We start from the raw sequence: 48,986 nt of genomic DNA, 5'->3' as shown, positions 1-48,986 counted from the left end.
GCCATCCTCGCAACTACCTGGCCTTTCTCGGCCTCGCCGCAGCAATGTGCTGCTACAAACGGCTCCTTCGCCTCACCACATAGGACATCGTCTTAACCCGCCGCTCGCGACAAATGGAACACTCTTTCGCTTTCGGGTGAGGTGGGGTGGCAACCGGGGGTGTCCCGGCGGCCGTATCAAGACCTCGGGCGCTCCCACTCCAGCGGGGCGTCCGCTCCTCGAGGACCGAGCGTGGGCTCCCGCTCCTGGAACCTGGGGGCGTCTCTTCCCGGAGGCGCCGGATGGGCGGTCATGAGCCCTGCCGCGCAAGATGCTCACGCGTTTGATGACGTCACTCGCAGTTCGGCCCACACGCGTTTGGTCCGGCGTCGGACGGCGGCGGCATCCATGGTGTCGTATCCCCACCGGTCGGCTACTTCATCGAGTAGTTGCAGGCCTCGCCCTGACAGCACGTCCGGCCCTGGCGTACGTCGGCATGGAAGTAGCTCGGGGGCGCGGTCCACCACGGCGAAGTACAGCAGGGTGGTCGCCGGCCGTTCGACGTGTACCCAGATGAGCGGCCCGTGGGCGTGGCGGACCGCGTTCGCCACCAGCTCCGAGATGACCAGCGTCCCGTTGTCCGTGTGTTCTTCGAGGTTCCAGCAGGCCAGAGTTGTTCTGACCAGGGATCGGGATTGCACTGCTGCCTGTGGGGTGCGCTCCAGTTCGAGTTCGTAGCCGGGGTGTCCGGTCTGCCTGGGGCGGGCGGTGGTCGTGCTGGTCATGGACGGCCTTCGGTGATGCGGGGCATGAGGCAGGTGAGCGGGGCTGCACGCGTCCGAAGTAGGAGAAGGGCCCGGCACTGAGTCGCGAGCGCGTACAGGTCGTCCTGGGATGTGCCCACGACGCCGTCGAGCACCTCGCAGCTGGAGACCAGGACGTGGTCGGCGGTGTCCCGCCACGCCCCGCTCAGGCTGGGGGCGGCGTGGGTGAGTTCTGGGATGAGCAGCTGCACGTGCCCGCGCAGCAGGCCGCCGATCCGGGCACGGTCGCCTTCCGGTACGGGCCATGGGGCCCACAGCACCGCGTCGTACGTCTCGCGGATGACCTCGGCGTCTATCTCGTCGTCCCTGCCGGGTACACACGTCGGTGCCGGCTTGAGGGTCGTCGCCGCACCACTGCTCGCAGGCTCAGCCACGGGCACCTCCCGGATCTATGAGCGCTCGTCACATCACGCTCCACGCAAGCAGGTTGACGCCAGCAGATGCGACGCCGGAGCGATGCAAAAGCGATGAAAGTCGGTTCGGGAAGGTGAATGCTGCCCGGTCCCGGGGACAGGACCAGTAGGGAGCGATACGGTCGCCGCACCCCATTCCCGTCCCGCTGACTTCGGAGTCCGGCATGGCCGACCGCCGCAGCGCCGTCCCCAACCCTGTGCTGCGCCGGGTACGCGAGGACGAGTGGCAGATGAGCCGGATGGAGTTCGCCGCCGAGATCCGCAAGACCGGTGAGGCGATGGGCAACCCCGTCGGATGCCAGGCCCGGCTGGTGGCGGCCTGGGAGGACGGTGAGGTCGGTTGCCGCCGTGGTGTGTACCGGCGGATCCTGACCCGGATGACCGGGCGCAGCATGGCGGAACTCGGCTTCCGCACTGGCCAGGAGCCTGTGCCTCTGGCGGCCGCGGTTGTGAGAGAGCTGCGGGAGGAGGGTGATTCAGTGCAACGTCGCCACGTACTGCTCGACGGGGCTGGTGTCGTCCTGGGGATGCCGTTCGGAGCAGGCGGATCGGCTCCGGGACGGATCGGCGCGACCCACGTGCGGGCCGTCACCCGGGCTGTGGCCACGCTGTACGAGACGGACCACGAACACGGTTCGGCACGGGTGCGTCAGGATGCCTCCGAGGCCCTGCACACCGCCTACCAGTGGCTGCAGACCGGCACGTACAACGCGAAGACCGAGACGAGGCTGCGCTCGGCGGTGGGGGCACTGTCGATCGCGGCCGGATGGCTGTCGTACGACTCCGGCCGCCCGGGCGACGCGCACTCGCTGTACGGCGAAGCCCTCGCGGCCGCGCGGATGGCGGACGACGCCGAGCTGGAGGCGCACGCGTTCGGCTGCCTGAGCCTGCTGGCCAAAGCACAGGGGCGGCCGCGCGAGGCGGTCGCCGCCGCGCAGGGCGCCCAGGCCGTGGCCCGTAGCCTGGGCTCCCCCCGCCTGCTGAGCCTGTTCTTCATGAGGGAAGCCGGGGGTTGGGCACTGGCGGGTGACGCTGGGGCAACCGACCGGGCGATCATCCGCGCACACCACCTCTACGCCCAAGGACCTGCCGATGCCGACCCCGCGTGGCTCGGCTTCTACGCGCCCGGCGAGTTGGCGGGGCTCGAGTCGTTGGCCCGCGCCGACCTGGGACAGCACGAACGTGCCGCCGCCGGCGCCGAGCAGGCCGTCCTCCTGCACGGTGGCGCGTTCGCGCGGAATTCCGCCCTGTACACGGCGGACATCGCCATCCAACATGCGGTGAGGGACCGGCCTGAGGTCGAGGCAGCCGCCGAAGCCGCAGGGAAAGTCCTGGCGTACCTCCCCGAGGTGCGCTCCGACCGACTGCTGCAATCGCTGCACAACGTCGCGGGCGCGCTCCAGAGGCACAGCCGCGTACCCGCGGTCGCCGCCTGGATCGAGGAGTACCGCACCACCATCACCGCCATCGGAGGAGGACGGGCGTGACCACCCCCAGCACCCGCACAGACGTCGTGATCCGCACCTACGGCCCCGGCCAGGTCGCGCCGCTGGTCGACACGATCGCCGACATCTGGGCGGACGCGCACCCTGAGATCGTGGACACCCCCGGCGCCGCCACCGACGGCCTGTCCGTACCCGCACTGCGCCGCCAGGTACTCAGCCACCTGAAGAACCACCAGGAAGGCTTCACGCTGGTCGCGGCGTACGCGCACGCCTCGATGATCGGTTTCGGATACGCCTTCCCCTGCACCCCCGAATACTGGTTCGGTGCCGAGCTGTTGCCGCAGATCCCCGAACACGTCCGTTCCGGGCGCCTGATGGGGCTGTGCGAGCTCGCCGTCACCCCGGCCTGGCAGGGCCAGGGCATCGGCACCCGCCTCCACACCGCGCTCCTCACCGCGATCACCCCGGAGTGGGCCTCCCTGCTAGTCCGCCCCGACAACACCGCCGGGCGGACGCTGTACGACCGGCTCGGCTACCAGTACGCGGGCCCGTACCGCAACGAGCCCGGTGGGTTCGCCTACGACCTCCTTCTCCTGAAGGTGGAAGCATCCTGAGCAGCGGGTTTAGCCAGGAGGTGGTGCAGCGTCTTCGCGTTGTTCTAGGGCGAAGGCGGTACTCCCGCAAGGAAGTCACGCGCTCCGGTCCGGCGTCGTTCGCGCGGGGTTTCCGGTAGCGGGCGGGCGGTGACGGCGGTGCCAGAGGACGGCATACCACCGTTGCCAGGCCCCACATCTGCAGCCGACGCCTTGCGGTCTAAGGGCGATCGAGCCGTCCCAGGATCTGGCCGATACCGTCTTCATTCGCCGCAGTGGTCGGCCTTCTTCACTTGGGGTGCCTGGAGAGCACCGATAGTGCCGTCCGGTTCCGCCGTTGGGCGGCCGCCATGGTTGAGTCCAGGTTCGTCGAGTCGTGACCGATCCCAGCCGATGCCGTTGCGATCAACGAAGTACATGGTGTCGAGGTCCCAGCCCACTTCTGACAAGCGTTGCCCTTTCCCCTTGGAGCTGGCGCCTTCGTCCGTGTCCACTTCCAGTTGCGCCGCCGAATAGATCAGTTCAGTGCACGGGAGGAGATCGTTGAACGCCGGCAGGGGCAGCATCACGCGGCCATCGTCCCCGACCACGAAACCGATCAAGACGGACGAGACTGGATCGGGTGACCTGTTCACGATGTGAATGAAGGCAGGGGAGGGGACTTCGGCCGTCGTCGTTCCCTCAACCCAGAAGTTCACCTGGGAGGCTTGCGTCTCTTGTTCGCGTTCGCTGTCTTCTCGGGACTGCTGAAGCTGATCTCTTGAGACTTCGGCGTCGTAGTACGTGGCGATGGCCTGGGCGAAGAGACCGCCGATGGCTGCCAATGCGCCGAGCACCGTGCCAGCCAGAGTGATGTGATGTGCCCACCTTGTCCGACGTAAGCGCCGTACAAGGATGCGTATGCGCGACGTCTCGGGCTCGGACCGCGGTTCGGGCTCCGGCTCAGGACTCGGTTCAGGTTCCGGGCTTGGCGTGAGCGGCTGATCACGGACTCGTGCTCTGACTCGAGTCGGCGCCGTGCGCTGCCGTGCGAGACGTAGCCGGACCCGTTGCTGCCGTTCGTTGGTCACTTGTCCCCCTGCGTCGTCATCAACGCAGACGTTCGCACAGCCCACTTGGCTGCCGCAGCTCACTTCCCGATTGCCTGCCCGCAGGCGTACCAGGCCGTTATTCGGGCTTGGGTGACCGCTGCATCAGTTGGGCGGCGGCCTTGTTGAGGGTGACCTTGCCGTGCAGCACGGCGGAGTACGTGCCGGGCCAGGCCTGACCTCAGGAAGCGGCCAGGAGCGGCCTACGAGCCGCTCCCTCGATGCCCTCTTTGCTGAGCGCGGCGCCGGACCGGCGGTACGGGCGTCGGCCCCGCGGGCTAGGAGCTGCCCTTCATCCAGTCCAGCAGCCGGAATGCCCGTTCGCTGTTCTCGCGGGGCGCGTACACCGGGTGAAGAGCACTACTCCGACGACGACCAGTTGGACGGTGAGCACTGTCGCGTCTGTGTCGGTGCCTACCGCGTGTTGGTCTGCGGTCTTCATCAACGTCCTTCCTGTAGTTGAGTCCGCTCTCCCATGGCTATGTAGGTGAGTAGGGGTTCTGGTCCAACTTCTGTGGTGTGCCTACTCCCTGTGACCGTTGATCTTGCCTAGCCGTTTCGCGAGGTCGTCTGGAATCCGCCGGTATCGACCTCGTCCGGGCTGATGGTTCTGGACTGTGCTCGAGGTACTGCTCCGGCTGGAAGAGCTGCTCTTCCTGTCGGCTCCGGAGATCAGGGTGGTGTCGGTGCAGGACGACGGAGAGGCGGTCCGAGTCGGTGTCCGATGTCGGACGGCCAGGGCTCGGTGCCCGGGCTGCGCGAACTGGTCGGGACGGGTGCACGGATCCTACCTGCGGTTCCCCGCTGACCTCCCAGTGGTGGGACGGCGGGTGGTGCTGTGTCTTCGTGTCCGGCGCTTCATATGCGAAAACCTCTCCTGCGGGCGGCGGACGTTCGTCGAGCAGGTCGCGGGCCTGACCCGGCGGTACAGCCAGCGAACCGAACGAATGCGGTCAGTGCTGGCCAAGGTCGGCCTCGCGTTGGCCGGCCGGGCCGGCGCCCGACTGGCCGACGTCTTCGGGGCGAGGGTCAGCCGGAATACGGTCCTGCGGCTGGTCGACGCCCTCCCGGAGCCCCAGCCACAGGTCCCGCGCGTGGTCGGCGTCGACGAGTACGCGATGCGCAGAGGCCGTGTCTACGGGACCGTGCTGGTCGACGTCGAGACCCGCAGGCCGGTGGACCTGCTGCCGGATCGAGAGGCGGGCACTGTCGCGGCCTGGCTGGCCGAGCGCCCGGGGATCGAGGTCGTCTGCCGCGACCGCGCTCCATTCTTCGCCGAGGGCGCCAGCATCGGGGCGCCCACCGCGGTCCAGGTCGCCGACCGTTTCCACCTGTGGCGCAACCTCGGCGAAGCGGCCGAGCGGTGTGTCTCCCGCCACCGCTCGTGCCTCCGCGCGTCCTTCGCCGAGTCAGCGCCGGAGAAGGTTCCGGCTCCGGCACCGGCCGAGAACGGGTCGCCATGGCCCACCGGGCACCGGTTCGCCGACCGTACCCGCGCCAAGCACGCCGCCGTCCACGCGCTGCTGGCCGCCGGCCACAGCCGCCGCTCGGTCCAGCGCCAGCTCGGCATGACCTACCGCACCGTCCAACGGCTGGCCGACGCCGCGAGGCCGGAAGACCTCTTCCAGGGGCAGTGGCAGGACCGCCAGACCAAGCTCGACGACTTCAAGCCGTACCTGCACGAGCGATGGGCAGAGGGCTGCACGAACGCCTGGAACCTCTGGGAAGAAACGCACGGCTACACCGGCGGCTACGGAGCCGTCCGTGCCTACCTCCAGCCGTTTCGCACATCCCCGACCGCACCGGCAACACATCCTCCGTCCCCACGCACGGTCACCGGATGGATCCTGGCTCACCCCGACACCCTGCCGGAGAGCGAGTACCTGAAGCTCAAATCCGTCCTCGCCGACTGCCCCGAACTGGATGCCCTCACCGGGCACGTCCGCGCTTTCGGGAAGATGCTCACCCAGCTCCAGGGCGACCAACTTCCGCAATGGATCACGGCGGTTCGGGCCGACGACCTTCCCAGCCTCCACACCTTCGTCAACGGCCTCGAACGGGACCTCGCCGCCGTCACCGCCGGCCTCACGCTGCCCTGGAACTCCGGCATCGTCGAAGGCCACGTCAACCGGATCAAAATGATCAAGCGCCAGATGTACGGCCGGGCTGGCTTCGGCCTGCTGCGGAAGCGAGTCCTCCTTGCCTGACCGCTCTGTCGCTCGATGAGCGGGTCCGTTCAGCTGATCACAAACGGCACGGGATCCAAGCCCAGCTTGCTCCGGCAGGAGTCGACGGCCCGTGTGGCCCAGGCGGTCACGGCGTCGCGATCTGCCGCGATCGCGTGAAGATCACGCGCTTTCTCCTGGGCTTCGACCATCCACGGGGCCAGCGCGTCCTCTCGAAGGACTCGTTCGAAGTGACCGCGGGCCGTGTCCGGGTCCCCAACCAGAGCGGCTCCGATCCCAGAGTCGAAGCTCTCCCAGAGGAATCCCCGCCGCACCGGCCTGGACGTCAGATATCGGGCGACGTCTGGCAAAGCCGAGAACTTCTTCCTCAGCGCGGTCACGTTCTCGGCCGCCTGCCGACTGAGTTCGAGTGCCAGCCGCGTGAACTGGTCCTCGGTGCGAAACAGCTCGGAGCCGACTCGGACTGCGTCCACATGGAAGGCCAGGTGGTCTACGTCGTGCCACAGCCACATTGCACCGACGTACAGACCGCTGCCGGCAATCCGCGGCGGGGTGAACTCCACAACCCCGAGCCACCATCCGTGATCATCAATCCACAGCCGCGACCGTCCGCGCTGGGCCACGCCGAGCGGTTTCAGGGAGTCTCGCGCGGCTGAGGTGATGATCCGGAGCACCGGACTGCGATCTGCCATGACCGGCATTATCGGCTGTCCCACCGACACGCCGTCGGTCGTCGTGGCACATCACCATCGCAGAGCTGTTCACCAACACTGAACGTCACCGCTCCACAGAAGTTGGACCAGAACCTGAGTAGGGGAGGCGTTTGTCGTTCAGTGCGGAAGGCGGCTTCGTATCACGAAGGGTGATGTTGCCCAGTTTTGACGGCACTTGGAGCCTTGCAGTGGGACGATCGGTGTGCTTCTCCCGCTGGGGGCCCGAATGCACATACCGACGAGCAAGGTCGAGCTGTACGCGGCCATCCGCCGTGACCACCGTGCCGGCCTGTCGATGCGCGCTCTGGAAAGCAAGTACGGGGCGACCTGGCGGACGATCCGCAAGGCCTTGGACTCGAACTGGCCTGAGCCCCGGAAGAAACAGGCGCCGCGTCCGACACGGCTGGACCCGTATAAGCCGGTGATCGACGGGATGCTGGAGGCGGACCTCGACGCGCCTCCGAAGCAGAAGCACACCGTGAAGAGGATCTTCGACCGGCTGCTGGACGAGCACGCGGCGGCCGGAATCTCCTACCAGATGGACCGCGCTTACGTCGCGGTGCGGCGCAAGGAGATCCGGTGGGAGGCCGGCCGCGGGCCGGAGGAGATGTTCGTCCCGCAGTCCCACATGCCAGGGGACGAAGCGGAGGTCGACTTCGGCGATGTCCACATCGTGCTGGCGGGAGTCCCCACCCGCTGCTACCTGTTCTCGCTGCGGCTGTCGTACTCCGGCAAGGCGGTGCAGCGGGTGTTGGCTTCCTGCGGCCAGGAGGCGTTCTTCGAAGGGCACGTTCACGCGCTGTCCGTGCTGGGCGGGGTGCCGCGCGGCAAGGTTCGCTACGACAACTTGAAGGCGGCGGTCGCCCAGGTCCTGGGCTTCTCCCGGCAGCGCACGGAACCGGAGCGGTGGATTGCTTTCCGTTCGCACTGGGGGATCGAGAGTTTCTACTGCCGTCCGGGCATCGAGGGCGCCCACGAGAAGGGCGGGGTGGAGGGCCAGATCGGCTACTTCCGCCGCAACCACTTCGTGCCGGTCCCCGAGGTCGCGACCCTCGCCGAGCTGAACGAGATGGTCGACCGGTGGGACCTCGAGGACGAGGGCCGGCGCATCCGCTCCCGTCCCCGAACGATCGGCGAGTACTTCGCGATCGAACAGCCGCAGCTCAAGCCGCTGCCCGTCGAGCCGTTCGAGACGGGCCGCTGGTTCACCCCACGGGTCGACCGCTACGGACAGATCACGGTCCGCACCAACCGGTACTCGGTGCCGGTCCGGCTGATCGGCAAGACTCTCCGAGTGCTGCTGGACGCCTCCGAGTTGGTGGCTCTCGACGACGGCCGGGAAGTGGCCCGGCACGAGAGGCTGAGCACGCAGGGCGGCTCGCGCCTGGTCCTCGATCACTACCTGGAGGCCCTGGTCCGCAAGCCGGGCGCCTTCCCTGGGTCAACAGCTCTGGAACAGGCCCGTTCGGCCGGCCAGTTCACGCCGGTCCACGACGACTGGTGGGATGCGGCCCGCGCGGCCCACGGCGACAAGGAAGGCACCAAGGCCCTGATCCAGGTGCTGCTGCTGGCCCGGCATATGAGTCACGAGCATGTGGTCGCCGGGCTCGCGGTCGCGCTGCGGGCCGGTGCGCTGACAGCGGACGCGGTCGCGCTGGAGGCCCGCAAGGTCGCCGACGGCGACGTGCCGGACCAGCCCATGCCCTCACCATCCCCAGAGCCCGGAGCGGTTGGGCCGGCACGGGCCACTGTCACCTTTCTCGCCGACTGGCGGCTGCCCCACCTGCCGCCCGACACCCGGCCGCTGCCATCGGTTGCCGCCTATGACCAGCTGCTGCGACGGCGCGGCGGGAGTGCTCCGAGCAAGGGAGAAGCGACATGAACGCCAAACGCAACCGCGGGCTGACCGAGGAGGCCGCGACCACCGCCATCGACCAGGCATGCCGGATGCTCCGGCTGCCCACCATCCGCGGCCAGTTCCCCGATCTCGCCGAGGCGGCGTCCCACGAGCAGATGTCCTACCGGGGCTTCCTGGCCGAACTGCTGCTGGCCGAGTGCGACGACCGGGCTCGCCGACGGTCGGAGCGGCGCATCAAGGCCGCAGGGTTCCCGCGCGAGAAGTCACTGCGAGCCTTCGACTACGACGCGAATCCCAACATCGACGCCGCGACCACCAACACCCTCGCCACCTGCGAATGGGTCCGCAAGGGCCACCCTCTCTGCCTGATCGGAGACTCGGGCACAGGCAAGTCTCATCTGCTCATTGCGCTGGGGACCGAGGCCGCGATGAAGGGATACCGGGTCAAGTACGTCCTGGCGACCAAGCTGGTCAACGAGCTGGTCGAGGCCGCCGACGAGAAGCAGCTGGCGAAGACCATCGCCCGCTACGGGCGCGTCGATCTTTTATGCATCGACGAACTCGGCTACATGGAACTCGGCCGACGGGGCGCCGAACTCCTCTTCCAGGTTCTGACGGAGCGTGAGGAAAAGAATTCTGTGGCGATCGCTTCGAACGAGTCGTTCGGCGGGTGGACGAAGACGTTCACCGATCCCAGGCTCCGCGCGGCCATCGTCGACCGCATCACCTTCGGCGGCAACATCATCGAGACCGGCACCGACTCCTACCGCCTCGCCCAAACCAAAGCCCAGGCCGAACGATCCATCGGATGACCACGTCCACTGGAACTACCGGAGTGGTCCGCGCTCATCGATGAACACGGTGGGTGCGGACAAGAACACATCGGCATTCACTGGCCCGTATGCGATGTTGAACGTGTCCAGCCAGTACGTCCAGCCCCGAATACCCAGTGCACTGCTGAAACGGTAGTTGAGCTGCCAGCGGACCCATTGACCAGGGACGAGCCGGACAGCCGGTGGCCGCCGCTTCCGAGGCGGCAGAGCAAACAGCGGCTGCACTCGCGGAAATACCCGCAGTCGATCATCTGCTTCACGGAGCTGGACATCGACCTTGCTCAGGACTTCCCGGCTGTCATACGGCTCGAAGCCGTCGCGCTCATGCATCCGGACCACATGCGCGAGGGGAGCCGCCTCGTGCGGGAGAGCGAAGCCGACCGGGGCTGCGTTCCTTCGAGCCGCAGCATCCCCGCCCCGCGATTCCTTCGTCCAGGTCGTCCGGATCCACTGGACGGTGATCTCCACAGCCGTTGCCCCTACCGCCTTGTCGAGGAGTCCATTCTACGGCTCAGTTCCCACGCCAGTACGAGCACCCGCACGCATGAGCGACTTCAGTTCTCACCGATATTGATCTTCTCCAACAGCGATGCGTGACTCCCGAAGACGGCGATAAACGCCTCCCGGAGAAGGTGACACAGCCACTCCCACGACGTGCGGCTACAGGAGTATCCGTGCGTACCGGTCGACGAGGGGTTCGAGGTAGTCGGCGTGCGGGCCGTCGAGTCCCTTGAGGTCGGCGGAGCTGTGGACGAACGTGATCTGTTCGAGTTCGGGGGCCTGGCCGACGGCGGTGGTGGCGGAGACGACTGCGGCGAACCGGTTGTGGAGGACGGTCGCGGGCTGGGGCGGGGCGGCGAAGTGGATGCCGATGTTGCCGTGGTGGCCGCGGGTGACGGCCCACAGCGACAGGTCGTCGGGGGCGGTGTCGACGCCGAGTTCTTCGAGGAGTTCGCGTGCTGCGTTGTGGCGCAATGCCGCGGTGTCCAGGGGCTGGCCGGCGTCGGGGTGCTCCACCGATCCGCCGGGCAGGTGCCACCTGCCGGGGTGGGCGGTGGCAGTCGACATCTGGGCGACCAGCAGGGCGCCGTCGTCGGTGGGCTGGAGGACGTCGACGAACAGGGACGGCAGGGCGGTAGCTCCGGGCACCCGGCGCAGGGCGAAGTTGCGGTACGACGCCCGGCACCAGCCGAGGACGAGTTCGTGCGGGTGCGGCTGAGTGAGGCTGGTGCAGGCGACCACGGGGCCGTCGAATAGGGCCGAGTTGGTGCTGGCCAGTTCGTCCCAGGCGCGGTCGCGTGCCGCTCGGTGTTCGGCGGACAGCTGCGGCGGTGGCTCTTCGACGAGGCGGAGCTCGGTGGCCTCGATGACGTCAACGGGTGGGTGCGTTGAGTGTTGGGTCACCGCCGCAGGCTGTCACACAGGACACCCTGTTCACACGGGGTTGTCAGTTTCGTTAGAGAAGTCGAACTCTGCGTGGTACTTGCTGACCGGGTGGTGGTTCAGAAGTGCTCGGCGCACCAGAGTTCGTGTTCCGTGGTGCTGCGGATGAGGGTGGCCAGGCTCTGTTCGTCGGTGGCGTGGACTCCCGCCATGCGGGCGGCGACAGTGCCGCGGTAGCCGCCGGCATACCAGTGGGTGGCCTGGCGACGGTTGACCGTCACCCGGGGTTCGGTGCGGGTGGGCTGGAGTTCGGCTGTGCCGTGCGCGATCCGACGTCAGGAACACAATGTGTACGGTGCGGCCCATCGCGGTGTGATGGGCGATGCTTCCCCCGCACCCGAGTGTTTCGTCATCGGGGTGGGGTGCGAAGACCAGGGCATCTGTCACTTATGACCTCGCCGAAGAAGGAGTTGTGACGGCTGGCTCCTGCCTGGCGCTCGTGGGCCGGGCGGACCGGGCGCCGCCGGCCCGTGTCGTCCGGCGGCGGTGCGTTGCACACCCAAGGTTGGGCTCAACTGTTCGATGCAGTCGACAGGTTGAGGGGGGTCCCGGAGGGGGTCCCCTTACATCAAGCAGTAACCGTTCATGAACGCTGAGTGCTTGACTGGCGGTGTGGCAGCATCCACCCCGCACCCGCTCGTACTTGCTCGCCAAGCGGCCGGCAAGACGATGGACGAATTCGTGGCCGGCATCCATGCCGCCGCTGGTCGGCGTGGCCTGCACTCCGGTACAGACGAGGCGCGGGTGCGCAAATGGCAGCGCGGCGTCAAACCGAACGAAGAGTCCCAGATCTACATCGCCGAGGCCCTGGACTGGCCGGCAAGCATCGTCCGGGCCGACGACTGGCCGAACTGGCTGCCGCTCACCGCCAACGGGGTCATTCCCTTCGGCCCCCACAGTTCCGTGCCCGCTCTGAGAGAGGCCCTGCTGACCGCAATGGAACGCCGAAATTTCCTGACGATCTCCGGTACCGCGCTGTCCGCCCTGGCCGCGGACTGGGCCAGCGGCTCCCACGACACGCTCGCTCAGGCACGGGACGGCAAACAGCAGGTCAGCGACGATCTCGTCGCCTTCCTGGAGGCCTCCACCCGGCACCTGGCCGCTCTCCCCACCGAGCAGCGGCAGCACACCCCAGCCCTGCTGGACGCGCACCTGGCCACCGTGACCGAACTCCTCGAACACGGCCGCTGCACGGCCGGGCTCAGGCTGCGCCTGCACACCCTCGCAGCCTCCCTGGCCCAGACCACCGGCTGGCACCGCTTCGACCTGGGGCATCACACCCACGCCAGCCAGCACTGGATCGCCGGCCTGCACAACGCCCACGCGGTCGGCGACCGCGACATGGGCGCCGGCCTCCTGGGCGACCTCGCCTACCAGGCCGCCTGGCGCGGCCAGCACACGACGGCAGCCGACATCCTCGAACACGCTCTGACCCGCGCCGAGAACCCCGCCGCCCGCTGCCTCCTCCAGCTCCGTCTCGCCCGCACCCTCGCCGCGCGCCACGACCCCAGCGACCGTCGGTCCGTGCTGCGCGCCCTCGCTGCGGCCGAACAGCACCTCAACGACGCGGGCACCGACCGCCCCGGCTGGTGCGCCTGGGTATCCGAAGCCGACCTCGCAGTTGACTCCGGCCAGACGCTCCTCGACCTCGGCGACACCCGCCGCGCCCACCAGCTCATCACCGAGGGCGAACGCCTCCTGCCCGCCTCGCGGGACAAGACGAAGGGCGTGTTCCTCACCTACCAGGCCACGAGTTTTCTCGACCAGGAAGAACCCGTGCCTGCCGCAGCAGCCGCCACGGAGGCGCTGCTCCTGGCTCGCCGTATCGGCGCACCCCGCTGCATCAAGCTCGTCGAAAACCTCCTCCCCCGCTTCCAGCCCTACACCCGGACCCAGGGCGTTGCCGAACTCCTTGCCGCCGCCGCGTAACACCGCACACCAGGCACGCCACATCCTGATGCAGGCGGCGGCCGCTGCCCGGGTCATCTGAAGGCCGACCTCTACACCGAAGGGCCCGCTGGCAACCTTCACGAGGTCCAGGTCCGGCAGCTGCCCAGAGGACGCCAGGAGGCACTCACGGCGGGTCACAGGCTGGTGCACGAGATACCCCCCTTTCGAACGGGATTGCGATACCGAAATACAAGACCGGGACTCCGGCCTGCACAGGCTCACAAAGGGGCTCACAACGGAGAACGGCCCCTACATGACCGCGCTCGCCACTACGCTCAGTCGCCCTGGCTCGTTCTGAAGGGTGGAACATCCAGCTGAATCCGGCCCCTGAGGAGGCATCCGGCATGACGCTCGGTGAGGTCTCGGCTGAGACGGGGAACACGGCCCTGGCTGAGCTGATCGAGACTGCCAAGATCAGCAAGCATGCGCTGGCCCGCCGCGTGAACGCCCTGGCCGAGGAAGCCGGGGAGCCCCGCTCGTACACCCAAACCAGCGTGAAGAACTGGACGCGGGGCATGGTCCCCCGCGAGCCCGTGCCCCGGTTCATAGCCCAGGCGCTGGCCGACCGATTAGGCCGGCCCGTCGACCCGGCCGAGATCGGCATGCCCGCTTCCCGCAAGGCCGTCGACGTCGGCCTGGACTTCCACCGGGACACCCACACCGCCGTCCACAACGCCGCCCAGTTCTGGAGCACCGTGCACCGCCGTAATCTCCTCACCGGCGCTTTCGCTCTCGGCGCCTACACCACGCCGCTCAGCCGGTGGCTCGCCGTCCCCGCGGACCCGGACGCCTCCCATCCCGGGAGCCGCCGCGTCGGCCGCCAGGACCTGGACGCGCTGTGGGAGGCCGCCGCCCACGCGCAGCGCCAGGACTCCCGGTACGGCGGAGGCACCCGCGAGGCCTCCCAGGTCGACCGCATCCTGCGCGAACGCGCCATCCCGCTCCTGCACGGCGGCTACACCGACGCTGTGGGCCGGGAACTGTACGCCGGCACCGCCGAGTTGGCCCGTGTCGCAGGCTGGAGCGCGCTCGACATGTGGTGCCATGCCCTCGCGCAACGGCACTTCATCCAGGCCCTGCGGATGGCGAAGGCCGCAGGCAGCATGAATGTGGGCTGCCACGTCCTGACCAACCTGGCCCTCCAGACGACCCTGCGCGGCTACCCCGACGCGGCCGTGGACATGGCGCAGGACGCCTACGACCGCGCCCGCCACAAGGCGGCCCCCCGAGTTCTCGCGCTCGCCCGGCTCATCGAGGCCCGCGCGCACGCCCGCCTCGGTGACCGTCGCGCCGCCGCGGCCGCGCTCGCCGACTCCGAACGGCTCCTTGAACGCGCGGACACCGCCCCCGGGCCCGAGCCCTCGTGGATCCGCTACTACACGCCTGCCCGGATGAGTGCCGACGCCGTCGAGATCCACCGCGACCTGAACTTGCCCGCTGCCGCGTTGCGGTGGAACGAGCGGGCCACGCCCATGTCCGCGCGCGACTTCACCCGGTCCGTCGGCCTGCGCATGACCCTCGTAGCCACTGCCCACCTCCAGCGCGGCGAACTCGACCGAGCCCTCGTCGACGGACAACGAGCGATCGTCATCCTCAGCAGCGTGCGCTCCGCCCGCGCCGCCGACTATCTCACCGACGTCGTACGCGCCATGGCGCCATGGCGTCGTGACCCCCGAGTCGTCGGTTTCTCCCAGCGCGCCCATCAGGCCATCGTCCTCAGCACAACCAGGACCGCCTGACCAAGCAGCACGGACCGTGAGAAACGGGCCGAGCAGGATCGTGGTCTGGCGGTGGCGTGGCGTGAGAGGACGGCGCGCGGTGTAGGCAGGTCGTCCTGGCGCCCCACAGGCTGGCTGCCGTGATGACTCAGAGCGTCTCCGAACGGAGCCTAAGCTCAGCTCCGTTCGGTTGCGGACGGCACACCGTGAGGAGCACTGCATGCTGTTGAGACCCGGCGCCACCTGCGATCAGGCGGTCGACCTGCTGGAGCGCCTGACGTGGCAAGGGCTCAACGACGTGCAGAACGCCGTCCCCCACCTCCCCAGGCCCGGGCCCGTTCTGGTGAGCTTGGCGAGTGATGACGTGAAGGACTGGGAGAAGGCCGTCATTCCGGTGGTACGCCAGTACGACCAACGGACCGATCAGGCCGCGGCCGAACTCCTGGAGACGTTCGCCGACCAGGCCATAGCGGCGCGGCTGCGCGGGGAACGCTACAACGCCATCGTGCACGGCCAGTACACTCCCGACCGGTGGACTTTCCTGATCAACACCGAACTGAGCGACCTGCGTTCCTACTTCATGGAACTGGCCAATGAACTGCGTCGTGTGAAAGACCGGTTCACGAGTCACTGGGTACGAACGGTGGTCCTGGACACCAACGACCTGCTGCACTACATGCGTTTCGACAAGATTCCCTGGCACCGGCTCTTCGGTCCGGGTACGTCCGTGATGATCCCGCACGTCGTGATCGACGAGATCGACAAGAAGTCGTACGACGCCCACGACACCGGCGTCCGGAAGCGGGCCCGTGCAGTCTTCGCGCTCCTGGAACAGACGCTCGGCCAGATCGAGACCGCCGGCCGTGCCGTCGTCAATAACGGGGAGACCGTCGTCGATCTCCTGCTAGACGAGCCCGGGCATGTGCGGCTGCCGAACAACGACGATGAGATCGTCGCCCGCGCCTGCCATCTGCAGCAGGCCATCGCCCCGGCCCCGGTCACCGTGGTCACCGGGGACAACGGAATGCGGGCACGTGCGCTGTCCTGGGGGCTGAAGGCGAAAGTCCTGAACGAGAAGTACAAGATCGAACGACTGAGCGCTGCAGATAAGGCGGACAACGAGCAGGCCATCACCTTCGAGGTACCGGCCGAAGACGCATAGTGGTAGGCCCCCCGCGGGCGAGGTCCTCAGCTTGTCGACCAGCTGCGCAGCTGCGCGGCGATCTCCTGTACCCGGGCGCCCTTGTGCTTGGCCCGCATGACGAGCGCGAGGGCTTCTTCCGGCTCATAGTGCAGGACGATGCCGTTGGTGTTGAGGAACGTCTCGGCGACCAGCCAGGCGAAGAACTCGTTCTTCGCCTCGAGCGGTTCGTGGAGCGCGATGGTCTCCAGCATGGCCGCGGCCTTGAGCCAGTCGCTGGCGTACACGTCGCGGCCCATGTAGTGGGCCTGGACCCGGGCGCACGCGGCGTCCAGCACGCCCAGGTCGAGACAGGCCGGGTCGCCTGGGAGGGTCTGTGCGATCTGCAGAAGCTCTTGCGGGGTGAGGAAGCGGGTCACGCAGCGTGACCGTGCTGTGGGAACTCGTGCAGGTCGCGGCTGCCCATGGGTGCGGGGTCGGGCCAGGCGGCCGTGCCGGTGTCGGCTACGCCGGTGTCCTGGGTGGCGAAGACCTCGGCGAGCTGTGGGACGCGGTCGCGGGCATGGCCGAGGGCCTTGAGGAACGGGTCATCGGCAGCCTTGAGTGCGGCTTCGCGGACGAAGTCCGCGGGCGACTTGCCGGCGATGTGGGCGGCTGCCTCGACGCGCGCGTACTCCTCCGGCTCGAAGGGCGGCACCTGGGATCCGTTCTGGTCCATATGAGGGACGATACCAGCGGATCCGGCTCCCGACGAAGGCGTTCGGGCGAGAAGAGAGGGGCAGCGGCCGACAGACGGCGGGTGCCCCTTCAAGTCTCCAGCGAACGTACCAGGTGATCATCGGCTCGCGCGGGCTAGGAGCGTGTCTCAGTAACCGGCGACCCGCGCAACGTTTCCGGTGCGTTGTCACACGTCATTCCCGGTGAGAGCGAGAAGGACGCCGAGGCCGACCATCACCGCCCCGGACGCTGTGCCAATCGCGGACAGGCGGCGGGGCGACCCGCGGAACCAGCCACGCTCCAGCATTCCCAGCACCGAGGGCACAGCCACCTCCACGGACGAGACGAGCACACGAACCGCCCCATCTCTCCCGCCTACAGCACGAATTCATGCCCACCAACCTCGAACCACACGATCACGTTCGGAATGCGGAAGCCTTCTCAAGTCCAAAGCCAGATGATCAAGGCAACGGCGCTAACGGTGCTCAGGAACGCCGCGGGGTGGCGGCCCAGGTCCGAAGGCGCCCCGGCCCGCGCCACACCATGCTTGGCGGAGCGAAGGGCGCCTTCCCGTACGACCCTTGGGAGCTCTACCTCAGCCCACCTGCCCCGTCGGCCGCACCGTGATGTGGTTGATGTCCACGCCCGCGGGCTGGTTGATGACGAACACAATGGTGTCCGCGATCTGCTCGGCGGTCATCGTGGCGGCTGCCTCGGGGGTACCGCCGCGGGCGTGCCAGAAGGGGGTGTCCACGATGCCGGGGGCGACAACGGTGACGCCGACTCCGTCCTGGCCGACCAGGAGGCGGGTGTTCTCGGCGAGGGCGTGGGCGGCCCACTTGGTGACGGAGTAGAGGTTGCCGGGGGTGTGGCGGACGCCGGCGACCGACCCGATGATCACGATTCGGCCCTTGGAGGTCCTCAGGTGGGGCAGGGTCTCCTGGATCAGCAGGGCGGGGCCCAGGACGTTGGTGAGAATCATGGCGCGCATGTCCTCAGGGGCGTGGGTCTCCAGGTTGCCGGGCAGGGAGAAACCAGCGTTAGCTATGACGTTGTCCAGCTGGCCCCAGGTGTCCAGCACGTGGCGGACGGCGGCGGCGACGTCATCCGCTTCGCTGGCGTCGCCGGTGATCATCAGCAGCCGCTCGCCCGCCCCCGCGGTGGTGGCGAAGGCGGCCAGCTTGCCCGCGTCGCGTCCGGTGACGGCCACGCGGTGGCCCTGTTTGAGCAGGGCGCGGGCGGTGGCGGCGCCGATACCGGTCGAGCCACCGGTGATCAGCGTGACGGGTTCCATGGGACGGCCTCCTCGGCGACGGGGTCATCGGGGCAATGCGCCTGCACTGTACCCAGCGATCTTCGACGCTGGCTCCCGGCATTCTCCGACGGCTCCGCTCCTGACTGTGGCTCAGGAGTTAGGCAGTGTCATGCCGATCAGTTGAGTCGTTGATGGGACTGAGCCTCCGCCAACTTGAAGCCGCAGGTCAAAGGGCTGGTGTGACCGGTCCTCGGGGTGCTCACGCTGGTCGCGGGCGGTAGTCTGCGGGGTAGATCGTCTGTCAGCGGTTGACTTCGAGGCTCGTCAGGACGAGCAGGGCGCGCAGGAGACGCGTTGCGCGAGCGGGATCGGTCCGGAGCTTGGTGAGGATCCGCCAGTTCTTGAGGTGGGCAAAGCCGTGCTCGACCGGCGCGCGCCCGACGGCAGGGACCCGGTGGGCGGTCTTCTGGACGGGGGTGAGCTTGTGGGTGCGGCTGGCGTGGAAGCCGGTGACGATCACGGGGTCGCGCACGTCGTTGTCCAGGCCGCGGAAGCCGAGGTCCGCGAGGGCTCCGAGGCCGGCGGCCCGCAGGTGGGCCAGGATGTGGTCGTGGCGGGCGGCGGTGTTGTCGTGGGTGCGGCCGGGCCGGGCGGCGGATATCCAGATCAGGCGGCCGCGTTCGTCGGTCAGGGCGAGGAAGTGCAGGCCGTGATGGTGGTGTTTGCCGGAGTAGTTGCGCCGGTCGGCCTTTCCGGTGCGGCGCTGGGTGGGGATGAGGGTGCCGTCGATCAGGACGACCTCCCCGCCCTGCTCGGTGATCTTCTTCAGGGCGCGGTCCAGGCGCGGGGCCTGGGCGGCGAGCAGGGTGATCAGTTCGTCGCGCCAGCGGCGGACGGTGGACTCGGAGACGTCGTTGCCGCCGGCCATGTCGGCCAGGCGCTGGTCGTGACGCAGTACGGCCAGGACGATCACCGCGATCTTCCCGGGCGACAGGATCCGCCACCTGGACCGTATCGCCTTCAGGTGGCGTCGTAGCAGATCGGCGAGGTGGTTGGCGGTGCGCGTGGACAGCGGCAGACGGCACTGGTAGACAAGCTGGCAGGTGTCCTCGACGTGTTCCTTGGTTTTCGTCACACAATTCCAACGGCCGTCGGGGGCACCGGGGTTACGCTTGCGCCGCATCACTCCGGGCGGCAGCGTCCCTGGTCACAGGCGGGTGGTGAACCGGCCGCCGGGCAGTTTCCGCAGCCAGCCGCGATCGACGAGCCTGACGAGCTTCCCGCGCAGCGGCTCCAGCTTGGCCCGCACGCTGACGTCTACCCCCAGCACTTCGCCAACCTGCCGAGCCATGACCGGTCCGGCGCCCTGCCGCACGGCGGCGAGGATGCGCTGGTAGTCCGACGGGAGAGCGGCCTCTTCCACGCCTGACGTGCGGTGCGGGATCAGCATCACCGCCCGTCCACCCACCTGCCCTGGCGTCGGCGCGGCCGAGACGCGTTCGTCGGCGAACTGCTCGCTCACCCGTTCAAGGACCCGTTCGGCGACGGCGAGTTCGTCACGCTCAGCTCGTACCTCCGCCAGCTGCTTAACCAGCTGTTCTTCGAGTTCGTCCAGTTCCGCGCGCCGCGCGGTGATCCGTTCCAACACCTCGGGATCCAGCATGCACCGGATCGTAGAGGGCCACGGCTGAAGTCGTGACGGATCTGCCGCAAAGCCCAATGCTGCCCAAATATCGCTAATCTCCTCAGCCGTCCTGACCTCGGATGGGCAACGCTGAAGAGAGCTCGGTGTCCGCCCAGCTCTGGAAGGCAGGTGCCATCGGTGGGGCGGTCGACGATCTCCGCATCAACCTGGCCAGTGCTATCGAGCGCCCGTGCGAGCCCATGCGAGGACCGTGACGTGAACGATCTGCACTTCCGCCTCGCTGAGAAGACCGACCTTGCCACTCTCGTCCGTATGCGTGACGACGCTGCCCACTGGATGCTCGCCCAAGGCATCACCGGCCAGTGGCAGCCCGGTCAGCTCGACGAGGACCACTTCCGCAGGGCCATGGCGAGTGGTGCAGTCTGGCTCGCCGAGGCTGATGGCCGCGTGGCCGGGGCATGGGAGCTGTGGTGGGAGGACGAGGACGCCTGGGGACCACAGCCGCCGGTGGCTGGCTACGTACATCGGCTGATGGTGGACCGCAGCAACGCCAGCCGGGGACGGGACGGTTCCTGCTGAGTGCCGCAGAGCGCCGCATAGCCGCGACGGGGCGGGCGTTCGTGCGTCTGGACTGCCTGGCTGGCAACGCGCGCCTGAACGCCTACTACCTGGACGCCGGTTACCGGGCCGTCGGCCACAAGGCAGGAAAACCGCAGCCGGGCGGTGCACCCAAGTCGTTCACCCTCTTGGAGAAGACCTGTGGGCCAGCCACGGGGGCCGAGCGACTGTAGCCCCAGGGACACCCCGCTGAGGACAACGATGGCGGCAGGGCCGCTGACGGACGATCTACCCCGCAGACTGCCGCCCACGACCAGCGCGAGCACCCCGGAAGGCCAGCACGCCAGCCCTTTGAGCTGCGGGTTCAAGTTGGCAGAGGCTCAGTGGGGTACAGCCGTGCGTCACATCAGCACGCGCCTCTGAGCACCGCCCGCTAGGCGCTGCGGCGGGGCTTGCGGGCGGCCGGCTTCTTCGCAGCCGACTTCTTCGCCGTCGTGCCCTTCTTCGCGGCCGGCTTCTTCGCGGGTGTCTTGGCCGTGGTCTTCTTCGCGGGCATCTCGTGGACCTGCGCGTCGGTGCCGGTGTCCTCGCCGCGTGAGGACTTCGCCTTGTCCACGGACTCCTGCAAGGCGGCCATCAAGTCGAGCACCTTGCCCGCCGGCTTCTCCGGCTCCGGCACCTGGGGCAGCTCTCGGTCCTCCCGCTTCGCCTCGATCACCTTCTCCAGCGCCTCCGTGTAGTGGTCCACGAAGTCGGGGCCCTCCAGGTGGTCGGTGGTCATCCGCTCGATCAGCTCCACCGCCTCGTCGACCTCCGCGTCCGACACGTCCGCCGCCGGCGGGTACAGCTCGGAGGGGTCACGGACCTCGTCGGGCCAGCGCATCGCGTGCAGCACGATCACGTCATCCCGCACGCGCAGCAGCCCCAGCCGCTCGCGGCCGCTCCACGCGAACTTCGTCACCGCGACCCGCGCGGACCGCTGCAACGCCTGGCGCAGCAGCTCGTACGGCTTCGCGGCCACCGGGCCGTCGGGCTGGAGGTAGTAGCCCTCGCCGATCCGGAGGGCGTCGATGGACTCCCACGGCACGAACCCGTGGATCTCCAGAGCCTTCGCCGTCGGCAGCGGCAAGTTGCGCAGATCCTCATCGGTGATCGGGACGACCTGGGACTTGGTCAGCTCGTAGCCCTTGCCGATCTCATCCTGGACGGACCTCGCGGTCCTCGACCTCGCAGAACTTCCGCACCCGCACCCGGGCCATGTCCTCCAGGTGGTACTGGTGAAAGCGCACCGAGTGGTCCTCGGTCGCGCTGCTACGATCACCACCGCCCCGCAGCGCGCTGCCGGTACGCCACGACGATTCGCACCGGCCGATGCGGGCGGTCCCCTCGTGCGCCTGCGCGACTGCTACGCGCACTCACGGGCTCCCGCCTCCCGGCGGCGGGCGACGTCCCGGACGGCACAACCGCGGTGGTCGTCAGGCTTGCCGACCGGTCAGACTGGCACGGCTTCCCGCAGCACCTGCGCAGTCCGGTCGCAGATCTTCGCCAGCTGCTCGCGGAACGGGTAGATCTGCCGGCCCCCGCTACATCCCGCAGGGCCTTGAGGGCCTCCACCCACTCCACCGCGTCCCCGGGGAGTGTGTAGGGCTGGCCGGTCACCCTGACCGCCAGACGAGGCGGCGCGGGAATCGTGACAGTCAGGGTGCGGGTCATCGTCCGCTCCACCACCTCACGGACCGGACCATGTGTGCGGCCTCCGGCCGTGACGGGCCGCTGCGCACGGGCCTGCGCGGTGCGCACCTCCCACGCCCGGGTGCGGTGCGCAGGTGTGCAGTACTTGGGGGGCCGGCCCCGGCCGCTGTACGTCATCGCCGCGCCGCACCAGGCACACGTCCGCTCCACCAACCGCGTACGGACCGCCGTCGTTTCGTCCCGGGATCCGTCCCGGACGGAAGCCATTTTCGTCACGGACGTAAACCTACTACCAGGGGAAACGATGAGTGCCTGTTCCTGAGGCCGACATGACATGACGCTTGAACGCACGGCTCGTTGGATCTTCAAGGATGTGAGGGCGATCGGGAGCGGCCCGGAACCGAACTGCTGCAGCGCACGTCTCCCGCACCATGATCTCAAGCGAGCGCCAAGAGCACGCGATTTCCACCAAGCTGGTCTCGCCGTCCGCAGTGAGTGTGGATCCGTCGAAGACCAACGACTACGACAGCTTCGCCGAGGCGTACACGGCCGCAAACGAAACCAACCTGGTCAATGCCTACTACGAGCGGCCCGCGATGCTGGCCCTCGCTGGAGACGTGGCCGGCCGGCGGATCCTCGACGCGGGCTGCGGCTCGGGGGCCCTGTTTGCCGCGCTGCGCGACCGTGGCGCCATTGTGAGTGGCTTCGACACGAGTGCCGGGATGCTGGAGCTGGCTCGGCAGCGGCTCGGCGACGGTGCGGACCTGCGGGTGGCGGACCTGGGCAGCCCGCTTCCTTACGCTGATGACACGTTCGACGATGTAGCGGCGTCCCTGGTGCTGCACTACCTGGAGGACTGGGGGCCGGCGCTGGCCGAGCTGCGACGCGTACTCAGGCCCGGCGGTCGGCTGATCGCGTCTGTCGACCATCCCTTTGCCATCAACCTCATACACCGCGAGGCCGGTCGCGAGGCCGAGTACAACTACTTCGACACCACCAACTGGACCGTAGAGTGGACCATGGGCGGCCAGACCGCCCTGGTGAGCAGATGGCACAGGCCGCTGCACGCGATGATCGAGGCCTTCATCGGGGCCGGTTTCCGGATAACGGTCATCAGCGAGCCGGATCCTGATCCAGCCGCCCGCGAGCTGTTTCCCGAAGTCATTGAGACCATGCCGCGCTTCCTGTGCTTCCTGTTCTTCGTCTTGCAGGCGGGCTAGGTGTACTGACCCGGGAGGTTGTGGACGGGTGAGCCAGGTCTCGGCTGAGGGATCTTGAACAGGTGAGAGCCTTCCGGTTCGGTGTGGATTGCGACGTCTACACCAAGCGAAAGGCCCTCGTGCCACACCGTAACGCACCCCTGACCGAGACCGGCCGTCTGCGCCTGGCCCGCTGCGTAGTCGAGGACGGCTGGCCGCTCAGACGTGCGGCAGAGCGTTTCCAGGTCTCGCCGACGACAGCCCAGCGGTGGGCCGATCGCTACCGCGCCCTCGGCGAGGCGGGCATGACCGACCGTTCCAGCCGCCCGCACCGCAGCCCCCGCCGGATACCGGCCCGCACCGAGCGCCGGATCATCAAGGTCCGCGTCCTGCGCCGCTGGGGACCGGCCCGTATCGCCCACCTGCTGCGCCTGAACCCGGCCACCGTGCACCGGGTGCTGACCCGCTACGGCCTGGCCCGCCTCACGCACCTGGACCGGGCCACCAGCCGCGTCATACGCCGCTACGAACGCGACAGGCCCGGCGAACTCGTGCACATGGACATCAAGAAGCTCGGCAACATCCCCGACGGCGGCGGACACAAGGTCCTCGGCCGGCAGGCGGGCCGCAAAACCCGCTCCGGCACCGGCTACAGCTACACCCACACCGCCGTCGACGACCACTCCCGCCTCGCCTACAGCGAGATCCTCACCGACGAGCGCAAGGAGACCGCCACCGCCTTCTGCACCCGGGCACACGCGTTCTTCACCACCCCGATGGGGAGCCGTGACCACGGGGGTGGGGAATCACCTGAGGCTGATCATGCGGATCGTGGGGAATGACGTGACCGCTGACACCTCGTGATGGTGGCCGCGCCAGCAGCTCGGCGGGCTTCGTCCCGTGTCGTACGAGGGTCTCCTGCAGCCGCACTTCGAGGTAGCAACAGCGCGTGGTGCCCGATGGTCGCGGACGTGGCCCTCGATCATCGCGCCACACCGGTCGGCGTACGGAGTCCCCTCGACGACCGTGTGGAACCCAGCGCACAACGCGTAGCGGGCAGTCATGTCGATCAGGCCGATGTCGGCCGCCCCAGGCCGGTCCAGCCTCCCCTCCTCCCGTGAACAGTCGCCGGGCGTCGAGGGCTGGCTGTGACACGATTGTCGAGCAGTGGAAGAAGTATCAGTACTCCACCGCCCATCACGTGGTCACAGTCGGACGTTCCACCGGCGCGAGCAGACCACAACCGACGCCGGCACTCATCCGGCGATCTTCCCGAGATCCCCGGCGGCCCCTCGGTAGATGTACCGGTCGACCGTGATCAACCTCAGCTGCCCTTTCTGTACGGCGAAAAGCCCAGCCTCTATGGCCTTCGGGCCGAACTCTTCCTCGCTCGCATTCACCAACGGCACCCCTGCCGTAAGCGTGCGGGAGCACGGTCGTCGGCCGTCGTTCACCGTCCGAGTAGCCGCCGGATCACGTGGTCCAGTTCGCGTCCGTCGGCTGCCGGTCCATCGTCGGTCTTCCAGGCCACGAAGCCGTCCGGGCGCACGAGGACCGCGCCGTCGGGTGTCGTCCCATGAACGGCCGACCAGTCAGGACCCTCTCCGGTGTCGAGGTCGTATTCGGCTCCCCTGCCGATGAGGTGGGCCTCGAGCGGCACACCCAGCCGTTCGGCCGCCCTGCGCGCCGCTTCAGACCAGTCCGGGCGCCCACAGAGCAGGACGAAGGAGCGCTCGTACAGGTCGATGGTGGAGAGGACCTCACCGTCGCGTACGACCTGCATGTGGGGGGCGCGGGTACCCGGGTCAGCACACAGGCGCAACAGGTCGGGGACAACGGGTCCGCCGGCGCCGGCCACCGCCGGGGACGTGTAGCGGTATCCCAGCGCCACCGTGATCGGTACCTCGGAGTAGCCCGCCGATTTCCTCGCGGTATAGCCGGAGCTCTGGTCGCTGCGTGCCTGAGAGGTCGACCGTGCGCTGATGGCCTGGGCCAGGGGGCGGCGCTCGGCCTCGTAGGTGTCGAGCAGACGGGGGTCCGCCCAGCCACGGAGGACGGCGGCGACCTTCCACGCGAGGTTGTGTGCGTCCTGAATGCCGACGTTGGCGCCGAAGGCTCCGGTCGGCGGCATTTCGTGCGCCGAGTCACCGACGAGGAACACCCTGCCGTCCCGGTAGACGTCCGCCAGCCGCTCCGCGGCGCACCAGGGCGCCTTGCTGGTGATCTCGATATCCAGGTCGCGCATCCCGGCCGCCGCGCGGATGTGCTCGGTGCACAGTTCGTCGGTGAACTGCTCGGCCGTCTGTCCCCTCTCGGGGAACCAGGGCAGTTGGAAGACCCAGCGCTCCTTGTCGTCCACGGGCTGCAGCACGCCCTGGCCCGCAGGATCGGTGACGTAGCACAGGACGAAATGGTCCTCCCCCACCATCTCGCGCAACATCCTGCTGCGGAAGACAATACTGAGGCGGTGGAACAGAACTCCCGGTCCCGTCTGCCCGATGCCGAGCCGCTCACGCACGGTGCTGCGTGACCCATCGGCGGCGAGCAGGTAGTCCGAGCGCAGCGTACGGGACTCGCCGGACTCCGTGTCGCGCACGACAGCCGCTACCCCACGACCGTCCTGCGTGAACGACATCAGCTCCGTCGCGAACCCTACGTCCCCACCGAGTTCCCTGATGCCCCGCAGCAGCACCGGTTCGAGATCGCTCTGGGGGCAATCGCAGCGAACTGCCGAACAAAGACCGTGCTCGGGCGGTCTGCCGGTGACCGGCGCCTGCAGCCACTCTCGGTTTTCGCCGTGCAGGGTGTCCACCCGGAGGATGCCCCGGTTGTGAGACAGGGTTCCCGCCGCCCGGCGGATCGCCGGCTCCAGGCCTGCGGTCCGGAAGAGTTCCATCGTCCGCATGTTGGTGCGCCGGCCGCGCGGGTGCCCCGACAGCGTCGTGCGGCGTTCGACAACCTGGTGACGGACACCCAGGCGCCCGAGGAACAACGATGCAGACAGTCCTACGAGCGATCCCCCGGCAATCAGCACGGGTACATGTTCGTCACCGTCACCGCTATCGATCATACGATCGTCTCCTCCAGCGTCCGGAGCGCCGTGCTGTACCTGCGCCTCCCTGTAGGACTCTCCCCCACCTCTGGCGACTTCCGGCCGATCACGCCCGAGTGATCGCCCGGATGCCGTATCGAGTCCGCCATGAACCGCCGCTGCACAGGCTGTAGGGCCGCAGGCAAGGGCGAGCCCTCGGATCGGCCGCTGCGATCGAATTCGCTACAAGACCAAGGCTGCGTAGACAGCAGCCATGGAAGCGTTACCTGGCCGGCCGATCATCCTCCCCGCCTGGACGCGCTGCCGGCCCGCTGATACCCGCCGGGTGCGCGCCTGCGCACGCTGCGCGGCGAGTTCCCCGGCTCGGACGGAGTGATGGTGCAACGCGAGCACACATCGCCCGGAAGCCAACCCCGCCAGGACGCGGGCCGCCGAGGGTGCCTCGGGCGGAGCCGCCGCTGGCACAGCGGGGTCATGTGCGGCTGCTACGTCTCCACCCGGAAGTCCCGAGGACCTGGTCCCTCTCTTCCGGATCACCGGCTGGCGTCCGCGGGAGGCGCTGGACCCGAACTGGAACGTCTCCCCGACCAACGAGGTTTGAGTGGTCCTCGAACGCACCCGCGCGAGTCGGACAGGTCCGCAGCGGCGGCGCGAGAGCTGCGGGCGCTGCGCTGGGGCCTGGTGCTGTCGTGGGCGAAGGACGTGAACATCGGCACGCGGATGATCAAGGCGCGGGAGGAGACGGTGCACGAGAAGCCTGCCTTCGGGTGGGCGTTCACCCGACGCAGTTGCCTGCTCCCGTGCTGTTCGGGCTGAACCCGTCGACGGTCGTACGCCGGGTGTGCGTCTGCGCGCCGTACCCCGCGCGGCCCACCGGATAGACGCCTCACGGACCTGCATGGATACGCAGCTCTTCGGGCACGCGAGAAACGCCACCTCGGCGGTTCGTACGGTCACCTCGCCAGGAACACGAGGATGCGGCGACAACTTCCTCACGTCACGGTCGCGGCCCCGCGCCAGACGAGCCCGTCATCCCGCGATCAGGAGATCACCTGGGCCGGACCAGAATCCGCCAACGGTGTCCTTGGTGCGACTCCATCCCGGGAACTCGGCGGCTCCAGTTCCTGGCCCGCAGACTGCTGAACCCGGTCGGCCTGACTTCTCACGTAAGGCTGTTCGTCAATTGCCGTTAAAAAAGTGAGATACGTCCCAGGGTGAAGGCACCGCACACCCGCCTCGGGCCTACGCTGTGGCGGTGACCAGTGTTGATGTCGCCGTCGGATCCGCCGCCGAGAGCGGCCCCGAGCCGCGCACCCAGTCCCTGATGCTGACCTTCTTGGGCGTGCATGTACTGGGGCGGCCCATCGCCGTGTCGTCGGGCAGTGTGATCGCCGCCCTCGGGCGGTCGGGTAGCACCGAGGAGGCGGTGCGGACCACCCTGAACCGGATGGTCAAACGCGATCTGCTGGAGCGTCGTCGGCAGGGGCGGAAGACGTACTTCGCGCTGACGCCGCACGCCGTCCAGGTGCTGACGGACGGCAAGGACCGGATCTGGCGCACGGGCGCGGTGAACCGGGACTGGGACGGCCGGTGGACGATGGTGGGGTTCTCTTTGCCCGAGGCGTGGAGCCGCGAACGGCACGATCTGCGTTCCCGCCTGATGTGGGCGGGCTTCGGCCCGTTGCAGAACGGCCTGTGGGTGGCCCCTGCGCGTGTCGACGTCCGCGAGATGGTGGCGGACCTCGGCCTGGAACCGTATCTGCGGGTGTTCCGGGCGGAGGTGGAGTCGCCAACCGACGTCCGTGAGGTGCTGGAGCAGGCCTTCGACGTGCCGACCATCGGCGCCCGGTACCGGGCGTTCCTGGAACGCTGGGACCGCACCGACCCACTGCCCGCAGCCGCCTCCGGGGACGAACTCGCGGGTCAACTCCTGCTGCACACCGACTGGTTGGACCTGGTGCGGCGGGACCCGCATCTGCCCGCCGAACACCTTCCGAGCGACTGGCCGGCCGCGCAGGCGGAGACCGTCTTCCGCGGCCTGGCCAGCCGCTGGGAGCGCCCGGCGGCCCGGGCGGCCGCACGACTGCTGGACACTCTGACGCTGGACTGATCCTCACCCGAACTCCACGCGTCCGCACCCGAACCCGTTCGCCTCATTATTGGTCAGTCTATTGACGGCCGTGAAAAACGAGCCCTACATTCGCAGCGCTCTCCAAGTTCGCCGCCACTCCGTCCTCACACGCTTCGCGGAGCCGCCGCCATGCCCCGACCCCGTTTCTCCACCCTCTCCGCCGCCTGCGCAACTGCCCTCGCGACCGCCCTGCTCGGGCCCGCGACCGGCGCCCACGCCACCGCCGCCACCCACTACTCCGGGACCCTGACCGACGGTGCCACCTGGGTCGCGGACAAACCCGAGGAGTGGAACGGCACCCTCCTGCTGTTCAGCCACGGCTTCGGTCCGACGACGGCTGCCGACGCCCCGTCGACTGCGGCGCGCCAGGCCCTGTTGGACGCCGGCTATGCCCTCGTCGGCTCCTCCTACGACCCGAACGGTTCGATGTGGGCGCTCGAATCGGCCGAGCGGGACCAGTTCGCCGCACTCACCGCGTTCCGCCGACGGGTCGGCACGCCGAGTCGGGTCATCTCGGTGGGCCAGTCCATGGGCGGCCTCGTCAACGCTCAGATCGCCCGCGACGGCGCAGGGCGCGTCGACGGTGCGCTCGGCCTGTGTGGGCTGGTCGCGGGCGGTGTCGACCTGGACAACTACCAGCTGGACGCCGAGTACACCCTGGCCACGTTCTTCGACCCCACCGACGCCGACGCCCTGGTGAACCTGGACAACCAGACCGACGCGGCCGCCCTCGCCGACCGGCTGACGAAGGCCGTGGAAGCCGCGCAGCAGACTCCGCCGGGACGCGCCCGGATCGCCCTGGCCGCCGCCTACCTCAACCTGTCCGACTGGGCGCCCGGCCAACAGCCGCCCGCACACGGTGACTTCGCGGGCCAGGAGCAACAGCAGTACGCATGGCTGGCTCAGGGCCTGCTCGGGTTCATCGTCCCGGCGCGCTGGTCGGTGGAACAGTCCGCAGGCGGCAACACGTCCTGGAACAAGGGCGTCGACTACGCCGGGCTGCTGCGCAAGTCCGCCCACGCCAAGCAGGTCGCGGCCCTGTACCGCGACGCCGGACTCGACCTGCGGAACGACCTGAACCGGCTCACCCGCGGCGCGCACATCACCGCCAACCCGGCCGCAGTAGCTCATCTGAAGAGGACCTCAACTGCCGGACAGAGCTTGGCAGTTCCGCTACTGGACATCCACACCACGGCCGACCAATTGGTGCCCGTGGAGCAGGAATCGGCCTTCGCCGGGCGGTTGCGCGTGGCCGGTGACTCCGCACTGCTGCGACAGGCGTATGTGGCCCGCCAGAACCACTGCAACTTCACCACCGCCGAAGTCGTCGCCGGTCTGCACGCCGTGGAACACCGGCTGGAGACCCGGCACTGGGACGACGCCGCCACCGCCACCGAACTCCAGTACAGCGCAGAGGAGTTGGGCCTCGACGGCGCCGCCTTCGCCGACTACCGGCCGAGCCGGCTGACCGGTCCCCGCTGATCGCGAATCGCCCCCTCCCGTACCCCGAGCTTCCCGCCTCTCAGGAGTCCCCGTGTCGATGACGACCGAACCCTCCGCCAAAACTGCCACCGGTCCCGGCCTGACCACCGGCACCCTGGTCGCCGGTCTCCTCGCCGTCTGTCTGGCCCAGATCGGCCTGGCGATACCGGCCACCCTCAACGGGCTATTCCAGTCCGACCTGCACCCGGTCGGCTCCCAACTCACCTGGATCTCCGACGCTTTCCTGCTCCCGGTCGCCGTACTCGAGCTGACCTTCGGCCTGCTCGGGGACCTCTTCGGCCGCAAACGGCTGCTGGTCGGCGGCGCTTCACTGCTGGCCGTCGGCGAGTTCGTCAGCGCCACCGCCTCCGGCGTCCACCAACTCTGGACCGGGCAGGCCCTGGCGGGCCTCGGCGCCGCCGCCCTCTTCCCGACCTCGCTGGCCATCCTGGCGGCCAGCGCCACCTCACCCGCACAACGGGCCCGCGTCATCGCACTGTGGGCGGCCCTGCTCTCCACCGGCGGGTTCATCGCTCCGCTCCTCGGTGGCGTCACCGCCACCTACGGCTCATGGCGATGGTCCTTCGTCGTGGTCACCGCCGCCGCCGTGGCGAGCGCCGCAGTCAGCGCCCTCTTCGCCGTCAACTCCAGTGCCCCCGAGGGCCGTTCGCTGGACATCGCGGGCCAAGTCACCATCGGCCTAGGCCTGTTCGCCCTCCTCTACGCCATCATCCAGGGCCCCACGGACGGCTGGGCCTCGCCCCCGATCGTCATCGCCTTCGTCCTGGCAGCCGTGTTCCTCGCCGCCTTCGTCCTGGCCGAGAAGCACGCCACGTCCCCGCTCCTGCGCCTGGACCTATTCCGCAACCGCGCCTTCGCCATCGCCTCGATCGTGGCCGTGGTCGGGATGTTCGCCTTCCTCGGCACCGCCTACTCCGTCAGCATCCGGCTGGGCCCGGTCCAAGACCAGGCCCCGATGCGGACAGGCCTCGCCTTCGTCCTGCTCAACGGCATCACCCTGGTGATGCTGCCGCTCACGGAACGCTTGCTGAGAACGGTCGCACCCGGACTACTCCTTGGCGCCGGGCTGCTGTTGATCGCGGCGGGCGACTACTGGGCGGCCACGCTGCCGATCATCGACACCGCCTTCACCTCGCTGATCCTGCCGCTCGGTCTGGTCGGCCTGGGCTTCGCGATCACCGTCTCGTCGATCACCGCGACAGCCGTCAACACCGTGCCGACGCACCTGGCCGGCATGGCCAGCGCCACCACCAACCTGCTGCGGGACTTCGGCTTCACCCTCGGCCCGGCCGTCATCGGCGCCGTCGCCCTGAGCCGCGCGGCGAGCAGCTTCTCCGACTTCCTGCACGACTCTGCCCTGCCCCCGGCGCTGAAGGGCGCGGGCACGGCTGTACTGGAGGAGGGTGGCCCACTCGCGGTCAACGGCGCCTCGGCGGCCTCCCCGAAACTGGCCGACCTGCACCCACTCGCCCTGGACGCCCTCGGCCACGGTTACTCGATCGGCTTCGTCGTCTGTGGCAGTGCCGCCCTGTTCTCCGCGCTGCTCGTCCTGGTCACACTCCGCGGCCGCAGCACTTCACATGACGCACCCTCCGAGCTCTAGCACGGAGGAGCCGGACAGGGGACAGCGCTGACGACTCATGCACGGTTTGCCGTCGCTCGATCCAGGTAGCTCGTTGATCTGTGAATGATGGGGGCACGGGGCCGGGTGAAGCTTCCCCTTGATCGTGGACACCAGGAAACTGGGACATGAGATTCCAGAAGAAGTAGCACCAGGTGGGAAACAAGTACACGAAGCGGTACACCGAGGAGTTCAAGCGGGACGCCATCGCGCTCGTCGACTCCACGGGGAAGACGGTCACTGCGGTCGCCAGGGAACTCGGCATCAGAGGGCGAGATGTGAGCCTTTACCCGGTTCGCCGTTGAGTTTGGATGAGGCGCAGTGATCAGTGGTTCGGGGTGTGGTCGATACCAGGTGCCGGGCGATGGGACTCACCGGGCGGGAGCCGGCTCGGACGACGGCCGCCACTCCCGCCTGATCAGCCCGTAGACCCATGAGTCAGAGACCTCGCCGTTGACAACGCAGTCTTCCCGCAACGTCCCCTCACGCACGAAGCCGAGCTTCTCCAGCACGCGGGCAGAAGCCACGTTGCGCGTATCGACCTCAGCCTGGACGCGATTCAGGTCCAGCGTGTCGAATGCCCACCGCAGCAAAGCGCGCGCGGCCTCGGTCGCATAACCGTGGCCCCACGCTGCATCGTCGAAGCAGTAGCCCAGCGACGCGCTGCGGAAGTCCGGATTCCACCTGTTCAGGGTGCACCAGCCGATGAACGCCCCGTCGGAGACACGATCCACGGCCAGCCGCGCCCCGGTGCCTTCCTTTTCCATCTCTCGGCAACGGGTGATGAACGTCTCGGCGCGCGCGCGTTCGGTCCACGGTGGATCATCCCAGTAGCGCAACACGTAGGCGTTGCTCTGCAGCGCGAACAGGTCGTTGGCGTCCGCGTCTTCGAAGGCACGCAGTCGAAGGCGAGCAGTGTGCAACGAGGGGGTGGCCAGCGACATACTCATGTTCCATCCCGTGATCGGTGGCCGATCAATCAGACATCCGATGCGGCTCACTCGCAACGGGTTTCCTCGGCGGGCTGGCAGAACGACGTGAGGGGGCCGGCGGTGGGTCTGCCGGGCGGTTACGGTCGCGGCCTGGTGAACAGTCCCGGCTCGGTCTCATCGAGGATTCCGCGCCCGGTCAGGCGCTTCAGTTTGATGCGGACGTTGTTGATGTTGTTCGGCACGAGGTCCAGGTCCATCGCCTCGCACACGCTCCTCGCCCGTAGCGGAGCGTCGGCTTCGGCGAACACGGCCATGATCTGCTGGTAGGCGGGGCCGCCCGGCAGGGCCGGAGTCGGTGCGGCCGGTGCCGAGGGCGTTTCGTCGGGCAGTTCCAGGAGCGTCTTGCGGGTGATCGTGATGTGCTCGGCGGCCTGGGCGAGTCCGTCCAGCAGCGCGGTCAGCTGCGCGATCTGCTCGTGAGCGGCCTCTGCTTCCACAGCGATCTGCCGCTCGCGGACCTCCAGACGTGCCAGCAGGGCACCGAGGGTCTGCTGTGGGTCGCCGCTCATGCGCCGCGCCAGGACGGGGTGGAGGTGCCGGTCAGTCGACGGGTCATCACATCGGTCATCGCCCAGTACATCCGGGACTCGGAGCCGGCCGGGCGGTGTTCGTAGTCGCGGACCAGCCTGCGGTGCAGCATCAAGATCCCGTTGGTCTGCTCGACCCTCCAGCGGATCGGCTGCGGGATGAAGCCGTGGTCGGCCGGGTTGCGTTCGACGACCTCCACCGCGATGCCCAGGCCGGCGCCGTGGTCGACCACGGTCTTCTTGAACCCCTGGTCCACCAGCGCCTTCGTCACCGTGGAGGTCCCCGCGGCGACCTTGTCCAGCAACGCGGTACCGAAGGCGTTGTCGTGCACGGAAGCGGCCGGCACCACCACGGCGATCACCAGGCCCAGCACGTCAACGGCCAGCCCCCGCTTGCGACCCGCCACCTTCTTGGCCGCCTCCCGCCCGGTCGTGGCCGCGGGTACGCACGCGGCGGCATGCAGACTCTGGGTGTCGAGAACCACCAGGCTCGGGTCGGCTAATCGTCCCCGGCTCTCACGCACCTGCCAGCGCAGCAGGTCATGGATGACCTCGTCGGTGCCGTCGTCGCGCCATTTGCAGAAGTAGTACTTCACCGCGCCGGGCGGTGGCAGGTCGTGGGGCAGGTAGTCCCATTGGCAGCCGGGCCGGGACTGGTACAGGAGCGCGTTGACGATCTCTCGCATCTCCTAGTTGCCCTGGTGGCCGCTGACGGACGGGTGCTTCGCCTTCCATGCAGTGGTCACCGGCTCGATCAGCGCACAGCGTTCGTCGGATAAATCGCTCTTGTAGGGCTTGCGGTCGCTCACCCCGTCACTCCAGCACGGCCAAGCCCATCGACCGGCTGGGTGTTCCCACAGTCACACGATCAGGCGATACTGAACCGGACATCAGGTCACGTACCGCCCTCTGGCAACTGGGAACGCCGCGTGGGCGGGGCCGCAGGCTGCGGTCCCGCCCACGCGGTGCCGTCCCAGGTGACCTCCCGGGTTGTGACGTCAGCGCAGGCCGAAGGCCCGGGTGATCGTCTGCGAGACGGTGTTGCCCGAGCTGTCCCGGGCGCCGACCCGGAGGGTGACGAAGTCGGCGGACCGCGGCGCGCGCAGGTTCGTCCGCCATCCGTCGTCGCACCGGCTCAGGTCGGTCCTCTGCCAGGTCGCACCATCGTCGTACGACACCTCGGCGGTCGGCTTCCCGATGGTGGCGGTGGTGCCCGGCAGGTGCGAGGCGGTCACCGTCAGGCCGGCGTGCCGGTCGGCACGGCCGGACTTGTCGGTGTCCACGCCGTAGTCGAGCTGGATGAGCGGCAGGGACACCGCCGCATCGCTGCCGGTGACCGCGGAGGTGAAGTCCCACTCGGTCAGCGTGTGCGTCGAGTACGGGTTGGCCCAGGTGCCGCGGTCGTTGTCGAGAACCAGCCGGTAGGGTAGGCGCTCGGCGCCGAGGCCGGGGACCTGCAGGTACTCGGCGTTGCCCCAATCGAGTTGCTGGTCGCCCTGGTAGAGCGACATCCAGTCCTTGACGTCGAAGTTCGCGCCGGCCTCGCCTACGTGGCCGGACCCCGAGTCACCCCAGCCGGGCGCGGTGATGTACATCGTGTCGAGGTAGCGCGCCGGCTGATAGTTGATCGGGCCCATGCGGGGACGCTGGATCGGGCCGAACCAGCTGACCTTGCCGGTCTTGCGCGCCGGGTACTTCAGCGGGTCGATCGAGTGCTGCCCGGTCTCGCCCTGGATGAAGGCGTCGTCCAGCCACGTGGTGCCGGCGGTGACCCAGTCGGTGCGCTCACCCTGGGCGGGCGCGGTGAGCTGGTTGCCGACGGCCCAGCCGCGCCAGACGTCCGGACGGAACTCCATCGCCTTGCCCTGCCGGTAGTTCCGGAAGGAGACGTTCACCCGGCCGAGGTCCTTGGACTCCTCACGCCAGGTCGGGTCCGCCGGAACGGCGCCCGTCCAGTGGTGCACGACGTCGTAGACGTAGTCGGTCGTGGGGTGCGAGGTGACCTTCAACGGGACCGCGCCGTGCCGGAGTTGCCCGAGCAGGTCGGCGCCCTGGTCGGCGTTGAGCGTCGCCACTGTCACCGGGGCCGGGCTCTGCGGGCTCCAGGGGTTCTCGTCCCAGGGCTGCAGGCGGCCGACGCCGTCGTTGACGACAAGCAGCAGCCGGGCGCCGGCGGCCGCGGCGGCCTCCGCCTGGGCCTTGATCCCTTCCGTGCCGGTGCCGCGCACCACGACGGCCTTGCCGCCTACGTTCTGCCGCGCGAGCTCCTCGGCCGTGCCGTCACCGGCGAAGACCGCCGTCAGGTTCCGGGTACCGGCGGGCAGTGGCGTGGCCGCGCGCTTGACCAGCGGGTCGTTGAAGGTCGTCGACTTCGTGCTCACGGTCAGCGCCGGCTGCTCGAGGCGGAAGCGGGCGCCGGCCTCGAACTCGCCGTCGGTGACCTTCTTGCCGGTCGGGAGCGCCCAGATGCTGTCGTACGACGGGTCCGGCAGCATCGACGTCTCCACCAGGCTGTCGGTGAAGGACCGGTGGGCGTCCAGGCGCGGCGCGACGGCGGTGGTCTGCTGCGGCACGCGCGCCAGGATCCGGCGTGCCTTGCGGCCATCCAGGGTGACGGTGCGGTCCTGGTCCAGCTTCACGTCGTTGAAGGCGAGCAGCACCATGCCGCGCGAGTGCGGGCCTTCGGCGCCCTGCACGTCACCGGTGAGCCAGCCGCTGTAGCTGCCGACGGGCAGCCGCGTCGTGCCGGTGCCGGACGCGTCGAGGTCCATCACCGTGAAGAGGTGTTCGGCGCTGAGGACGACCCGGCCCGCCAGCGGCTTGCCCGCGCGGTCCTTCGCGACGACGGTCAGATTCTGCCGCTGGCCCTCTCGGGCCGCGCCGATCAGGGTCCGGGCGCGGACCGCTCCGCTGCCGTCCGTACCGGTGATCACGGCGCTGACCGACTGGTCGCCGCCCAGCTTGTCCAGATCCGCCGTCAGGGTGGCCGTGGCGGTGCCGTGGGCGGGCACGGTGACGTGGTCGGCGGAGAGGCTGAACAACTCTGCCGGGACGGTGCCGTTGACCGCCAGGTTGAGGTTGGCCGGTGCGTCGCCGACGTTGGTGTACGTCACCATCTGGACGTCGGTCTGCCCCGGCTTCGGGGGCCACGTGTGGAAGCCGGAGTAGGCGGTCGTGGTGGCGAAGACCGTGGTGTGCACGGCCGCCAGCGCGTCGAGCCGGCCGACGCCCGCCTGGTACGGGGTGTACGCCGGGGTTGCCTTGGCGCTGCTGACCAGCGCCTCCTTGAGCTGGGTGCCCGTCCAGTCGGGGTGCTCCGAGGCGAGGAGCGCGGCGGCACCGGCGACGTGCGGCGTCGCCATCGACGTGCCGCTCATCGTGGTGTAGTAGCCGGAGCCGCGCTTGTAGTGCGAGCGCGCCGCGACGATGTCGACGCCGGGCGCGGTGATCTCCGGCTTCAGCCCGCCGTCGCCGTCACGCGGGCCCTGGCTGGAGAAGTCGGCGAGCGTGTCGGTGGCGTCGACGGCGCCGACGGTCAGCGCGGAGTCCGCGGCACCGGGGCTGCTGATGGAGTGCGGGCCGCCGTTGCCCGCCGCGATCACGAACAACGCGCCCGTTTCGTGGCTGAGTTCGTCGACGGCCTGGCTCATCGGGTCGGTCTTGTCACCGCCGCCGCCCAGGCTCATGCTGATGATCCTGGCCTTCTGGTCGCGGGCGGCCCACTCCATGCCCGCGATGATCCAGGATTCCTGGCCACTGCCCTCGGAGTTGAGCACCTTGCCCACGGCCAGCCGGGCGCCGGAGGCGACACCCCGCTCCTTGCCGTCGGAGGCACTGCCCGTGCCGCCGATGGTCGAAGCGACGTGCGTGCCGTGGCCGTTGTAGTCGGCTATGTCGTCCTCGCCGGGGACGAAGCTGGCACTGTCGGACACCTGCCCGACCAGGTCCGGGTGTTCGGTGTCCGCGCCGGTGTCGAGCATCGCGACCTTCACGCCCTGGCCGGTGTCGCCCTCCGCCCATACCTTCTGCGCGCCGATCTGGGCGGTGGAGTCGGCCAGGTCGGCCTTCACCTTGCCGTCGAGCCACACGTTGGCGACGCCGCCCGCGAAGGAGGGCTTCGCGGACCGGGCCGCCGCGCCGGAACCCCCGGTGAGCGAGGACCAGAACTCCGGTGCCTGCTTGTGGTTCTGCGCGAGGGCCGCGCCCTGGATGCTGTCCAGGCGGCGGACGTCGGTCGAGCCGGCCATCTTCGCCCGGGTGCGGGCCTTGGCGGCGGCTGCGGTGTAGCGCACGATCAGCGGCAGCCGGGAGCTGTGCGCGTCGTCGTAGCCGTCGGCGATCAGCCGCGTCACGTTGAAGAGCTGCTTGTCGAGTTTGCCGGCGCTCACGTACGGCAGGGCGGCGTCGGGGTAGACGTAGGTGGCGCCGTCCAGGACAGCGCGGTGGAAGCCGGTGGTGGCTCCGCTCGCGGCCTGGAAGGAGCGCACGACGGTGCCGTCGGCGGCGGTCCCGATGGTGACCTTGTCACCCGTGATCAGGGTGACGGTGTGCGTGCCGGCATCGCCGGGGATTTGGTGTCCGGCGTCGTCGTGCAACACCTCACCGGCGGAGTACGCGGACACAACGGCAGTCGCCGGTACGACGCCGAATGCCAGCGCGGCCGCCACGGCGAGGGCGATCGGCCCGGGCCGGGGGATGGGAACTTTGGGCAAGGAAGACTCCTGAGACGCGGCGAAGAGCAAAAGATCACTGGATGCTCCGGCCTCCCCCGCCGTCGTTCAAGGGGTCGCACATGGCGCTCTTGTGCCATGGCACAGTTACGCCGCGAGCAGACGGGGTGGCCGGCCACCGCGCGTCCGGTGGGACGGCGGCGGACCGCCCCAGAATTCGGCGTATCGAGCGACGGAGCAACGGGCCTGTGGGGCATCCCGGTCGACGGCGTGGCGCACGCCCTCCGCCGGGGCGGATGCCAGGTGCGGCGGGCCCGCGCTCTCACGTCATCGATGGGTGATATGCCTTCCCGCTGGCGGGCCGACAGCCCCACGGCCGGTACCCACTCGCCGTCACTCAGCGCATGCCCTCGCCCACCCGCCCTGGTGCCGTCGGCGGACCACCGGGACGCCGAGGCCGCCTATCTCACCCTCGACCGCCACCCGGTGCTGGTCCCACCGGCGCTGGCCGCCCTGCTCGAAGAGCAGATCGGTCAGCTCCCCGCCCCACAGCCCCCGCAGGGCAGCCGGCATCTCCTCCTGCCGGACTCCGTACCCGGTCGACCCCGCAACCCCGTCGGTCTGGCAGACCAGATGAAGCAACACGGCCTTCCCGTACGCGCCGCACGCGACACCGCGCTGATGGAGGCCATCACAGACCTGCCGCCCATCGTCGTCACCGATCTCTTCGGGATCAGCCCCGCGACGGCCCACCGCTGGTCCCAGCCCGCCGGAAACAGCTGGGCGCCTTACCTCGCCGCCCGACACCGATAGCGTCGCAACGGCGGAGGACAGGATCGGCAGCCTCAGCGCGAACCGCTATGCGCAGATCGCAGATGTACTGCGAAAACTGCCCGCGATCAGCTCATTGCGTCGAGGGCGGCGATGATGTCGGTCGGTTCGGCGCGGGTGGTGTAGTCGGTGTTGACGAAGGCCCAGCGGATCACGCCGTCGCGGTCGATGACGTAGGTGGCGGGCAGCGGGAGGGTGCGCGGGTGGCCGTCGTTGACGCGCTGGAGGTCGAAGCCGAGTTTGTCGTAGACGGCGGCGAGGTCGTCGGGAAGGTCGAAGGCGAGGCCGTACTGCTTGGCGGTGTCGGAGCCGATGTCGCTGAGGACGTCGAAACCTGGCCACCACCGTGCGTGCGACGAACGGCCAGTTCCTCACCACGATCGCGAGCGTCCGCACCACCACGAGGAACTCGCTGGTCCGCGCTCTGGCCGACCAGGCCAACGACACCGTCCTGGATCACATCACGGTCGTGGAGAAGACCGGCCTGGTCGACTTCGGTCAGGTCCTCTCCCGGGAGACCACCTCGCCCAAGCTTCCGGCCCAGGACCTGACCCCGCCGCCCGCGGTCGCGGGCCAGCCGCAGGCCGTCCTCACTCCGCCGGCGAACAGCACGGCCTCGCCGAGTCCGACGGTGGGGTGAGGACCTGGGCCGAGCCGGCCATACCGGCCAGGCGGCTGTCGAACTCTGCCCCACCGCGTTCGGCGGCCGGGTTCAGGGAGTTAGTTCCAGGCCCGCGGTCAGGCGGGCGGAGACGAGGTCCAGCACCGCGGCCTGCTCCGGCAGCAGGAAGAAGTGCCCGCCGGGGAACACCTCCAGGGCGAAGTGCGAGGACGTCAGGTCCCGCCACCGGGCGGCCAGGGCGGGGGTGACGACCGGGTCGTCCGCACCGGTGAGCGCCGTGATCGGAGTGGTCAACGGCGGACCGGCTGTCGGACGGTAGGACTGGAGCATCCGGAAGTCGCTGCGGATGTAGGGCAGGAAGATCTCGCGCATCGCGGGGTCGGCCAGGAGTTCGGCCTCGGTGCCGCCAAGGCGCTGCAGATGGCGGACCAGCTTCTCGTCGTCGGCGTCCGCGATGCCGGCGCCGGGCCGGGCCGTGCCGCTCCCCGCATCGTCCGGAGTCCACGGCGCGGTCTGCCCCGAGACGAACAGGTGCACCGGCGGCGCGCCGCGCCGGTCCAGGAGCCGCGCCGCCTCGTACGCGACGAAGGCGCCCATGCTGTGGCCGAACAGGGCCAGCGGCCGGTCGAGCAGCGGGGCCAGGTCGTCCACGACGTGTCCGGCCACGGCCTGGACATCGTCGACCAGCGGGGCCGTTCGACGCTCGCCCCGTCCCGGGTACTGCACCGCGTGCAGTTCGACCAGGGGCGGCAGTCCCCGATGCCACGACCGGTAGAAGGCCGCCGATCCACCGGCGTGCGGAAAGCAGACCATGCGGACCCGGGCGGTGAGCCGCTCGTCGTAGCCGCGAAGCCATTCGGACGAGGTGTTGATCAGTGCGCTCATCGGATCACCCGGCCTGTGCGTAGGCGTGGTTCAGGGCGGTTGTGGTGTGGTGCAGGTCCTCGGGCTCCACGACCTCGTCCAGGATCAGGGTGCTCACCCCGAGCGCGATGTACCGCTGGAGCATCGCACCGACGTCGGCGTAGGTCCCTACCAGGTACGGGCAGAACGTCTGGTAGGCCCGGAACGGATAGAGCCAGTAGACCCCCTTCGGGGCGTGCGAGCGCAGCGCGTCGCGCGAGAGCTTCAGGTGCCAGTGCGACTCGACCTTGCCGACGGCCCATTCGTGCAGCTTCTCCCCCGACTCGCTCGACGGGAAGCGCTCGTGGGCGATCCGCCACGCCTCCTGGGCGTCGTCGCGGGCTATGACGCCGAGGCGCACGCCGCAGCCGGCGAGCGGCCGGTCGCCCTGGTAGCTGTCGATCTGGTGCGGATAGGACAGCCGGTCGACGCCGAGCAGGCCGGCGACCTCACGGCAGTCGTCGGAGGCCCCGGACACGTAGAGGTCCGGCGCCAGGGCGGGATCGGCCGGCGGGCTGACGGCGGCGGCGTCCAGGGCGTAGTACTTGCCGGTGTACGTCACCGCCGTCGGCGCCGCCGTCAGCCGCCTGATGATCTCGCCGTACTCGGCCAGCCGGTCGTAGCGCTCCCGGTGGCCGAGTTCGCAGCCCAGTTCGCTCAGGTGCTTGGCGAATCCGCCGGTGACCAGGTTCAGGTCGACGCGCCGCCCGTAGACGAAGGCCAGGGTGCTGATCGTCTTGGCGACGGCGAACGGGTGGGTGTCCACCGGGTTGACCGCGACCAGGGGGACGAACCGCTCGGTGTTGTCGATGGCGAGCTGCGCCGCGGCCCAGGCGTCCACGAGCGTGTTGTCCGTGTAGACCAGCGCGCCGCGAAAGCCCGCCTGCTCGGTCCAGCGGGCCACGTCGACGACCCGGCGGCGGTATTCCTGCGGTGTCCGATCCTGCCAGGAAGGCATCGTTGTATAGACCGTCAGCACTGTTCGCGATCCCTCTCTTCGACTTCCGGGTGCTGCTCTGGGGCCGGCGCGCCCGGCCGGCGGGGCCGGTCAGGGCCGGGTGAGCTTGGCCTGCTCGGCGACGAGCTTCGCCACGATGGCGCGGTCGATCTTGCCGTTGGGGTTGAGGGGCATGGATTCCACGTGCAGGAACACGTGCGGCACCAGGTGGACCGGCAGTCCCGCGGCCAGCGCGCGGCGCAGGTCGGCCTCGCGGGCGGGCTCACCGGTGTAGCAGGCCATCAGTTCGGTGGCGTCGCGGTGCTGCACCGGTACGACGACGGCCTCCCGGACACCGGGGTGGCGGCGCAGCAGGGTCTCGAACTCGCCGAGCTCCACCCGGTAGCCGCGGATCTTGACCTGGTTGTCGAGGCGGCCGAGGTGGACCAGCGTGCCGTCGTCCTCGCGGCGGACCCGGTCGCCGGTGCGGTAGTAGTCCGCCTCGCTCGGCGTCCCGGCCCGGTCGTCGAGGCCGAGGAACCGGTTGGTGTTGTCGCGCGGGTCCAGATAGCCGTCGAAGCGCTGCGGACCGCGGACGCACAGCTCGCCGTCCTCGGTGACGACGTGCTCCAGGCCCGGGTACACGGTGCCGATCGGCACCGTGTCGTTCACGGTCTCCGGCCAGTCCCGGCGCTCCTCCGGCAGGCGGAACTCCGCGCACGCCAGCGTCAGTTCGGTCGGGCCGTAGATGTTCTCCAACACCGATTCCGAGGCGAATCCACGCCACGCCTCGGCCTGCGCGTAGGTGAACTGCTCACCGCAGAACACGCTGTAGCGCAACCCGGGGACCCGGCCCGCGGACAGGCCGCCGAGCCCGGCGGCGGCCGAGACCGCCGAGGGCACCGAGAACCAGTGCGTGAGCCGCCGGTTCACCGCGTAGTCGACGGGGCTCAGCAGTTCGGCCGCCTCGGGCACGACCAGCGTCGCGCCGCCGCCCCAGGTGACGAAGAGGTCGTACACCGAGAGGTCGAAGGTCAGGTCGAAGGTGTGCGACATCCGGCAGCCCGGGCCGACCTCGTAGCGGGGAACGGTGTGGGCCAGGAACGCCAGGACGTTGCGGTGCCGGATCGGCACGCCCTTGGGCCGGCCGGTGGAGCCGGAGGTGAACAGCACGTAGGCGATGTCGTCGGGGCCGGCGGAGGGCGGCGGCAGCGCACCGGCCGGGACGGCGGCCAGCAGCTCCTCGTCGGTGAGCGGCAGCACCGGCCGTGCCGGCGCGGTTCCGGAGGGGCAGTGTTCGAGCCACTGCTGTCCGGACGCGTCGGCGATGATCACGTCGACGTCGGCCAGCTCGCAGATGCCGGTGTTCCGCCGCGGCGGGTACTTGAGGTTCAGCGGCACGACCTGCGCGCCCAGGCGCAGTGCCGCGAGATAGCCGGCGTAGGCTACGCCGCTGCGCGCGGCCAGCAGGGCCACCGAGCGGACGCGGCCGTGTGCGGCGGTGACGCTCTCGGCCAGGGCCTCGGCCGCGCGCTCCAGCTCTGCGTAGCTGATCGACGACGCGGACAGTTCGACGGCCGGCAGCTCGGGGTGGCGCCGTGCCGAGGCGGCGAAGACGTCGTAGAGGGTGCTGATGCGGTCTTCCATGGCGACCTTCCCGGTCAGGAGTGGAGGCGGTCTCAGGCTTCGTAGGCGAGGAGCAGCCGCGCGATGCCGGCCAGGCGGCCGTCGTTGGCGGCGTCCCGGGCGGCGAACCAGGCGGCCTGCCCGGCGGCGGTCGGCCGATCGAACAGCACGCGCGCCGGGACGGTCAGGCGGAAGATCTCCGTCAGCTGCGCGGCGACCTCCAGCGCGGTGGCCGACTCGGCGCCGAGGGCGAACAGATCGGCGTGGACGCCGATGGCGTCGCGGGCCAGGGCGTCGGCCCAGATCTCGACCAGGAGCTCCGCGAAGGGGGACGCGGCGGCCGTAGTGTCGTCGGCCTTTCTGCCAACGGCCTCACCGTCGTCGGCCTTACCGCCGACGGCCGTACCGCCAACGACCGTACCGCCGACGGCTGGGACCGCACCGGCCGCCTCGACCGCGCCGGCCTCTTCGAGTACGGCCTCGTACGCGGCGTCGAGGTCTTCGGGCAGCGGCCGCCCGGCCAGCGTGCGCCGGTCGACCTTGCCGCTGGGGGTCAGCGGCAGCGCGGTGACGGCGACGCAGGCGAACGGCACCATGTGCGCGGGCAGGATCCGCGCCAGATCGCCGCGCAGCGTCCGCGGCGGGACGTCGGAGCCCTCGGCAAGAAGGTAGTAGGCGATGATCTGCTTGTCCGACGCCCCCTCCCGCACGACGACGACGGCTTCGGCCACCCCGTCCTGCGCCAGGATCTGCGCCTCGACCTCGCCGAGTTCGACCCGGAAACCGCGGATCTTGACCTGCCCGTCGCGGCGGCCGAGGCACTGGATCCGGCCGTCGGGCAGCCGCGTTCCGAAGTCACCCGTGCGGTAGGTCCGGACTCTGATCCGCTCGGCGGCTTCTGGGGCCTCCAGAGCGTCCGAGGCCAGCTGGGCAGCGGCGGAACCGCGGGGTCCGGCGGCGCCCACCAGTCCGGCGGACCCCCCGGGGCCTACGGGTCCGACGGGGCCTACGGGTCCAACGCGGCCTACGGGTCCGACGGTCAGATCGCGGACCGCGAAGCGCTCGGCGGTCAGGTCGGGCCGGCCCAGATACCCGTCGGCCAGCGGTACGCCGGAGACGCAGATTTCGCCGGGTACCCCGTCCGGCAGAGGTTGCAGCCGGTCGTCGAGGATCTCCACCACCGCGCGGTCGATCGGGCCGCCGATCGCCGGCAGCTCCGGCCAGTCCGCCGGGTCGCCGGACAGGCGCTCGGCGGTGACGACGTGGGTCTCCGAAGGGCCGTACTGATTCTCCAGTGACGCGCCCGTGCGGCGGAAGAACTCACGCACGGCCGGACTGACGTGCAGCTGCTCCCCCGCCGTGATGACCTCGCGCAGGGCCGAGGGGTAGCGGCCGGAGCGCAGGGACGCCTCGGCGAGCTGCTGAAGGGCGACGAAGGGCAGGAACAGGCGGTGCACGCTCTGCTCGGTCAGCCAGTCGGCCAGCCGGTCGGGATCGCGGCGGACCTCGTCGGTGATCAGCACCAGGGTGCCACCGGTGCCCCAGGTGGCGAACATCTCCTGGAAGGCGACGTCGAAGCTGAAGGCCGCGAACTGGAGGGTGTTCCAGCCGGGGCCGGCCTGCGAGTGCCGGAACTGCCAGTCCAGCAGGGAAACGAGCGGCCGGTGCGGCATGCCGACGCCCTTGGGCAGACCGGTCGAGCCGGAGGTGTAGATGACGTAGCAGAGGTCCGCGGTGTCGGCCGGGGTGGGCGGCGCGGGCCGTGGGTCCGCCAGGAGGCTCGGCGCGGCCACGAGCATGTCGTGCAGACCGAAGACGCGGACGCCCTCGGGAACGGTGAGCGCGCCGTCGATTCCGGCCGGGCCGATCAGGACCTCGGCGCGGCTGTCGGTGAGCATGTAGTCGAGGCGTTCGCGGGGGTACGCCGAATCGAGCGGCACATATCCGGCTCCGCTCTTGAGGATCGCCAGCAGTGCGACGATCAGCTCGGGGCAGCGCGGCCCGGACAGCGCGACGGCGCGGGCGGCACCGATCCGGTCGGCGCACCGGTCGGCGGCGGCCTTCAGCTCCGCGTAGGTCATCTCGCCGCCGTCCCAGCGCAGCGCCTTGGCCTCGGGGTACCTCGCGACGGCGCGGTCGAACAGCTCGTGCGCGGTGACGTCCCACGCGCTCGCCCCGGACGTCCCGTCGGCCTCGGCAGCGGGATTCCGCATCGGTGACGGCACCAGGGGCAACAGGCCGATCGGCGTCCTCACGTCACGGATCGCCGCGCGCAGCAGTTCGAGGTAGCCCGCGACGATGCGCTCCGCCGTCTCCGACGCGTAACGCAGGCCGTCGTATTCCAGCGAGCCGCAGCGCCCGTTCTCGATGTCGAAGTGGAACACGAGATCGAGGGGAAGCTCGCCGTCGCCGGTCACAACGGCGGCCCGGCAGAAGTCCTCCCAGGCGACACCGGTCCGCTCACCGATCACGAACTCCGCGCCGGCCGCCTCCCGCAGTTCCGCGGCGGCTCGCTGGGCGAGGTCGGAGAACGCGGTGTCCGGGTCGAGGGACTGCCGCAGCGGTGCCCACGAACCGTCCCGCCCGGCACCGACCACGATCTCCTCGACCCCGGCGTTCTCCCAGGGCGAGGCGACCCGGTACAGCAGCGCCTGCAGCCCGGCGGCCAGGGCCGCGAGCACCGGGACGCCCTGCTCCCGCGCGACGGCCGCGAGGCCTTCGGCGAGGTCGCCCGGGATCTCGAACGCCAGCGTCGGACGCCGTTGTCCGGGCAGGGAGTGCGGCGCGCCTCGGTCGGCGGGCCACGTGGTGGCGGGCGGTGCGCCGCGGAGCCGGTCGAGCAGCGCTGTCCGTGCGGCATCGGCCTTGGACACCGGCGCGCCGGCGGCCGGGATCGTCGAGGGGGCGGCGAGGTTCATCGGGTCACCTTCCCTTCGTCGTCGCGGCCGGCGGCGGCCCGTCGTGATCTCGTCAGCAGGGCGCTTCGCGCGCCGGGCCGGGTCGGCCGGCCCGGCGCGACCGGGGCCGCCGCCGTGGCCCGGGGCGCTTCGTCCGAGAGCGCGGCGGCCAGGTCGTGCACGGTCGGATGGGTGAAGAGCTGGAGTGCCGCGATGTCCCGGTCCAGCACCTGCGTCAGCCGGGTCCGCACCTGGGCCAGCAGCAGCGAGTCGCCGCCGATCTCGAAGAAGTTGTCGTGCGTGCCGACCTCGTCGAGGCCGAGAAGGTCGCACCAGACGGCCGCGATCTCCCGTTCCAGACGCGACACCGGTGCGACGCGGGCCGCTCCGGCGTTCCGGTCGCGCGGCGGCTCGGGCAGCTTCGCGTGGTCGATCTTGCCGTTGCCGTTGAGCGGGAACGCGGCCAGCGGCACGATCACGGCGGGCACCATGAACTCCGGCAGCTCCTTGGCCAGTCGGCGCCGCAGCGCGGACGGGTCCAGACCGGCGGCGTCGAGGGGCGCGGCCGGCGAGACGTAGGCGACCAGGCGCAGCGGTCCGGGGCCGGACCGGTCGCGGCGCGCCGTGACGACGCCGCGCCCGACGCCGGGGAGCCGCTCCAGGCGGGCCTCGATCTCGGGCAGCTCGACGCGGTGGCCGCGGACCTTCACCTGCCGGTCGATGCGGCCCAGGTAGTCCAGCTTGCCGTCGGGCAGGCGGCGCACCAGGTCGCCGGTGCGATAGAGGGGCGCACCGGACCGGGCCGCATACGGGTCCAGCGGGAACTGCCGGGCCGTCAGCTCGGGACGGCGCAGGTAGCCCAGCCCCACGCCGAGGCCACCGATGCACAGTTCGCCGGGGACGCCGACCGGTACGAGGTGCAGGCGCTCGTCCAGGACGTGCGCGGTGGCGCCGGGGACCGGGCCGCCGATGGTGGGCCGGCGCTCGGTGCCGTCCAGGACTGTGTGGGTGCACCAGATGGTGGTCTCGGTGGGCCCGTAGATGTTGAACAGCCGGCGGTTCGGCGCCCACAAGGGGCCCAGCTCCGGCGGGAACGCCTCGCCGCCGACCAGGATGGTGCGCAGTCCCGGCACGTCGCCCGGCTGCATCACCGCGAGCGCGGACGGCGGCAGGAACGCCAACGTCACCTGGTAGCGGCGGACGGTCTCGGCCAGGTCGGGGCCGGGCAGCATGCGGTCGCGGGGCACGACGCACAGCCGTCCGCCGTGCGCGAAGGCCAGCGTGAAGTCCAGGACCGAGCCGTCGAAGCTCGGCGAGGAGAACTGGATCACGGTGTCCGGCGTCTCCGGGTCGATGAACTCCCGCTCGGCGTTTGCGGAGTTGACCACGCCACGGTGGTGGATCGCGACGCCCTTGGGCCGGCCGGTGGAACCGGAGGTGAAGACGATGTAGGCCGGGTCGCCGGGCCCGGTGTTCCGGGGCGGCCGGGTGTCCGGATACCCGCCCAGCGGGTCGTCGGGGCCGCCCAGGCAGACCACCGGCATGCGGTCCGCGCCGGGCGGCTCGGCGCGGCCGGCCCGGGTGATCAGGGCCTTGACCTCGGTGTCGTCGATCATGAGGGCCAGCCGCTCGGCCGGATAGCCGGTGTCCAGCGGGACGTAGACCGCGCCGGCCTTGAGCACGCCCAGGAACGCGACCGGCAAATCCTGGCAGCGGTCCAGCGCGACGCCGACAGCCGTCCCGGGGCCGACTCCGATCCCGGCGAGGTGGTGGGCGAGCCGGTTGGCCCGCGCCTCGAGTTCGGCGTAGCTGAGCTCGCCGTCGGAGCCGACGACGGCGGTCCGCTCCGGCGCCCGGTCCGCCCAGCGCTCGAACAGGGCCGGGACGTCCGCGGCCATGGGCGCGGGCAGGCCGGTGTCGTTCCAGCGGTCGAGCTGGGCGAGTTCGTCCCGGGTCAGCAGGTCCAGGTCGGCGACCGCCGTGTCGGGCGCGGCCAGCGCGGCCCGGAGCAGGGTGCCCAGATGGCCGAGGAGGCGGCTCACGGTGTCCGCGCCGTAGAGGCTGGTGTTGAATTCGGCGGTGCCCTGGAAGCCGCCTCCGGCCTGGGCCCCGGCGTGCTGGAGGATGACGGACAGGTCCTGGATCGCGCCGCCGCCGTGCGCGGGCAGCGGAGCGAGGTCCGCGCCGGGCAGGCTCAGGGCGGTGTCGACGTCCTGCAGGACGAACAGCAGTTGCACGACGGGGTCGTGGCTGGCGTCCCGGTCCGGGCGCAGCAGCGCGACCAGGTCCTCGAAGGGGAAGTCCTGGTGGTCCTGTGCCTCGCTGATGGTGAGGTGGGCGGCGCGTGCCAGGTCGAGGAAAGTGGTGTCCCCGGCGACGCGCAGGCGCAGCGGCACCAGGTTGACGAAGCAGCCGACGGTCTTGGCGAACTCCGGCCGGACACGGTTGGCGACGGGGGTGCCGATGAGCAGGTCGTCGCGGCCGGTGTGCCGGTGGACGACCGAGGCGAAGGCGGCCAGCAGCGTCGCGTAGGCGGTGACGCCGTGCCGCCGGGAGAACTCGGCGACGCGCTCCTCCACGTCCGCGGGCCAGGCGAAGTCGACCACCGCCCCGTCCGGCCGGCGCTGCGCCGGCCGGGTCCGGTCGGTGGGCAGGTCCAGGAGCGTGGGGGCGCCTTCGAGTTGTCCGCGCCAGTAGTCGGCGAGCCGCTCGCGGCGCGCACCGGTCAGCTGCCCGGACTGCCAGGCGGCGAAATCCATGAACTGGATCGCCGGCGTCGGTGTGGTGCTGGGGCGGTTCTCGGTGCGGGCAGTGTAGAGCTCCGCGAGTTCGGCGAAGAGCAGCTCCAGGCTCCAGCCGTCGCAGGCGATGTGATGCGCGGTCACGACGAGCGCGGCCGACGGAGTGCCCGGTGCGACGAGGCGGGCACGGATCAGCGGGCCGGCGGACAGGTCGAAGGGCGCTCGGGCCTCGGCGTCGATCCGGTCGGCGACCCAGGCCGCCAGGTCGGCGGGAGCAGCGCCGCCGGGCGCGGCGCCCTCGGGTTCTTCGACGGCCAGGCGCACCGCGAGGTCGGGCAGCGCGCGCTGTCGCGCCTGCTCGTCGTGGACGTCGACGACGGTGCGCAGGGCTTCGTGGCGGGCGACGAGGTCGTTGAGCGCCGCTTCGAGGGCGGGGGCGTCGATGTCGCCGCTGACCCGGAAGGCGTACGGCAGGTTGTAGACGGCGTTGTCGGGATACAGCTGCGACAGGAGCCACATGCGCCGCTGGGTCGCGGACAGCGGCGCGCCCGCTTCCGTTCGCTCGGTCACTTCGACGGGCGCGGCCGAGGCGGATGCGGCGGAGGCGGATGTGGCCGAGGCCGTCGAGTCGGCGCGGCGCGGCGCCCGGCCGGGGCCCCCACCCCCGCAAGGACGACCGACAC

Annotated in this window: 39 protein-coding genes and 7 pseudogenes; 18 read left to right on the top strand and 28 right to left on the bottom strand. The window is 69.8% G+C overall.

The window, feature by feature from the left end:
* Positions 1–314: 314 nt before the first annotated feature.
* Together AB0D59_RS24745 and AB0D59_RS24740 are read right to left on the bottom strand one after the other, a co-directional pair.
* The gene (locus tag AB0D59_RS24745; RefSeq protein ID WP_362569115.1) at positions 315–764 is read right to left on the bottom strand and encodes an ATP-binding protein; all 450 of its coding nucleotides are present in this window, start codon (positions 762–764) and stop codon (positions 315–317) included.
* Entirely contained in the window at positions 761–1,177 is a 417-nt protein-coding gene (locus tag AB0D59_RS24740) for a hypothetical protein (protein WP_362569112.1), read from the bottom strand. The genes AB0D59_RS24745 and AB0D59_RS24740 overlap by 4 nt, the downstream gene beginning before the upstream one ends.
* Positions 1,178–1,380: 203 nt before the next feature.
* Between AB0D59_RS24740 and AB0D59_RS24735 the strand changes: the two genes are divergently transcribed.
* Positions 1,381–2,703, top strand: a complete 1,323-nt coding sequence (locus tag AB0D59_RS24735; protein ID WP_362569110.1) for a hypothetical protein — start codon at positions 1,381–1,383, stop codon at positions 2,701–2,703.
* Positions 2,700–3,275 (top strand): N-acetyltransferase, encoded by a 576-nt coding sequence (locus tag AB0D59_RS24730; protein ID WP_362569107.1) that lies wholly within the window; start codon positions 2,700–2,702, stop codon positions 3,273–3,275. Before AB0D59_RS24735 ends, AB0D59_RS24730 begins: the two co-directional genes overlap by 4 nt.
* 242 nt (positions 3,276–3,517) lie before the next feature.
* On the opposite strand, the gene AB0D59_RS24725 is transcribed toward AB0D59_RS24730, so the two are convergent.
* Positions 3,518–4,090 carry a hypothetical protein gene (locus tag AB0D59_RS24725; RefSeq protein ID WP_362569104.1) on the bottom strand — a complete coding sequence of 191 codons (573 nt, stop codon included), beginning with the start codon at positions 4,088–4,090 and terminating at the stop codon, positions 3,518–3,520.
* 869 nt (positions 4,091–4,959) lie between these two features.
* On the opposite strand from AB0D59_RS24725, the gene AB0D59_RS24720 reads away from it, so the two are divergent.
* The gene (locus AB0D59_RS24720) at positions 4,960–6,549 is read left to right on the top strand and encodes an ISL3 family transposase (RefSeq protein ID WP_362569101.1); all 1,590 of its coding nucleotides are present in this window, start codon (positions 4,960–4,962) and stop codon (positions 6,547–6,549) included.
* Positions 6,550–6,578: 29 nt separating this feature from the next.
* On the opposite strand, the gene AB0D59_RS24715 is transcribed toward AB0D59_RS24720, so the two are convergent.
* Entirely contained in the window at positions 6,579–7,220 is a 642-nt protein-coding gene (locus AB0D59_RS24715) for a hypothetical protein (RefSeq protein WP_362569099.1), read from the bottom strand.
* A gap of 247 nt (positions 7,221–7,467) precedes the next feature.
* On the opposite strand from AB0D59_RS24715, the gene istA reads away from it, so the two are divergent.
* On the top strand, positions 7,468–9,123 hold the full coding sequence (istA, locus tag AB0D59_RS24710) for an IS21 family transposase (RefSeq protein ID WP_362569096.1): 1,656 nt from the start codon (positions 7,468–7,470) through the stop codon (positions 9,121–9,123).
* Positions 9,120–9,911: an IS21-like element helper ATPase IstB gene (gene istB, locus AB0D59_RS24705; RefSeq protein WP_362569093.1), complete on the top strand. Its 792-nt coding sequence runs from the start codon at positions 9,120–9,122 to the stop codon at positions 9,909–9,911. Before istA ends, istB begins: the two co-directional genes overlap by 4 nt.
* 15 nt (positions 9,912–9,926) lie before the next feature.
* Here istB and AB0D59_RS24700 read toward each other — a convergent pair whose 3' ends face one another.
* The 4 genes and pseudogenes from AB0D59_RS24700 to AB0D59_RS24685 form a co-directional block, all read right to left on the bottom strand.
* A complete protein-coding gene (locus AB0D59_RS24700; protein ID WP_362569090.1) occupies positions 9,927–10,400 on the bottom strand; it encodes a hypothetical protein in 474 nt (157 codons plus the stop codon).
* Positions 10,401–10,592: 192 nt separating this feature from the next.
* Positions 10,593–11,336 carry an NUDIX domain-containing protein gene (locus AB0D59_RS24695; protein ID WP_362569087.1) on the bottom strand — a complete coding sequence of 248 codons (744 nt, stop codon included), beginning with the start codon at positions 11,334–11,336 and terminating at the stop codon, positions 10,593–10,595.
* 98 nt (positions 11,337–11,434) lie between these two features.
* A complete protein-coding gene (locus tag AB0D59_RS24690) occupies positions 11,435–11,596 on the bottom strand; it encodes a hypothetical protein (protein WP_362569161.1) in 162 nt (53 codons plus the stop codon).
* A gap of 31 nt (positions 11,597–11,627) precedes the next feature.
* Positions 11,628–11,762 (bottom strand): annotated as a pseudogene (locus tag AB0D59_RS24685) (PIG-L family deacetylase); the annotation flags it as partial.
* 225 nt (positions 11,763–11,987) lie between these two features.
* Between AB0D59_RS24685 and AB0D59_RS24680 the strand changes: the two are divergent.
* From AB0D59_RS24680 to AB0D59_RS24670, 3 genes are all read left to right on the top strand, one after another.
* Positions 11,988–13,304, top strand: a complete 1,317-nt coding sequence (locus AB0D59_RS24680) for an XRE family transcriptional regulator (protein ID WP_362569084.1) — start codon at positions 11,988–11,990, stop codon at positions 13,302–13,304.
* Between the two features lie 365 nt (positions 13,305–13,669).
* A complete protein-coding gene (locus AB0D59_RS24675; protein ID WP_362569081.1) occupies positions 13,670–15,064 on the top strand; it encodes a sporulation protein in 1,395 nt (464 codons plus the stop codon).
* Between the two features lie 199 nt (positions 15,065–15,263).
* Positions 15,264–16,205 (top strand): PIN domain-containing protein, encoded by a 942-nt coding sequence (locus AB0D59_RS24670; RefSeq protein ID WP_362569078.1) that lies wholly within the window; start codon positions 15,264–15,266, stop codon positions 16,203–16,205.
* 26 nt (positions 16,206–16,231) lie between these two features.
* On the opposite strand, the gene AB0D59_RS24665 is transcribed toward AB0D59_RS24670, so the two are convergent.
* The 5 genes from AB0D59_RS24665 to AB0D59_RS24645 all read right to left on the bottom strand — a co-directional run bounded on the left by AB0D59_RS24665 (position 16,232) and on the right by AB0D59_RS24645 (position 19,819).
* The gene (locus tag AB0D59_RS24665; protein ID WP_362569075.1) at positions 16,232–16,603 is read right to left on the bottom strand and encodes a fic family toxin-antitoxin system, toxin component; all 372 of its coding nucleotides are present in this window, start codon (positions 16,601–16,603) and stop codon (positions 16,232–16,234) included.
* Complete coding sequence (locus AB0D59_RS24660; protein WP_362569072.1) at positions 16,600–16,902, bottom strand: hypothetical protein; 303 nt, start codon at positions 16,900–16,902, stop codon at positions 16,600–16,602. The genes AB0D59_RS24665 and AB0D59_RS24660 overlap by 4 nt, the downstream gene beginning before the upstream one ends.
* 594 nt (positions 16,903–17,496) lie before the next feature.
* Positions 17,497–18,195 (bottom strand): SDR family oxidoreductase, encoded by a 699-nt coding sequence (locus AB0D59_RS24655; RefSeq protein ID WP_362569069.1) that lies wholly within the window; start codon positions 18,193–18,195, stop codon positions 17,497–17,499.
* A gap of 262 nt (positions 18,196–18,457) precedes the next feature.
* A complete protein-coding gene (locus AB0D59_RS24650) occupies positions 18,458–19,291 on the bottom strand; it encodes a transposase family protein (protein WP_362569066.1) in 834 nt (277 codons plus the stop codon).
* Positions 19,292–19,363: 72 nt separating this feature from the next.
* Positions 19,364–19,819, bottom strand: coding sequence for a hypothetical protein (locus tag AB0D59_RS24645; RefSeq protein ID WP_362569063.1), 456 nt, complete (start codon positions 19,817–19,819; stop codon positions 19,364–19,366).
* A 237-nt stretch (positions 19,820–20,056) separates the two neighbouring features.
* Here AB0D59_RS24645 and AB0D59_RS24640 point away from each other — a divergent pair.
* Positions 20,057–20,592: pseudogene (locus AB0D59_RS24640) on the top strand (GNAT family N-acetyltransferase).
* A 200-nt stretch (positions 20,593–20,792) separates the two neighbouring features.
* On the opposite strand, the gene AB0D59_RS24635 reads toward AB0D59_RS24640, so the two are convergent.
* Together AB0D59_RS24635 and AB0D59_RS24630 are read right to left on the bottom strand one after the other, a co-directional pair.
* Positions 20,793–21,512: a Ku protein gene (locus tag AB0D59_RS24635; RefSeq protein ID WP_362569147.1), complete on the bottom strand. Its 720-nt coding sequence runs from the start codon at positions 21,510–21,512 to the stop codon at positions 20,793–20,795.
* 43 nt (positions 21,513–21,555) lie between these two features.
* Positions 21,556–21,774: a hypothetical protein gene (locus tag AB0D59_RS24630; protein ID WP_362569159.1), complete on the bottom strand. Its 219-nt coding sequence runs from the start codon at positions 21,772–21,774 to the stop codon at positions 21,556–21,558.
* Between the two features lie 708 nt (positions 21,775–22,482).
* Between AB0D59_RS24630 and AB0D59_RS24625 the strand changes: the two genes are divergently transcribed.
* A complete protein-coding gene (locus AB0D59_RS24625) occupies positions 22,483–23,271 on the top strand; it encodes a class I SAM-dependent methyltransferase (RefSeq protein ID WP_362569060.1) in 789 nt (262 codons plus the stop codon).
* 119 nt (positions 23,272–23,390) lie between these two features.
* Positions 23,391–24,017: pseudogene (locus AB0D59_RS24620) on the top strand (IS481 family transposase); the annotation flags it as partial.
* A gap of 121 nt (positions 24,018–24,138) precedes the next feature.
* On the opposite strand, the pseudogene AB0D59_RS24615 reads toward AB0D59_RS24620, so the two are convergent.
* The 3 genes and pseudogenes from AB0D59_RS24615 to AB0D59_RS24605 all read right to left on the bottom strand — a co-directional run.
* Positions 24,139–24,350: pseudogene (locus tag AB0D59_RS24615) on the bottom strand (kinase); the annotation flags it as partial.
* Positions 24,351–24,506: 156 nt separating this feature from the next.
* The gene (locus AB0D59_RS24610; protein WP_362569057.1) at positions 24,507–24,650 is read right to left on the bottom strand and encodes a hypothetical protein; all 144 of its coding nucleotides are present in this window, start codon (positions 24,648–24,650) and stop codon (positions 24,507–24,509) included.
* 50 nt (positions 24,651–24,700) lie between these two features.
* Positions 24,701–26,320 (bottom strand): FAD-dependent monooxygenase, encoded by a 1,620-nt coding sequence (locus tag AB0D59_RS24605; RefSeq protein WP_362569055.1) that lies wholly within the window; start codon positions 26,318–26,320, stop codon positions 24,701–24,703.
* Positions 26,321–26,899: 579 nt separating this feature from the next.
* Between AB0D59_RS24605 and AB0D59_RS24600 the strand changes: the two genes are divergently transcribed.
* The 5 genes from AB0D59_RS24600 (at position 26,900) to AB0D59_RS24580 (ending at position 31,862) form a co-directional block, all read left to right on the top strand.
* Positions 26,900–27,118, top strand: coding sequence for an SOS response-associated peptidase family protein (locus AB0D59_RS24600; RefSeq protein WP_362569052.1), 219 nt, complete (start codon positions 26,900–26,902; stop codon positions 27,116–27,118).
* A 433-nt stretch (positions 27,119–27,551) separates the two neighbouring features.
* Complete coding sequence (locus AB0D59_RS24595; RefSeq protein ID WP_362569049.1) at positions 27,552–28,412, top strand: PaaX family transcriptional regulator C-terminal domain-containing protein; 861 nt, start codon at positions 27,552–27,554, stop codon at positions 28,410–28,412.
* Positions 28,413–28,562: 150 nt separating this feature from the next.
* Complete coding sequence (locus AB0D59_RS24590) at positions 28,563–29,915, top strand: alpha/beta hydrolase (protein ID WP_362569046.1); 1,353 nt, start codon at positions 28,563–28,565, stop codon at positions 29,913–29,915.
* Positions 29,916–29,973: 58 nt separating this feature from the next.
* Positions 29,974–31,539, top strand: coding sequence for an MFS transporter (locus AB0D59_RS24585; RefSeq protein ID WP_362569043.1), 1,566 nt, complete (start codon positions 29,974–29,976; stop codon positions 31,537–31,539).
* Positions 31,540–31,712: 173 nt separating this feature from the next.
* Complete coding sequence (locus AB0D59_RS24580) at positions 31,713–31,862, top strand: transposase (protein WP_362569040.1); 150 nt, start codon at positions 31,713–31,715, stop codon at positions 31,860–31,862.
* 66 nt (positions 31,863–31,928) lie between these two features.
* On the opposite strand, the gene AB0D59_RS24575 is transcribed toward AB0D59_RS24580, so the two are convergent.
* The 4 genes and pseudogenes from AB0D59_RS24575 to AB0D59_RS24560 form a co-directional block, all read right to left on the bottom strand.
* Positions 31,929–32,501, bottom strand: coding sequence for a GNAT family protein (locus tag AB0D59_RS24575; RefSeq protein WP_362569037.1), 573 nt, complete (start codon positions 32,499–32,501; stop codon positions 31,929–31,931).
* 125 nt (positions 32,502–32,626) lie between these two features.
* Positions 32,627–33,058 (bottom strand): hypothetical protein, encoded by a 432-nt coding sequence (locus tag AB0D59_RS24570; protein WP_362569034.1) that lies wholly within the window; start codon positions 33,056–33,058, stop codon positions 32,627–32,629.
* A pseudogene (locus AB0D59_RS24565) lies at positions 33,055–33,885 on the bottom strand (IS5 family transposase). Before AB0D59_RS24565 ends, AB0D59_RS24570 begins: the two are co-directional and overlap by 4 nt.
* A gap of 189 nt (positions 33,886–34,074) precedes the next feature.
* The gene (locus tag AB0D59_RS24560; protein WP_362569031.1) at positions 34,075–37,788 is read right to left on the bottom strand and encodes a S8 family serine peptidase; all 3,714 of its coding nucleotides are present in this window, start codon (positions 37,786–37,788) and stop codon (positions 34,075–34,077) included.
* A gap of 291 nt (positions 37,789–38,079) precedes the next feature.
* Here AB0D59_RS24560 and AB0D59_RS24555 point away from each other — a divergent pair, with 291 nt between their 5' ends.
* On the top strand, positions 38,080–38,559 hold the full coding sequence (locus AB0D59_RS24555) for a hypothetical protein (RefSeq protein WP_362569028.1): 480 nt from the start codon (positions 38,080–38,082) through the stop codon (positions 38,557–38,559).
* 86 nt (positions 38,560–38,645) lie between these two features.
* Here AB0D59_RS24555 and AB0D59_RS24550 read toward each other — a convergent pair.
* Positions 38,646–38,909, bottom strand: a pseudogene (locus AB0D59_RS24550) (AhpC/TSA family protein); the annotation flags it as partial.
* A gap of 14 nt (positions 38,910–38,923) precedes the next feature.
* Between AB0D59_RS24550 and AB0D59_RS24545 the strand changes: the two are divergent.
* A pseudogene (locus AB0D59_RS24545) lies at positions 38,924–39,217 on the top strand (hypothetical protein); the annotation flags it as partial.
* Between the two features lie 72 nt (positions 39,218–39,289).
* Here AB0D59_RS24545 and AB0D59_RS24540 read toward each other — a convergent pair.
* The 5 genes from AB0D59_RS24540 to AB0D59_RS24520 all read right to left on the bottom strand — a co-directional run bounded on the left by AB0D59_RS24540 (position 39,290) and on the right by AB0D59_RS24520 (position 48,873).
* Positions 39,290–40,084, bottom strand: a complete 795-nt coding sequence (locus tag AB0D59_RS24540; RefSeq protein WP_362569026.1) for an alpha/beta fold hydrolase — start codon at positions 40,082–40,084, stop codon at positions 39,290–39,292.
* Between the two features lie 4 nt (positions 40,085–40,088).
* A complete protein-coding gene (locus AB0D59_RS24535; protein ID WP_362569023.1) occupies positions 40,089–41,060 on the bottom strand; it encodes an LLM class flavin-dependent oxidoreductase in 972 nt (323 codons plus the stop codon).
* A 90-nt stretch (positions 41,061–41,150) separates the two neighbouring features.
* On the bottom strand, positions 41,151–42,686 hold the full coding sequence (locus tag AB0D59_RS24530) for an AMP-binding protein (RefSeq protein WP_362569020.1): 1,536 nt from the start codon (positions 42,684–42,686) through the stop codon (positions 41,151–41,153).
* A gap of 32 nt (positions 42,687–42,718) precedes the next feature.
* Entirely contained in the window at positions 42,719–45,583 is a 2,865-nt protein-coding gene (locus tag AB0D59_RS24525; protein WP_362569017.1) for an amino acid adenylation domain-containing protein, read from the bottom strand.
* Positions 45,580–48,873 carry an amino acid adenylation domain-containing protein gene (locus tag AB0D59_RS24520; protein ID WP_362569014.1) on the bottom strand — a complete coding sequence of 1,098 codons (3,294 nt, stop codon included), beginning with the start codon at positions 48,871–48,873 and terminating at the stop codon, positions 45,580–45,582. The genes AB0D59_RS24525 and AB0D59_RS24520 overlap by 4 nt, the downstream gene beginning before the upstream one ends.
* Between the last annotated feature and the right edge of the window lie 113 nt (positions 48,874–48,986).

It is taken from the genome of Streptomyces sp. NPDC048417 (genome assembly GCF_040651615.1).
GTDB lineage: Bacteria > Actinomycetota > Actinomycetes > Streptomycetales > Streptomycetaceae > Streptomyces.
This window is presented reverse-complemented; position numbering and strand designations above follow the sequence as displayed.

Excerpts from the sequence above, each read along its gene's own strand:
- AB0D59_RS24745 (WP_362569115.1), bottom strand. The coding sequence starts at position 764 with ATGACCAGCACGACCACCGCCCGCCCCAGGCAGACCGGACACCCCGGC.
- AB0D59_RS24735 (WP_362569110.1), top strand. The coding sequence starts at position 1,381 with ATGGCCGACCGCCGCAGCGCCGTCCCCAACCCTGTGCTGCGCCGGGTA.
- AB0D59_RS24715 (WP_362569099.1), bottom strand. The coding sequence starts at position 7,220 with ATGGCAGATCGCAGTCCGGTGCTCCGGATCATCACCTCAGCCGCGCGA.
- istA (WP_362569096.1), top strand. The coding sequence starts at position 7,468 with ATGCACATACCGACGAGCAAGGTCGAGCTGTACGCGGCCATCCGCCGT.
- istB (WP_362569093.1), top strand. The coding sequence starts at position 9,120 with ATGAACGCCAAACGCAACCGCGGGCTGACCGAGGAGGCCGCGACCACC.
- AB0D59_RS24675 (WP_362569081.1), top strand. The coding sequence starts at position 13,670 with ATGACGCTCGGTGAGGTCTCGGCTGAGACGGGGAACACGGCCCTGGCT.
- AB0D59_RS24670 (WP_362569078.1), top strand. The coding sequence starts at position 15,264 with ATGCTGTTGAGACCCGGCGCCACCTGCGATCAGGCGGTCGACCTGCTG.
- AB0D59_RS24660 (WP_362569072.1), bottom strand. The coding sequence starts at position 16,902 with ATGGACCAGAACGGATCCCAGGTGCCGCCCTTCGAGCCGGAGGAGTAC.
- AB0D59_RS24655 (WP_362569069.1), bottom strand. The coding sequence starts at position 18,195 with ATGGAACCCGTCACGCTGATCACCGGTGGCTCGACCGGTATCGGCGCC.
- AB0D59_RS24645 (WP_362569063.1), bottom strand. The coding sequence starts at position 19,819 with ATGCTGGATCCCGAGGTGTTGGAACGGATCACCGCGCGGCGCGCGGAA.
- AB0D59_RS24625 (WP_362569060.1), top strand. The coding sequence starts at position 22,483 with ATGATCTCAAGCGAGCGCCAAGAGCACGCGATTTCCACCAAGCTGGTC.
- AB0D59_RS24605 (WP_362569055.1), bottom strand. The coding sequence starts at position 26,320 with ATGATCGATAGCGGTGACGGTGACGAACATGTACCCGTGCTGATTGCC.
- AB0D59_RS24590 (WP_362569046.1), top strand. The coding sequence starts at position 28,563 with ATGCCCCGACCCCGTTTCTCCACCCTCTCCGCCGCCTGCGCAACTGCC.
- AB0D59_RS24585 (WP_362569043.1), top strand. The coding sequence starts at position 29,974 with ATGACGACCGAACCCTCCGCCAAAACTGCCACCGGTCCCGGCCTGACC.
- AB0D59_RS24575 (WP_362569037.1), bottom strand. The coding sequence starts at position 32,501 with ATGTCGCTGGCCACCCCCTCGTTGCACACTGCTCGCCTTCGACTGCGT.
- AB0D59_RS24570 (WP_362569034.1), bottom strand. The coding sequence starts at position 33,058 with ATGAGCGGCGACCCACAGCAGACCCTCGGTGCCCTGCTGGCACGTCTG.
- AB0D59_RS24555 (WP_362569028.1), top strand. The coding sequence starts at position 38,080 with ATGGGTGATATGCCTTCCCGCTGGCGGGCCGACAGCCCCACGGCCGGT.
- AB0D59_RS24540 (WP_362569026.1), bottom strand. The coding sequence starts at position 40,084 with ATGAGCGCACTGATCAACACCTCGTCCGAATGGCTTCGCGGCTACGAC.
- AB0D59_RS24535 (WP_362569023.1), bottom strand. The coding sequence starts at position 41,060 with ATGCCTTCCTGGCAGGATCGGACACCGCAGGAATACCGCCGCCGGGTC.
- AB0D59_RS24530 (WP_362569020.1), bottom strand. The coding sequence starts at position 42,686 with ATGGAAGACCGCATCAGCACCCTCTACGACGTCTTCGCCGCCTCGGCA.
- AB0D59_RS24525 (WP_362569017.1), bottom strand. The coding sequence starts at position 45,583 with ATGAACCTCGCCGCCCCCTCGACGATCCCGGCCGCCGGCGCGCCGGTG.